Genomic DNA, 56,246 nt, shown 5'->3' on the forward strand with positions numbered 1-56,246 from the left:
AGATCGGGTGTACGCCCGTTCGGTGCAACAGCACGGGCAAATCACCCCGCGCATGGCGGAGGAAGGCATGCGGGTCTTCGATGCCTACCTGAGCCTCTACTTGCCGCCCTACCTGCCCAAGCGTCCAGCGTCTCTCTGAGCGCTCAAGCCTGCCGCAACAGCAACCTGTCGATGCTGTGATCCGCTGATTTGTGAATGATCAGGTTCGCCCGTTCCCGGGTCGGCAGGATGTTTTCGACGAGATTCTTCAGGTTGACCCGATCCCAGGTATCGGATGCCACCGACAGGGCTTCAAGGTCCGAAAGCCCCTTGTACTTGTTGAAGTAGGAATCTGCCGCCTGGAACGCGGTGTTCTTCAAGTAGACAAAGCGCTCCAGGTACCAGGCCTTGATCGCCTCCTCGGACGCATCGACGTAAATGGAGAAGTCGATGAAATCCAGGGGGTTCAAGCCTTGCCCCTGCTCGCCCTGCAGCACATTCAGGCCTTCGAGGATGATGATATCCGGAGCCTCCACCGACTGCGCCTCATCGGCCAGGATGTCGTAGCGGACGTGGGAATAGATGGGAATCCTGACGGCCTCGCCCTTCCTGCACACCGACTGCAGAAAATCCACGAACAACGGCTCATCGTAGGATTCGGGAAACCCCTTGCGGTGCAGAATATTTTTTTCCTGGAGGGTCGCCAGTGGGAAAAGAAAGGAGTCCGTAGTCACCAGATGCACATTGGGCTTGTCCGGCCAATAGGCCAGAAGGGCCGCCAGGACCCTGGCAAAACTGCTTTTGCCCACCGCGACACTGCCGGATACACCTATGACATAAGGTGCCTTGAAACCTGCCTGGGGGGCCTTGAGCGACTGCACCTGGGCCGCATGCAAATGCAGCAGGCGCGACAGCGGGAGCAGGATCTGCCTCACCTCCTTGGACGCCATGGGCTGGGTCGGACTGGTCAGCGTCTCCATCTCGGACGGTGACAGACTCATGGGTTCTGCGGCCCGCAGAGCTGACCAGCGATCGCGATCAAACTCCAGATACCCTACGTTTGGACCCTGCTCTGTTGTCATGTTTGTACTGTTCAGGCCTTGCCGAAAGCAGGGAAAGTATCAAATCTGACCGTTATTTACAGCGTCCATGAAAAAAGCCCCGAAGGACTCGCACCCTTCGGGGCTGTTGCACTGCATTGCTCACAACTTGGCGATCGACACCTCGGTGGATTTCACGAAGGCAATCACCTCGCTGCCGATGGACAGTTCCAGCTCCTTGACCGAACGGGTGGTGATCACCGAAGTGACAATCCCGGACGCGGTCTGCACGTCGATTTCCGACAGCACGTCACCCTCGACGATTTCCTTGATGGTGCCCTTGAACTGATTGCGAACGTTGATGGCTTTAATGGTCATGGTATTTCTCCTGGGATCGAAATGATTCGCTGTTTTAAAGTGCCCAGCGCAACTGCGTGGGCAAGGGTGAAACGGGTTCCGGTTCCGGTGGTGAACCTGGCAGTGCCAGCACGCGATTGAGGACTTCGGTTTCCAGGGCCGCCAGGCGATGGGAACCTCGCACCCGCGGGCGTGGCAGCTCGACGTGCAGGTCAAGCCCCACCTCGCCGTCTTCGATCAGGATCACCCGATCGGCAATCGCCACGGCCTCACTGACATCGTGGGTGACCAGCAATACGGTGAAGCCATGCTGCTGCCACAAACGTTCGATCAACTGCTGCATCTCGATCCGGGTCAGGGCATCCAGTGCCCCCAGCGGCTCGTCCAGCAGTAACAGTCGCGGCTGATGAATCAGGGCACGAGCCAGGGCCACCCGCTGTTTCTGGCCACCTGACAGCGCCGCCGGCCATTCATTGGCGCGATCCGCCAGGCCCACCGCTTCAAGGGCTTCCAGGGCCTGAGGCCGCCAGTTGCCCTTGAGGCCGAGCCCGACGTTGTCGATGACTTTCTTCCAGGGCAGCAAACGTGCCTCCTGGAACATCAACCGGGTGTCTTCGATGGCTGCGCTCAAGGGCGCGGAGCCTGCCAGCAACTCGCCGCCCGTGGGCTGATCGAGACCGGCCAGCAGGCGCAGCAAGGTGCTTTTGCCGCAACCGCTGCGCCCCACTACCGCCACGAACTGACCGGCAGGAATGTGCAGATCGACTTCCCGCAGCACCTGCCGCGAACCGAAGGTCTTTTGCAATTTGCGCACGGCCAGGGGAATGCCCCGCAGCAGCCGTGGAGGTTGTTGAGCCGTCATTGAGCATCTCCCCTGGCCACTTGGTAGGCCGGATGCCAGCGCAGCCAGACCCGCTCCAGGCCCCGCGCTGCGAGGTCGGCGAGCTTGCCGAGCACCGCGTACATGACAATGGCCAGCACCACCACGTCGGTCTGCAGGAACTCACGGGCATTCATGGCCAGATAGCCGATGCCGGAGCTGGCGGAGATGGTTTCAGCAACGATCAGCGTCAGCCACATGAAGCCCAGGGCAAAACGCACCCCCACCAGGATCGAGGGCAAGGCTCCGGGCAGGATCACTTGGCGAAACAGCGCGAACCCCGACAGTCCGTAGCTACGGGCCATCTCCACCAGCGCCGGATCAACGTTGCGAATGCCGTGGTAAGTGTTGAGGTAGATCGGGAACAGAGTGCCCAGGGCTACCAGAAAGATCTTCGCCGACTCGTCGATACCGAACCACAGGATCACCAGGGGAATCAGCGCCAGGTGCGGTACGTTGCGGATCATCTGCACCGAGCTGTCCAGCAAGCGCTCGCCCCATTTCGACAAACCGGTGATGAAGCCCAGCGCCAGACCGATACCGCCGCCGATGACAAAACCCAGCCCCGCACGCCAGCCACTGATGGCCAGGTGAGTCCAGATATCGCCACTGCGTACCAGGCTGACCCCGGCCTCGATCACCGCGCTGGGGGCCGGCAGGATACGGGTCGACAGCCAACCCGCCGATACCGACAGCTGCCACACCGCGAGCAGCAGCAACGGCAGCCCCCAGGGCGCCAGCCGATGCACTATGCGTTGTCCACTCATGACCGCACCTCAGCTCTGGGACGCAGCTTTGGGGATGATGTCGTTGGCGACCATTTCCCCGAACGGACTGACATAACCTGCAGCTTCAGGCAGCTTGGGGCGCTCGATGTCCAGATGCGGAAACAGCAGTTCGGCCACCCGGTAGGACTCTTCCAGGTGTGGATAACCGGAGAAGATAAAGGTGTCGATGCCCAGGTCTGAGTACTCTTGCATCCGCGCTGCCACCGTAGGACCGTCGCCCACCAGGGCCGTGCCGGCGCCACCACGCACCAGGCCTACCCCGGCCCAGAGGTTCGGGCTCACTTCCAGTTTGTCGCGGCGCCCTCCATGCAGGGCCGCCATGCGCTGCTGGCCGACGGAATCGAAACGGGCCAGGGACGCCTGGGCCCGAGCGATGGTGTCGTCGTCCAGATGGGAAATCAGGCGCTCGGCGGCCTGCCAGGCCTCGGCATTGGTTTCTCGCACAATCACATGCAGGCGGATGCCAAAACGCACGGTGCGCCCCAGCTTGGCGGCCTTTTCCCGCACCTGCTGGATCTTCTCGGCCACGGCGGCCGGTGGTTCGCCCCAGGTCAGAACCATCTCCACCTGCTCGGCGGCCAGGTCCTGGGCGGCTTCCGAAGAGCCGCCGAAATACAGCGGTGGACGGGGTTGCTGCAGCGGCGGATAGAGCAGCTTGGCGCCCTTCACGCTGATGTGCTGGCCGTCGTAATCCACGGTTTCGCCTTCCAGCACCCGCCGCCAGATACGGGTGAACTCCACGGAGGCCTGGTAACGCTCTTCATGGTCGAGGAACAGGCCATCGCCGGCCAACTCGTCCGGATCACCACCGGTCACCAGGTTGAACAGCGCCCGGCCACCGGACAAGCGATCCAGGGTCGCAGCCTGACGCGCCGCCACCGTCGGGGAAATGATCCCGGGACGCAGGGCTACCAGAAACTTCAGACGCTGGGTCACCGGAATCAGCGAGGCCGCCACCAACCAGGAATCCTCGCAGGACCGCCCGGTGGGAATCAGCACCCCGCCAAAACCAAGGCGGTCGGCAGCCTGGGCGATCTGTTGCAGGTATGCATGATCGACGGCGCGAGCGCCTTCGGCGGTGCCAAGGTAATGGCCGTCGCCGTGGGTGGGCAGAAACCAGAAGATGTTGAGGCTCATGGAGTTGTCTCCTAAGGGGTCGAATTACGGCGCTTTGGCCACGGCGGCAGTGGGCGTCCAGATCACGTCTTTGATGCTCAGCGGCTTGGGAATCAGCTTGAGCTGATAGAAGCTGTCGGCGATTTTCTGCTGCGCGGCGATCACTTCCGGGGTCAGGAAGGCCGCACCGTAGCCCTGGCGTTTCACCGAGGTCAGGGTGATGTCGGTAGACAGGCCCAACAGAGGTGCCACCTGCTGGGTGACCTCCTGCGGGTTGGCCTTGGACCACTCGCCCACGGCCCGCACTTCCTCCACCAGGGCCTTGATCACCTCGGGGTGCTGCTGTGCGTAGGGTTTGGTCGCCAGGTAGAACTGGTGGTTGTCGACGATGCCACTGCCGTCACGCAGAGTGCGTGCCTGCAGTTGCTGCTCGGCCGCCGCCTGGTAAGGGTCCCAGATCACCCAGGCGTCGACACTGCCACGCTCGAACGCTGCGCGGGCATCGGCCGGGGGCAGGAACACAGTCTGGATATCGCTGTACTTGAGGCCGGCGTCTTCCAGGGCGCGGACCAGCAGGTAATGGACGTTGGAGCCCTTGTTCAGCACCACCTTCTTGCCCTTGAGGTCCTGCACCGATTTGATCGGCGAGTCCTTGGGCACCAGGATCGCTTCGCTATGGGGCGCCGGCGGTTCATAGGCCACGTAGAGCAGATCGGCACCGGCAGCCTGGGCAAATACCGGTGGAGTTTCGCCGGTCACACCGAAGTCGATGGAGCCGACATTCAGCCCCTCCAGCAGCTGCGGGCCGCCCGGGAACTCGGTCCATTGCACGTCTACGCCCTGCTGCGCCAGGCGCTTTTCCAGGGAGCCCTTGGCCTTGAGCAGCACCAGGGTGCCGTATTTCTGATAACCGATACGCAAGGTCTCGGCTTGAGCTTGAACAATGGCGCCGAAGGACACAGCCGCAGCAAACAGAGCGACCAGACCGCGACGCAAAATGACAGGGCGCATGGCGCTCTCCTTTTTGCTGTGGGGGTTGTGGCTGCACCTGCTTGCCCGTTGGCGGGCGAGTAAGGCCAGTACTTCAAATCAGGGGTGTGACTCAAATGCTCCAGCGAGCACTCAACAGACGTTCATTCAACACATGCGGGTCCAGCGGTTTGGGACGACGTGCCATCGCGCTGTGGAACTGCTCCAGGGCTTCGCTCAAGCGTTGCTCCAGAGCCTGCGCCAGCTGCGGCTGGACACTGCCTTCGCCATAAGCGATCTGGCTGTCCTCGGCAAAGATGCCCTGGAGCATTTCCTGGGCCTTGAGTGCCGAGAGCACAGGCTTGAGGGCGTAATCCACCGCCAGCATGTGGGCGATGCTGCCGCCCGTGGCCATGGGCAGCACCACCTTGTGGCTCAGGGCACGTTCCGGCAGCAGGTCGAGCAGGGTTTTCAGGGCCCCGGAAAAAGACGCCTTGTACACCGGCGTGGCAATCAGCAGGCCGTCGGCCTGCTCAATGTGTTGCAGCAGATCGATGACCATGGGGCTGTCGAAGCGGGCGTGAAGCAGATCTTCGGCCGGGAAGTCCCGCACCTGGTAACTGACCACTTCCACGCCTTGCTGCTGCAACCAGCGCTTGGCCAACTCCAGCAGCACCCCGGAACGGGAGCGTTGGCTGGGACTGCCACCGAGAGAGACCACCAGCATGCAGGGGATTCCTTGAACAAGATAAAGCGATTCGCGGGATGCGATCTCGCCGGACTGGACAGACCTTAACAGTCTATTTTTATATCCATAAATCTTATTTATTCATTTGTTTATTCCTTATATGCATATAAGGAAGTATTTCTCGCAGGCAAAAAAATAGGCCGTCGAAACGGCCTTAAAACCCCTGCTTTATGGATCTGTTACCCCTGAACTCTCCGTAGGAGCGGGCTTGCCCGCGAAAAGGTCCGCAACACCTTGCATCGGCCTCACGACCGCCTTCGCCGGCAAGCCGGCTCCTACAGCGGCTCGTGTATCAACGGTTGGGTTGCGGCGTCAGGCGCAGGTAAGGCTTCACTGCGCGATAACCTTTGGGAAAGCGGCGCTTGATCTCTTCCTCGTCCTTGAGCGAGGGCACGATCACCACCTCGTCACCATCCTGCCAGTTAGCCGGAGTAGCCACTTTGTAGTTGTCGGTGAGTTGCAACGAGTCAATCACCCGGAGAATTTCGTGGAAATTGCGCCCGGTACTGGCGGGATAGGTGATGGTCAGGCGAATCTTCTTGTTCGGGTCGATGACGAACAGCGAACGCACGGTCAGCGTGTCGTTGGCATTGGGGTGAATCAGGTCATAGAGGTCCGACACTTTGCGATCGGCGTCCGCCAGGATCGGAAAATTGACGATGGTGTGCTGGGTTTCGTTGATGTCCTCGATCCAGCGGTGATGGGAATCCACCGGGTCCACCGACAGGGCAATGGCTTTGACTCCGCGCTGAGCGAACTCGTCCTTGAGCTTGGCGGTGAAACCCAGCTCGGTGGTGCACACCGGCGTGAAGTCTGCGGGGTGGGAAAACAGCACGCCCCAGCTATCGCCCAGCCACTCGTGGAAACGAATCTTGCCGGCACTGGAATCCTGTTCGAAGTCGGGGGCGATGTCGCCCAGTCTGAGGCTCATGGGGTGCTGCTCCTGTGAGTGCGTGATGGAGCTACTCTGCCTGCACCGGAGCTTATTTAAAAAGAATAAATATCGATTTATTCATAACTGAATTGAATATTAAAAATCTCTTCACTGGACGCGCGCGCAGGCGAAGACCACCCTTCTCAACAAGGTTCGAGAAGGCCTTGAGTAGCTGTACAAAGAGGGGGATTCAGGAAGGGCTCACGGGGGTGGGCCTGACTTGAAGCAATACCTCGCCCGGCATTGCGCCGGGCGAGGCTTTATCGCGCTATTACAACAGCGGGATCGAGTAGCTGACGATCAGACGGTTTTCGTCCTGATCGCGCTGGCTCGGGATGTCGTTGCGCCACATGGCGTTTTTCCAAGTGAAGCCCAGGTTCTTCAGCGGGCCTTCCGGAACAACGTAAGCGACGGTCAGGTCGCGTTCCCACTCGGAACGGCCGCTACCAGCTACAGCACCTTTAGCGGTTACGGTGTCGATGTTGTCACCGCGCAGGTAAACCACACCGGCAGTCAGGCCAGGGGCGCCCAGTTTGGCGAAGTCATAGGAGTAGCGCGCTTGCCAGGTACGCTCGCCGGCACGGGCGAACTTCTGGATCTGCATGTCGGTGATGATGTAGGCCGACGAGCCATCACCCTGGTTCAGCCAAGGGAAATCGCTGCTGCCGTTGCTGACCTGGTAGCCGCCACCAAAGGTATGACCGGCAACCGAGTACAGGAACAGGCCGCTATAAAGGTTGTTGTCAACCTTGCCTTTACCACTTGCTACACCAGAGTAGTTGCCAGTGGTGAAGTAGGTGGAGTCATGACCATTAGCACCATCGTCGCGGCTGTTGAAGTAACGCAGGTCGGACTTCAATACGCCCGGGCCGATTGCCCAGTTATGAGTCAGGCCCAGGAAGTGCTGCTTGTAGAAGTCTTCCAGGTTGCCGTAGTAGTACTGAGCGGTGAGGTCCTTGGTGATCTTGTAGTCGCCACCACCGTAGATGAACTTGTTGCTATCACGAAAGCTTGCACCGCGGCTGTTGGCGCCAGCGATGGAGAGTTGTTCGTTGTTGCTGGAGTTACGGCCCTTGGCGTGCTCGATCTGACCACCGATCAGGGTCAGATCCTTGATGTCGTTGGTAGTGATCTGACCGCCCTGGAAGGTTTGCGGCAGCATACGACCATCGTTGGTCACGATAACCGGCAGTTTTGGCTGCAGGGTGCCCAGCTTCAGCTCGGTTTGCGAGATCTTGGCTTTGGCAGTCAGGCCCAGGCTGGAGTAGTTGTCAACGGCTTCGCCATTGGATTTGCTTGGAAATACGGTACCGCCGTAGGAGCTAGGAGTAGCGCCGTTGGTGCCGCCCCCCGAGTCCAGCTTGATACCCAGCAGGCCGATCGCGTCGAGACCGAAACCTACGGTGCCCTGGGTGTAGCCAGAGGTGAAGTTGAGCTGAAAGCCTTGGCCCCACTCTTCGTTCTTGCTCTGAACATTGCTGGCGGTTGCTGCCGCATGGTCACGGTTATCAGTATTGATATAGAAGTTGCGCAGCCCCAAGGTAGCCTTGCTGTCTTCGATGAAACCGGCGGCGCCTGCCTGCTGCGCCAAAACCCCTACGGCCACAGCCAGGGCCAAGGTGGACTTGTTCATGTTTCGCTCCTCTCGTTTCTAATTCTTGTGGTTCCTGGCCCCAGATCGAACGCCCGGGTGCCACAGATGCGCGATTAGCGCCAGACCGTGACTGATAAGTCAATCGTAACGGACTGTGTCTACGACCATGGTCTAATCGCAGTGATTTGGTCCATGCAGGGTAATGAATTACTCATAAACCCAAAAAGAATTGTTTAATTCTTTTTCATACCTTTCAGGAATAAAGCTCGCCACGGTAAAGCCGAGAATCCCAGCCTAGACACTCGCAAGCTTATTTCTGAAAAATATTTCCCCGATCCAGCCCCCAAGATCCCCCGCGCCAGAGGCGTAAAACGTCATGGAGGATCAAAAAAGCGACGCAATCATGGCTAAGAGCCTATCCTCCCGTCAATTTGTTACAGTTTTTGTATCGAAATGAAATTTTTCTGACATGTGCAGAAAACGGCAACGCCTCGATCCAGGGATCGAGGCGTTGCCTATTGCACGACGAGAAAAAGACTCAGAGGGCCTTTTCGAAGATCTTCGAATTGCGCTGGTAGTTGTACAACGAGGCCCTGGCCGAAGGCAGACGTTCGACGCTGCTGGGCACAAAACCCCGCTCGCGAAACCAATGGGCCGTGCGGGTAGTGAGCACGAACAAGGTCTTCAGCCCCTGAGCCCGGGCCCGGGCTTCAATCCTTTCCAACAGTTCGTCGCCGCGCTTGCCATGACGATACTCAGGGTTCACCGCAAGGCAGGCCAGCTCGCCGGCATCGGAGTCGGCAATCTGGTACAAGGCAGCGCAGGCAATGATCATGCCCTCGCGCTCGACCACGCTGAACTGCTCGATTTCACGCTCCAGTACCTCCCGGGAGCGCCGCACCAGGATGCCCTGTTCTTCCAGCGGGCTGATCAGATCCAACAACCCGCCGACGTCTTCAATCGCCGCCTCGCGCACCCGCTCGAATTGCTCCTGGGCCACCAGGGTACCGCCGCCGTCACGGGTAAAGAGCTCCGTCAGCAGGGCGCCATCTTCGGCATAACTGACGATATGGCTACGTCCCACACCACCACGACAAGCCTCTGCAGCGGCGTCCAGCAGTTCGGCCTGATAGTTGCCACCCAGACGCTGCAAGTGCGCCGGAACCTGCTGCGGGCGCAACTCGCGAACCAGTTTGCCGTTTTCATCCAGCAGACCGGGATCGGCACCAAACAGCAGCAGCTTGTCGGCCCCCAGATCGATGGCCGCGCGAGTGGCCACATCTTCACAAGCCAGATTGAAGGTCTCGCCAGTGGGCGAATACCCCAAGGGCGACAGCAGCACGATGGAGCGCTCGTCCAGCAGGCGATTGATGCCCTTGCGATCGACCCGACGCACTTCGCCGGTGTGGTGGTAGTCGACACCTTCCAGCACCCCGATCGGACGGGCCGTCACCAGGTTGCCGCTGGCGACCCGCAAGCGCGAACCCTGCATGGGCGAAGAAGCCATGTCCATGGACAGGCGCGCTTCAATGGCAATGCGCAATTGGCCCACGGCGTCGATCACGCATTCCAGGGTCGCTGCATCGGTAATCCGCAGACCGTGATGGTAATGGGGCGCCAGACCGCGAGCCGCCAGGCGGGCTTCGATCTGTGGGCGCGAACCGTGCACCAGCACCAGGCGAACCCCCAGGCTGTGGAGCAGCACCAGGTCGTGGACGATATTGCCGAAGTTGGGGTGTTCAACGCCGTCACCGGGGAGCATGACCACGAAGGTGCAGTCACGGTGGGCGTTGATATAGGGAGACGCGTGGCGGAGCCAATTGACGTATTCGGGCATGAACCTGAGCCTGTAAATAAAAAGCAGCCTATAAAAGGACGAAACGGAAAACGCACAACGGGCTGATGGTTATCGTCGGAACAGGCTTGGCAACACGCTTACTCTCCTCATGGGTACGGATCGGGACGCCGGTAATTTACTGAAATTGGGCCGGTGTCAGGCAGTAATGTTCAATCAACTCTCGTAGCAACTGCACAGTAGGCTGCAAGCGTGACATTTCGAGGTACTCCCCGGGCTGGTGGGCACAGGCAATGTCACCCGGGCCAAGCACCAGAGTCTCGCAGCCAAGGCGCTGAAGATAAGGCGCTTCAGTGCCAAACGCTACTGCTTCGGCACGATGCCCGGTAAGCCGTTCCGCCACCCGCACCAGCTCCGCGTCCTCGGACTGCTCGAACGGCGGCACCGCAGGGAACAGCGGCGCATAGTCGATCTGCACTTCATGCCGCTCGGCAATCGGTTGGAGCTTCTGCCGGATCGCCTCGCGCAGCACTTGCGGGTCCATGCCCGGCAAGGGACGCAGGTCGAACTCCAGGGAGCACTGGCCACAGATGCGGTTGGGATTGTCACCACCGTGGATGCAACCGAAGTTCAAGGTTGGTTGCGGCACGCTGAACTGCGGATTGCGGTATTCGCGCTGCCACAGCAGCCGCAGCCCCCGCAATTCGCCGATGGCATCGTGCATGGCCTCCAGAGCGCTGCGGCCCAGGCTCGGGTCTGAGGAATGGCCGCTGCGCCCGAGGATATCAATGCGCTCCATCATCACCCCCTTGTGCAGGCGGATCGGCTTGAGGCCCGTGGGCTCGCCGATCACCGCCGCGCGCCCCAGGGGCCGCCCGGCTTCCGCCAGGGCCCGGGCCCCGGCCATGGAGCTTTCTTCATCACAGGTCGCCAGGATCAGCAGCGGCTGCTTGAATGGCTGCTCCAGCAACGGTCGCACCGCTTCGATGATCAAGGCGAAAAAGCCCTTCATGTCGCAACTGCCCAAACCGACCCAGCGGCCGTCGACCTCGGTCAACTTCAGCGGATCGGTCTGCCACAGAGCGGCGTCAAACGGCACCGTGTCACTGTGTCCGGCCAGTACCAGGCCGCCAGGACCGCTGCCGAAGCTGGCCAGCAGATTGAACTTGCCAGGGCTGACCTGCTGGATATCGCAGGCAAAACCGAGGTCGCCGAGCCAACTGGCCAGCAAGTCGATGACCGGACGGTTGGACTGGTCCAGCGCAGGTTGAGTACAGCTCACCGACGGCGCGGCGATCAGTGCGGCAAACTGATCCTTCATGGACGGCAATGGCATGAGCTGGCTCCGGAAATCCCAAGATGGGGACCATCATAGAGGCATCTCGTGAGAGGAAGGAACCGTCGTGGCGCCTCCGGGCGCCTGGTCCTGTACACTGCACGGCCTTGGCAGCCAACTCTTCCCCCGGCTGCACTCCCGATCCTGGATTTTCCGGCCATGCAGAAAGAAACCGAAATCAAACTCCGCGTCAGCCGCGAAACCCTCGCCGCCCTGCGCGAGCACCCGCTACTGAAAAAACGCAACAAAAGTGGCTGGGAACGCCGTGAGCTGATGAACCAGTACTTCGACACCCCAGAGCGCGATCTGGCCCGGGCCAAAGTTGCCCTACGCCTGCGTCGTGACGGTGACGCAGTGATTCAGACCCTCAAGACCAGCGGCCAGAGCGTTGCCGGCCTGTCCGAGCGCAACGAATACGACTGGTCCTTGGCCAAAGCCAAGCTCGACGTGAAAAAACTCGACGGCGAATGCTGGCCCGAAGCCCTGGCCGAGCTGGACAAAAAGACCCTCAAGCCACTGTTCACCACCGACTTTGTCCGTGAACGCGCGGAAATCGCCTGGGGCCGCGGCAAGGCCAAGGTGGTGATCGAAGCGGCCCTGGACCTGGGCCAGGTGATCGCCGGCAAGCACAAGGAAGAAATCTGCGAGCTGGAGCTGGAGCTGCGCGAAGGCGAGCCCGCCGCCCTGCTGGAACTGGCGGCAGAGCTGGCCCTCACCCTGCCCCTGATGCCCTGCGACATCAGCAAGGCCGAGCGTGGCTATCGCCTGTTCGATGCCGGTAGCTACTCCTTGAGCCTGCCGGCGCCACAACTGAGTGCCGAAACCCCGCTGGACGACGCCTTCGCTGCCCTGGCCTGGCACCTGCTGGGCAGCAGCCAGCGCCTGGCCGAACAGTATCGCTTCAACGGCCACTGGCGCCTGCTGCAGGACTGGGTGGATAACCTCGCCGAACTGCGAGCTCTGGCCAGCAGCCTGGGCCAGGCTGCGCCACGCCAGTCCACCGCTGAACTGCGCAGCGCCCTGGATGCCCTGCTGGAAGACTGGCGTCCGCTGGTACAAGCCGGCCTCGACGATGAAGACGTGCGCAAGGCCGCGCCGGAGCAATACCTCGAAGAGTTGCAGGACGTGCGCTGGGGCCTGTTCTCCCTGAACACCTCTCGCTGGCTGCTGGCCCGCGCCTGGACCGCCGAGCGCAACACCCGTGGCAACCGCCAGGGCGCAGCGCAACTGGGTAGCTGGCTGCCACGTCTGCTGGCCGAGGAAGCCACCGCCCTGCAGTTGCCGCGCTACCAGCAGCAACCCGAAGACCTGGCCGAGCAGCTGCCGCGTATCGAGCGCATCCAAGCCTGGCTGCATCATGCCCGTGCCGTGCTGGAGATCCCTGAACTGGATCGTCTATACGGTGAACTGAACAAGCTGGCACAACTGGCCAACGAACCCATCACCGACGAAGCCCTCGATGCCCGCAAACAGCAGGCCATCGCGGTGTACCAGAACCGCGCCTGGAAAACCCTGCTGCGCATGTAAGCCGCTCCCTCAGCGCAGTACCGGCAGGCTGGTGGTGGACTTGATCTCCGACAGGGCAACGATCGAGTTCACCTCCTGAATGCCCGGCACCATGGACAGTTTCTCGAAGAAAAACCGCTCATAGGCTTCGATGTCCGCCGTCACGATGCGCAACAGGAAATCCACGGCCCCCATCAGCACATAACACTCCAGCACCTCCGGAAAGCCGCGAATCGCCTCGGTGAACTCGGTGAAGTTGGAGCGTCCGTGGGCGTTGAGCTTGATCTCGGCAAAAATCTGCGTGTTGAGGCCGATCTTCTTGCGATCGAGCAGGGTCACCTGGCCACGGATCACCCCCTCCTCCTTCAAGCGTTGAATCCGCCGCCAGCACGGCGACTGGGACAAGCCCACCTGTTCGGCAATCTGCGCGCTGGAAAGTGACGCGTCCTCTTGCAGCAACGCGAGTATCCGGCGGTCGTAGGCGTCCAGTTCGCTATGCATAACAAATTCCTTTATCTATAAAATTTTGAATCAAACGATTCGATTTTTATGAATTCTGCTCAATCTTAGATAAGAAATACCCGGAACCAAATGTAAAAATTTCTCCACTGATCTGGAGACTGCCATGCCCCATCTCGAACCTGCCCCTGGCCAATCATCCCGCGCCGATGTCTGGAACCAGGACAATGCCCACTGTCGCGTGCACTACCAGATGACCGCCGAGGCCGAAGCTGATGTCCTGTGCCGGGTGCTCAACCACTTCGCCCTGCAATTTCTGGTACCCCAGCGGGTCACGGTGATCCAGCAAGACACCACGCTGCACATCGACGTGCAACTCGACGGCCTGAGCTGGCATCGGGCCCGGGTGATCGGCGACAAGTTGCGCAACCTGATCAGCGTCTGCTCGGTAGAACTGGAACTGGCAGAGCCGGCGCAGCTGCAGGCCGCCGGCTGAGGTCGGAAAAGTCCTGCAACCCTTGGTAGCCGGTGGCCCGGCCTGGCGGGGCTATTCTTGGCCATTTGTGGTCAGAGACCCGCCTCTGGACAACAGCCCCAAGGAGCCCCCATGGCTGCCACGCAAACGCCCCAGGATCACTGGCTGGAGCTCAGTGAGCTGCTGCGTGAACTGCTGACCCAGGGCCGCATCAGCCAGGATGCCGCCGAACAGGCCATCAGCGCCCGCCCTCACGGCACCAGCAACCCCGTGCACCCCCTGGAACTGATCGCCAGTCAGCATCTGCCAGACTTGCAGCGTCCCGGCCAGCATCTGGATCTGGACAGTCTCACCGCCTGGCTGGCCCGGCGAGCCGGCCAGCCCTACCTGCGCATCGACCCGCTGCAGATCGACGTCGCGAGCATCACCCCGCTGATGTCCTGCGCCTTCGCCCAGCGGCACAAGATCCTCGCCGTAGCAGTGGATGCCCAAAGCGTCACCGTGGCCAGCGCCCAACCCTACGTCAGCGCCTGGGAAGCCGATCTGGCCCATGTCCTCAAGCGCTCGATCCAACGGGTGGTGGCCAGCCCGGTGGATATCCAGCGCCTGACCCTGGAGTTCTATCGCCTGGCCAAGTCGGTCAGCGGGGCCAGCAGCGAACAGAGGGCCAGCGGCCCGGGCAACCTCGAACAACTGCTCAAGCTCGGGGCCAGAGACCAGGAGCCGGATGCCGACGACGCCCACATCATCAACATCGTCGACTGGCTGTTTCAGTACGCCTTCCAGCAACGGGCCAGCGATATCCATATCGAACCCCGCCGCGAGCACGGCACCCTGCGCTTTCGCATCGACGGGGTGCTGCACAGCGTTTACCAGTTCCCGCCCCAGGTGACTCTGGCCATCGTCAGCCGCCTCAAGAGCCTGGGACGGATGAACGTCGCAGAAAAACGCAAACCCCAGGATGGCCGGGTCAAGACCCGTACTCCGGAAGGCAGCGAGATCGAGTTGCGGCTCTCGACCCTGCCCACGGCCTTCGGCGAGAAGTTGGTGATGCGTATCTTCGACCCACAGGTGCTGCTCAAGGATTTCGACCAACTGGGCTTCGGCGCCGACGACCTGAACCGTTGGCAAGCCATGGCCGCACAGGCTCACGGCATCATCCTGGTGACCGGCCCCACAGGTTCGGGCAAGACCAGCACCCTCTACACCACCTTGAAAAAGCTCGCGAGCCCCGAGATCAACCTGTGCACCATCGAAGACCCGATCGAGATGATCGAGCCGGCGTTCAACCAGATGCAGGTGCAGCACAATATCGACTTGAGCTTTTCCAGCGGCGTGCGTGCGCTGATGCGCCAGGACCCGGACATCATCATGATCGGCGAGATCCGCGACCTGGAGACCGCCGAAATGGCTATCCAGGCTGCACTCACCGGGCACCTGGTGCTCTCCACCCTGCATACCAACGATGCCCCCGGAGCCATCAGCCGCCTACTGGAACTGGGAGTGCCTCACTACCTGATCAAGGCCACCCTGATCGGCGTCATGGCCCAGCGCTTGCTGCGTACCCTGTGCCCCCATTGCAAGGCTCCCGCGGCCCTCGCCCTGGATGACTGGCAGAGCCTGACCCACCCCCGACAACTGCCGCTTCCGCCCCTGAGCAAAAGGGCCGTGGGCTGCGCAGAGTGCCGTGGCACCGGCTATCACGGGCGTACCGGGATCTACGAAATCATGCCCTTGAGTACCCCGCTCAAGGCTCTTGTGCATGGCGACCTCGACCTCGCCGGCCTGCGTCGCCAGGCTTGCGAGGACGGCATGCGCAGCCTGCGCCTGGCCGCCGCACAAAAGCTTGCCGATGGCCTGACCAGCCTGGAGGAAGTGCTGCGGGTGACACCTCAAAGCGAAAACCAGTAACCAGGCCCTGCTTGCCCGAAGGCGAACCCCAAGTGCTGGACTACGCTCTAACCACCGCCAAGAAAAGCAGGAAGCCAGGCATGAATATTCGTCACAACATGATCGCCTCCGGGGTTCTCAGCCTGCTGGCCATTGCCCTGGTGGCCGGCCTCGGTCTCTGGGGACAGTCACGCCTGGCCAGTGCCCTGCATGACAATGAACTCAATGCCAGCGCACTGCGCAATCACCTGGAAGCCGACATGATGCACGACGCCCTGCGGGCCGATGTGCTGGAGGCCCTGAGCAGTGAGCCCGGCGACAGCGCGGCCGGCGAGGAGGTGCGCAACAGTCTGCGCGAACACGGCGATTGGTTCCGCAAGGCCCTGGCGGAAAACGCCCGGCTGCCCCTGGCGCCGGATATCCGCGATGCCATCAGCGAGTTGCAGCCGGTCCTGGAAAACTACATTCATGCGGCCGAAAGCATCGCCGAACAGGCCCTCAAGGATCCTCAGGCCGCGCGCTTGCAGATGCCGGAGTTTTCCCAGCGTTTCAGTGAAGTGGAAGCCCGCAATACGGCCCTGAGCAGCAAGATCGAAGCCAGTACCGCCCAGACCCGCGAAGGCAGTGAAACCGCCGTACGCCAAGCCGCCTGGTGGCTGATCGGCGGCAGCCTGATTGCCGCCCTGGCCCTGTGCCTGCTGACCCGCCAGTTGCTCATCCGGGTCCTCAAGCCCCTGGAAAAATCCGTCGCCACGGCCCGGGCCATCGCCCAGGGCAACCTGACCACGGTCATCAGTATCGACAGCCGGGACGAAGCCGGTCAGTTGCAACAGGCCCTTGGCGAGATGCAGGACAACCTGCGGCAGATGATCACCACCATCCGCCATGAAAGCGAAGAGTTGCGGGGGCGCTCCCACAGCCTCAGCGACACCTCGCTGGGCATCGCCGACGGCGCCACCGAGCAGGCCGACGGCGCCACCAACATGGCGGCGGCCATGGAACAGATGATCAGCAACATTGCCCAGGTCGCCGAGCACGCCCGCAATGCCCAGAGCATTGCTGCCCAATCCGAGTCCCTGGCCGGCAGCGGCGGCCAGGTGATACTCGGGGTGGTGGACGGCATGAGCCACATCGCCGAGGCGGTGAACCAGTCGTCCCAGAGCATCACCGCCCTGGGCCAGTCCTCGGAGGAGATCCATTCGATCATCCAGGTGATCAATGGCATCGCCGAGCAGACCAACCTGCTGGCCCTGAATGCCGCCATCGAAGCGGCCCGGGCCGGCGAGGCCGGACGCGGATTCGCCGTGGTCGCCGACGAGGTGCGCAACCTGGCGGCGCGCACCGCGCAATCCACCCGGGAAATCACTGGCATGATCGAGCGCATCCGCGAAACCACCGGGCAGGCGGTGAGCAGCATGCAAACCGGGGTCAGCCGGGTCAACGACGGGGTGAACATGGCCCAGCAGGCGGGGACTTCGATCAACGAGATTCGCCAGGGTGCCCAGCGGTCGGCGCTGATGGTGGAAGAGATTTCCCACACCATCGGCGAGCAGTCCAAGGCCAGCAGCGAAGTGGCGCAACGGGTGGAGATGATCAGCCAGGTGGCCCGGCGCAACAGTCAGGCCATGCGTGAACTGACGCAAACGGTGGAGCAGATGGAAAACTCTGTGGCGACCCTGCAAACCTCGGTCACCCGCTTCCAGCTTTGAACCTCGCGGCGTGCCTGAGTCGCGCCGGTGATGTGTGTCCTGATGATGCAAGGACGAAGGTATCCCGGCGGGGGGCCTGGCACCGCCGTACACTCGTGCCCCTTGAGCAATGACTGAACAGGTGAATGTTATGCAGATCGGAAGCGTACTGTTACTTTTTGTCGGCCTCGCGGTGGCCCTGGTATTCATGGGGTTCAAGGTCGTGCCCCAAGGCTACCAGTGGACAGTGGAGCGCTTTGGCCGCTACACCAACACCCTCAAGCCAGGGCTGAACATCATCATTCCGGTGATGGACCGCATCGGCCGCAAGATCAACGTCATGGAAAGCGTGCTGGACATTCCCCCCCAGGAAGTCATCACCGCCGACAACGCCACGGTGCAGATCGACGCCGTGTGCTTCTTCCAGGTGGTCAACACCGCCCAGGCGGCCTACGAGGTCAACAACCTTGAGCACGCCATCCGCAACCTGCTGCAGACCAATATCCGTACCGTGCTCGGTTCCATGGAACTGGACGCGATGCTCAGCCAACGTGACGGCATCAACGAAAAACTACTGCGAACCGTTGACGAAGCCACCGCCCCCTGGGGGATCAAGATCACCCGTATCGAGATCAAGGACATCAGCCCGCCTGCCGACCTGATGGCGGCCATGTCCGGGCAGATGAAGGCCGAACGGGTCAAGCGCGCCCAGATCCTCGAAGCCGAAGGCCTGCGGGCAGCGGCCATTCTGACCGCCGAAGGCAAGAAGCAGGCGCAGATTCTGGAAGCCGAGGGTGAACGTCAGGCGGCCTTCCTTGAATCCGAAGCCCGGGAGCGCCAGGCCGAAGCCGAGGCCCGGGCGACCCAGGTGGTATCCGAGGCGATCGCCAGCGGCAACGTCCAGGCGATCAACTACTTCGTCGCGCAAAAATACATCGATGCCCTGGGCAAGCTCGCGTCGGCCAACAACAGCAAGGTGATCCTGATGCCACTGGAGGCCAGCCAGGTAATAGGCGCCGTGGGCGGCATTGGCGAAATCGTCAAGGCCACGTTCGACGGCAAGAAGGTCTGAGGCTCGATCCATGTTGGCATTCCTGCACGCGCTATCGTTCTGGGACTGGTTGGCCCTGGGCACTGTACTGCTGATTTTCGAAGTGTTCGGCGCCGGCGGCTATCTACTGTGGATCGGCCTGGCGGCTGCCGCCGTAGGGGTCCTGACCTTTGTGATTCCCGGCCTGACCTGGGAGGTGCAGTTCCTCCTGTTCGGCCTGCTATCGGTGCTGACAGCCCTGTACTGGTGGCGTCGCCAGCGCAATGTGGTGCGCCCCAGCGACCAGCCGAACCTGAACCTGCGGGGCCAGGAACTGATGGGCAAGACCTTTGTGGTGCATCAGGCGATAGTTGACGGCCGGGGCCGGATCAAGGTCGCCGATGGGGTATGGATCGCCAAGGGCGCCGACGCGCCTGTGGGCGCCCGGGTGCGCGTGATCGGCCAGGAAGGCGCCATTCTGCTGGTCGAAAACCTTGACTGATGGGTCACGGAACTCCGCTGGGGTATCTAGAATCAAACTGTGCAGATAACCCCCAGTTGGAGTCACCCATCATGCGTCTGAAAATAGCTGTCGCCACCCTTGCCCTGCTTTCTCTCCCTGTTGGTTCGGCAATGGCCGACACCTTCTGGCGTAACGTCATTTCCTCCGGTGCCACCACCGGTTCCACCTACCTGACCTTCAAGGACCACAAGCTGATCGTCGCCGCGCAGGACGACGCGGGCAGCTTCGTCGCCAGCGAAGGCAGCATTCGCGGCCCGTACCTGGAAGCCGCCATGCAAAAAGTCCGCGCCGACAATCCCGGCCTCAAGGCTACCGACATGGAGCTGGCCAACGCGATCCTGGCGAAGAACGCCGTCGCGCAGGAGTAAGGATCGTCCCAGGGATGGCTGACAGAAAACGCCGACCTCAGGGTCGGCGTTTTTTTGTGCCCGAAAATAACGCGCTAGGCCCTGCCGGAAGTCCGAGCCACCGCCGCCAGGCCGGCCAGGGCATAATCCATCATGTGCTCGATCAGGGCCGGCGGGTCCAACTCAAGGCCAGGCAGTACGTTGCGCGCCAGTGGCTGATGGGCGATCAGCAGGAACAGGCAGGGCGCAAACACACTGACAGCACTGCGTAACGTGGCTGGGTCTTCCGGCGACAGGTGCATGATCTGGCCGAGAATGACGCGCACGATCTTCGCCTTGGGGAACGCCTGCTCCTCCAGGACCACCGGCAGCACAGACGAGGGCGACAGCAGCTCGCGGGTCAGCACTTTCAGTGCCCAGCCCTCGCGCTGATTGTTCAGCCCCTCGATCAGTACAGTGATGATCGCCCGCAGCTTATCTTCGGCGCTGTCCTGGCTCTCGCTCAGGCTGATCATGGTCTCGATCCGCACCAGGCGGTCATGGGCCTCGCGCAGCACCGCCCGGTACAGGCCGTCCTTGTTCTCGAAGTGATAGTTGACCGAGGCGTTGTTGGCCTTGGAGTTTTCGCAAATCTGCTTGCTGGTGGTGTTGGCGTACCCCAGCTCGGCAAAGAGCTGGCCAGCCGTTTCCAGGATCTGCTGGCGAGTTGCCTGGCCATCCTGACGCGGCGCACGGGCCGCAGCAGGCGGCGGGGAAGCGGAAACGGCCATAGACGCTCTCACTAAGTTAAATTCAAATTTGACTTTTGTTTATGGACTGCTTAGCTACAAAGCGCCAGTTTCTCGTTCAACTCCGCGAGCGGATCGCACGAACGTGGCGGCTACTCGTCAATTCACGCCAAAGGATATCAGCATGGAAGCGCGCATCATGACTCCCTTCACCTACTTCTCACTGCCCATGCAGAAGCTCTTCCTGCGCAACCAGGCGGCAATCCGGAACAAGCCCTACGCCAAGTATTTCCGTTCGGAGATGCGCGTGCCGCTGTCCGCCGTACGCAAGATCCAGCAAGGCCCGATGGACCTGAAAGACACCCTGACCCCAAGCGTCGAAGACATCAATCGCCTGCTCGACCCGGACTTCGTCAGTGAGGAGTCCGGCTACGCCCTGCTACCGGGGCCGATGGCTTATGTGCAAAGCCGCAAGTTCTTCCCCGGCTGCACCGCACAGATGTTCAAGTGGTGGTTCATGTGGCACCCGGCAGAATCGGAGCGCTATACCCTGTGGTTCCCCTACGCCCATGTCAGCAACCCCTGCATGAACCATCAGCGCCTGAGCGACGAATCCTTGAGCTTCGAGGAGCGGCTGTATGGCAACACTTTCTGCGCATCGGAGTATGTCGGCGATCGCCTGATGCACTTGCACATCGATTTTCAGGAACCGGCCAGCCTGGGCCTTGACCCTGATCTGTATCGCGAAGCGAAAATCGACGGCAGCGTCAGTGCCTTGATGAGCCTGGCCGATCACCCACAGGTGCCGGTGTCATTGATGGTGCATCTGTTCAAGGAGGTGTCGGGCGGCATGTACCTTACCAGCCGTTACTGGGTCGGATCGCACCCATCGATGGCCCGCTTTCCCGGAGCTGAAAAAGCATCGGCGCTGCTTAAGGAAAGTGGCTTTGGCGAAGCCGAGCTGGAAACCCTGGCCTATGAATTTGCCGTGCACGATATGTGCGAGTTCAATCATCTGGCCAGCTTCCTGCCGGACCTGTATCGGGAGTTCGGCGCGACTTCAGCCTGAAACAACAGCCATTAAGCCCGCGCAACTCAAGGGCTTAATGGCTGACAATGGATCAACGTTGCGTATCAGGACAAACACCGTTGATCAGCAGAGAAGTGAACTCCTCAATGTCCTGTTCCGCCGTCAACTGCTCGGTCAGTAACCGATACCAGCAAAAACCAAAAATCATATCCAGCAGCAATTCACGGTTGGTGTCCTTGGGTAGCTCGCCATTGCTGATGGCATTTTCCACCAGCTTTTTCGGCAACTCCCTTCTGCGCTCCATGAATTGATCCTTGAGCTGGGTCAATGTTGCTGGATCCAACTGCGCTTCAGCGATGACACAGCGGAAAGCCTCTCCGCAAATGGTTTCTCGCCAGACTTTCCAGAGATTGTGGAGCAAAAAGTCGAGATCCGCCTTGAACGAGCCGAGATCAGGAAATTTTCTGACCTGCTCACTCTCGTTTTCATAAACTTCCGCGATCAATGCCGCCTTGTTCGACCACCACCGATAAATCGTTGGCTTGCTGGCACCCGCCCGGCGGGCGACGGACTCGATACTGAGCCCGGAATAACCGCATTCCTTAAGGATTTCGATGGTGGAACTGAGGATGGCTTTATGGGTATGGGGACTTCGCAACGAGCCGATGGAGCTGCGAGATGGGGTACGAGCCACAATAAAAAATCTCCAGGCAGGGCGCTTGACAAACGCAACGCAGGGTATAGGATTCCTCCGAATTGAAATGAAACGGTCCGTTTCGTTTCATTCTTGAAAGAATCATGAACTTCTTGTACCGATCTATCTAGTTTTTAAAGTATCTCTTTAGGGTTGAGTAAATCAGGCCCTGCAACTGCGAGTTCCTCGGATTCGAGGCTGCGGCCCGCTTCCCAAAAAGAGACTAGATCGTCTTAAATTATTACTAAACGAAACGTTCCGTATCATAGCATAGAGAGGTTAAGAAAAACAGCTTTCGAGTGGGTTTTCCCCTATTCGGAGTCTGCTGTCCCCCTCCTCTGGGCCGCCGGTTTATGCGGTGTCGCCACGAGACAGGCAGCAAAATTGTTTTCCGTATGTTCAAGGGTGCTTCTGAGCAGGCACGACCCAGTTTTCTCAAAAAGAATGGAATCAAGAGGAAAATGAACGTGAAAAAAGTAGGCATTGTCAGCTATGGCGCGGGTATTCCGGTATGCCGCCTCAAAGTTCAGGACGTGATCAACGTCTGGAAAAACACCGAGCTCAAGTTGGTCGAGGAAAACCTCGGCGTCACTGAAAGAGCCGTACTGCAGCCGGACGAAGATGTCATCACCCTCGGTGTGCTGGCGGCGCAACGGGCCCTGGATAAAGTCCCCGGCCACGAGCTCGAAGCCCTGTACCTGGGCACCTGCACCAACCCCTACGACTCACGGGCCTCGGCTTCGATCATCCTGGAAATGCTCGGCAGCGGTTACGACGCCTATTGCGCCGACGTGCAGTTTGCTGGCAAGTCCGGCACCTCCGCCCTGCAGATCTGCCAGGCCCTGGTGGCCTCCGGCATGACCGGCAGTGCCCTGGCCATCGGCGCCGACACCATCAACCGCAATACCGCGCCGGGTGATTTGACCGAGTCCTATGCTGGAGCCGGCGCCGCCGCCCTGCTGATCGGCAATCAGAACGTCATCGCCGAGTTCGACGGCAGTTTTTCCTGCGCTGCGGATATCGCCGACAACATCCGCCCCCAGGGCGATCGCTACATTCGTTCCGGGATGGGCCTGGGCTCGGACAAGAACAGCATCGGCCTGGAAGATCAGACCCGCCGCGCTGCCGAGGGCCTGATGGCCAAGCTGCGTACCAGCGCCGCCGACTATGACTACGTGGTGTTCCAGCAGAACCTGGTGTCCACGCCCTACTCTCTGGGCAAGCACCTGGGCTTCAACACCAAGCAGATCGAACCGGGAATCTACGCCGGCGATGTGGGTGACACTGGCGCCGCCAGCCCGCTGCTCGGCCTGATCAACGTGCTGGACCAGGCCCGTCCGGGGCAGAAGATCCTCATGGTGTCCTATGGTTTCGGGGCCGGCAGTGACGCCATCGCCCTGACCGTCACCGACGCCATCGAGCAGTACCAGAAGCACAACAAGCCCCTGCGCGAACTGCTCGAAACCAAGACCTATGTCGATTACGGCACCTCCATCAAGTACGAGTTCAAGTACCTGCGGGCTGATTACGCCCTGACCGCCTATCTCTGATTACGCCTGTCTACGCAAGGAGCATGCACATGTGCGCACGTCGTGTTGCAATAGTTTCGGCCGCCTATACGCCGAAGCCCGGAAGTTCACGAGTTCGGCAGACGTTCAAGGAAATGATCGTCGAGTCCGCCTACAAGGCGCTCAAGGACGCCAAGATGCATCCTCGGGAAATCCAGGGTGTCGCCTACGGCTATCACGGTGAAGGCATCTCTGAATATGGCGGCCTGGGCCCGACCATTTCCGACGCCCTGGGCATCAGCCCGGCACCAACCTTCATGAGCACCGCCAACTGCACCAGTAGCTCGGTGTCGTTCCAGATGGGTCACCAGATGGTGGCGTCCGGGGAATACGACATCGTCCTGTGCGGCGGTTTCGAGAAGATGACCGATCACTTCAACTACGCCGAATACATCGGCTCCAGCACTGAATGTGAATACGACTACTTCCTCGGCATCTCCCACACCGACGCCTTCGCCCTGGCCACTGCCGAGTACTTCCAGAAGTTCGGTTATGCCGGTCGCGAGGCCGATGTACTTGCCACCTTCGGTCGGCAGATGCGCATCTACGCCCAGAACACGCCGACCGCCACCCGCTATGGCCAGCCAATCCCATCCATCGAAGCGCTGAAAAACAGCGAAGCCTGCGGTTCGATGCTGGCCTGGGGCGAAGCCAGTGGCTGCGCAATCCTGGTGGCCGAGCACCTGGCCCACAAGTACACCGACAAACCCGTGTTCGTGCGCGGCTGTGCCTACACCGGGGTCTCGCACTACTTCGGCACGCGCTTCCACAATCCGACCCTGCACCATCCGGGCCTGCCCAAGGACGTGGGCATGGCCGTCTCGGCCAACTCCATCGCCTGTGCGGAAATTGCCTATAAAAAGGCCGGGATCACCGCCAAGGACATCGACGTGGCACAGGTCTACGACCTGCTCGGCGCCGGGCTGATCCAGATGGAATCCATGGGCATCTGCGGCAAGGGCCAGGCCGGCGACTTCGTACTCGAGGGCGGCATCGCCCTGGACGGCCAACTGCCACTGAACACCGACGGCGGCAATATCGGCCGCGGCCACGCCTCGGGATGCGACGGCATTCTGCATATCACCGAGCTGTTCCGGCAGCTGAGAGGGGAATCCGACAACCAGGTCAAGGGCGCACGCATCGGCGTGTCGCAGAACCTTGGCGGTTATGCGGCCCACAACTCAGTGATTGTCCTCTCGAACGACTAAGGAGCCCGGACCATGTCCATGTACCCAGAGCAGATCCATAGAATGACCACCGCCAGCATGCTTCGCGAATGGCGCGAGCATGGCGGCAAGTACCGCCTCGAAGGCAGCCAGTGCGAAGAATGCAACGAGATCTTCTTCCCCCGGCGTACCGTCTGCGGCGCCTGCAACTCCCTGAGCGTGAAACCTTACCGCTGCAAGCGCACGGGCAAGATCGAAGTCATGGCCCACGCCGAGAACCCAGTCCTGGCCGCCATGGGTTATGGCGAAACCGTGCCGCGCGTCATGGCCATGGTGCGCCTGGATGACGGCCTGGTGATTGCCTCGGAGATCGTCGACGTCTGCGATCCACAGCAGCTGAAAGTCGGCGCGCCAGTGCGCATGGTGATTCGCAAGCATGTGCGCGAAAGCAACCTGGCCTGGCAATACGCTTATAAGTTCGTACTGGATATATAAGTTGTTATTCAAGGTGCCTTTATATAAGGCACCTTGAAGTTAGCCATTAAAATAAAATCCAACTTAAAAGTTACATCAACGGCCGCTTCACGCCTCGAAGTTGCCTTAAGGCCCTGATTTCCTTTAGGGCCTACAGATTCCTGTGCCTATGAACGGGGACTATCCCCAACCCTTAACTTATTGGCTTACTTAGCGCCAAGGACCCATCATGTCTACTCTTTGCCTTCCACACGTCATGTTTCCGCAACACAAGATCACCCAACAGCAGATGGTTGATCACCTGGAAAACCTCCACGCCGACCATCCGCGCATGGCCCTGGCCAAACGCATGATCGCCAACACTGAAGTCAATGAGCGCCATCTGGTACTGCCGATCGACGAACTGGCGGTACACACCGGCTTTACCCACCGCAGCATCGTCTATGAGCGTGAAGCCCGGCAGATGTCGTCGGCGGCGGCGCGCCAGGCCATCGAGAATGCCGGGTTGCAGATCAGCGACATCCGCATGGTGATCGTCACCTCCTGCACCGGCTTCATGATGCCGTCGCTGACCGCGCACCTGATCAACGATCTCGGCCTGCCCAATTCCACCGTGCAACTGCCGATCGCCCAACTGGGCTGCGTGGCCGGTGCCGCGGCCATCAACCGGGCCAACGATTTCGCCCGGCTCGATGCGCGCAACCACGTGCTGATCGTGTCCCTGGAGTTCTCTTCGCTGTGCTATCAGCCGGACGATACCAAGCTGCACGCCTTCATCTCCGCGGCGCTGTTCGGCGATGCGGTGTCGGCCTGCGTGCTGCGCGCCGATGACCAGGCCGGCGGCTTCAAGATCAAGAAGACTGAGTCGTTCTTCCTGCCCAAGAGTGAGCACTACATCAAGTATGACGTGAAGGATACCGGCTTCCACTTCACCCTCGACAAGGCGGTAATGAACTCCATCAAGGACGTGGCACCGGTCATGGAGAAGCTCAACTACGACAGCTTCGAACAGAACTGCGCGCACAACGACTTCTTCATCTTTCACACCGGGGGACGCAAGATCCTCGACGAGTTGGTGATGCACCTGGACCTGGCCTCGAACCGGGTCTCGCAATCACGCAGCAGCCTCTCGGAAGCCGGCAACATCGCCAGCGTAGTGGTGTTCGACGTACTCAAGCGGCAGTTCGATTCCAACCTGAATCGAGGCGATATCGGCCTGCTGGCAGCCTTCGGCCCGGGCTTCACCGCGGAAATGGCCGTCGGAGAGTGGACCGCCTGAAGGGAAACCCTGCGCCAGTCCGACCTGACGTTGCCAGGCTGAAAGGCAACGTCAGGCCGCACCCTCACGGCGCACCGCGCCGGGTTCATGGTTTTCACAAGGAAGCTGAGCGATGAACGCTGGAATACCAACCACGGCTGCCGACAGCCGTTACGAAAGATCCATGGTGGTGTTGCTGTCACTGAGTTTCGGGCTGGTGGGGCTGGATCGCTTCATCATCCTGCCGCTGTTTCCGGTGATCATGCACGACCTGCAACTGGACTATCAGGACCTGGGCTACCTGTCGGCCGCGCTGGCCTTCACCTGGGGACTATCCGCTCTGGGCATGGGCAGCGTGATTGACCGCCTGGGAACCCGTCGCGTACTGGTGGTTTCCATCGCGGTCCTGTCGTTGCTGTCCGGTTTCTCCGCACTGGCCACCGGCGTACTGGGGCTGGTGACTCTACGGGGACTGATGGGCATCTGCGAAGGTGCCTTCACGCCGACGAGCATCATTGTCACTAACGAAGTCTCGCGCCCCGACCGACGCGGACAGAACCTGGGCATCCAGCAGGCGCTGTTTCCGATTCTCGGCCTATGCCTGGGACCGCTGATCGCCGCCAGCCTGCTGCAACTTACCGGCTCCTGGCGTGCGGTCTTCGCGATCATCGCCCTGCCCGGCCTGCTGTTGGCCGGCTACCTGTGGAAGGTCTACCGACCGCTGCCCGCGGCGCCCTGCGTGCAACTCGCCGGTACTGCCAGAAGCCACTGGCTAGCGGCCTTCAAGAGCGGCAATGTTCGCCTGAACATCCTCATGATGTTCTGCATCCTGACTTGCCAGTTCGTGCTATGCGCCATGCTGCCCAGTTACCTGACCGACCACCTGCACCTGGAAACCCTGTCAATGGCCTTTGTCATTTCGGCCATTGGCCTGGGCGGTTTCATCGGCCAATTGATCATTCCCGGAATGTCCGACCGCCTCGGACGCAAACCGGTGGTATCGGCCTGTTTCATGACCAGCAGCACCCTGGTGGGCCTGCTGATCGTCAGCCCGGCGATTCCCTGGCTGCTGTTTCTGCTGTTGTTCCTGCTGTCGTTTTTCAATTTCAGTCTGATCTGCATGACAGTCGGCCCGCTGACCAGTGAATCCGTGGCCCCGGCCCTGCTGCCGACGGCGACCGGGATTGTCGTGGGTTTCGGCGAAATTCTCGGGGGCGGGCTGTCCCCGGCCGTGGCCGGGTTTGCCGCCAGCCATTTCGGCCTGCCGTCGATCCTGTACGTGGCCCTGAGCGGCAGCCTGATCGGCTTGCTGATGTCATTTCTGCTCAAGGAAAGTGCGCTCGAACCTCGCCGGACGCGAGCCCCCGAGCCGCTGCCCATCCTCCCCGCCCCCTTGCCCCTGAAGGACTAGAGAATCATGGACGATTACCTGCTGTTGCTGGATGTCTGCCACAAGGAACAGCGCACCATCGGGCTGTTCGACTTTCACAATGGTCGCAGCATGCACGCCCTGTCCGAACACGGTGGGTTATACGAAACCCTGCATTTCTGCGCCCGCCGGCACCTGGATTGGGGCGAGTACCTGCGCAGCCTGCCAACCCATCCGCAACAGCCTCCCGAGGGACACCCGCAAGGGCCGCTGCGTCCGCCACTCAAGCCCAGCGACAGCCTGCTGGCCCAGGTCAGCGAGGTCACCCTGAACACCCCGAACACCCGCCAGGGCTGGTTCTACAAGGGCAACGGCAGCCTGCTCAAGACCGACGGCGAGGCGCTGATGATCCCGTATCACGCCCTGAGTATTTGCAGTCAGCCAGGCGTGATGTGCGTGTATCTGGTGGACCACTTCAAGCAACTGCGCTTTGTCGGCTTCAGCCTGGGTCATGACATCCATGACCCGCTGCTCAGCCGCCAGGACGCCAGTTCCTGCGCACAATCACGCCTGCGCCAGTGCGCCATCACTCCGGCGCTGATCCTCGGCGAGCTGCAGAGCAGCCTGTCACTCAATGTACGGGTTGAACGCCAGGGCGTGCAGTTGTCCTACCTCAGCTATCGCCTCGATCTGCAGAACTGGTGGGCGATCCGCAAATACTCCCAGGCGTTCCTCGAACAGCATGAGCAGTTCCTGCAACCGGGCATGGTCCACTACGTGTTTCACAGTGCCTGCCGGCGCGAGAGCGAACTGCAGTTGCAACACGGCGACTGGCTGGACCTGGACTGCCCGGAACTGGAACTGGGCCTGAGCAACCAGGTCATCGAAGAAGAACTGCTGCACCTCTATCCCCTGGAAACTCAACCATTACGGCGCAACACCCAAGGCAGTCGTCCGACGCGGCTACACCCCCCCTACTGAGGCGAATTCAGCGATAGGCCTCCACCGGAACACAGGCGCAGAACAGATTGCGATCGCCGTAGACGTTGTCCACCCGGTTCACCGCCGGCCAGTACTTGTGGGCCCGGGCGTGGGCGCTGGGCAGCACCGCCTGCTCGATGCTGTAGGGCCGCTCCCAGATCCCGGTGATGTCCGCCAGGGTATGGGGCGCGCCCTTGAGCGGATTGTCTTCGGCCGGCCAATTGCCCTCCTGGACCTGGGCGATCTCGGCACGAATGCTCAGCATGGCCTCGACAAAGCGGTCCAGCTCGGCCTTGGACTCGCTTTCTGTGGGTTCCACCATCAGCGTGCCCGGCACCGGGAACGACATGGTCGGGGCATGGAAACCGTAGTCCATCAGACGCTTGGCCACATCCTCCTCGGTAATCCCGGTCAGGGCCTTGAGCGGCCGCAGGTCGAGAATGCATTCGTGGGCCACTCGGCCATTGCGCCCGCTATAGAGCACCGGGAAGGCACCACTGAGCTGGGCGGCCAGGTAATTGGCGGCGAGGATCGCCACCTCGCTGGCATCCGCCAGTTGCGGCCCCATCAGGGCGATGTACATCCAGCTGATTGGCAGGATACTGGCGCTGCCCCAGGGCGCCGCGCTGACCGCGCCATTCTCTGCAAGCGGCCCGTCGATCGGCACCACCGGATGATTGGCGACAAAGGGCGCCAGATGGGCGCGCACGCCGATGGGTCCCATCCCCGGCCCGCCGCCGCCATGGGGAATGCAGAACGTCTTGTGCAGGTTCATGTGCGAGACATCGGCGCCGATGTCCGCAGGTCGGGCCAGGCCCACCTGGGCATTGAGATTGGCGCCGTCCATGTACACCTGGCCGCCGTGGCTGTGGATAACTTCACAGATATGGCTGATGCCCTCTTCATAGACGCCATGGGTCGAGGGGTAAGTGGCCATCAGGCAGGACAGCCGATCGCCGGCGGCCTGGGCCTTGACCGTCAGATCCTCCAGGTCGACGTTGCCGGCCTCATCGCACTCGACGATCACCACCTGCATCCCGGCCATCTGCGCCGAAGCCGGATTGGTGCCATGGGCCGAGGCCGGTATCAGGCAAATGTGCCGCCCCCCTTGCTGGCGGCTCTCGTGGTAACGACGAATGGCCAGTAACCCCGCGTACTCGCCCTGGGCACCGGAATTGGGCTGCATGCAGATGGCATCGAAGCCGGTGATCGCGCACAACCAACGCTCCAGTTCCTCGATCATCAAGGTGTAACCAGCGGCCTGTTCCCGGGGGGCGAAGGGGTGCAGATTGGCGAACTCCGGCCAGGTGATGGGGATCATCTCGCTGCTGGCATTGAGCTTCATGGTGCAGGAGCCCAGGGGGATCATCGACTGGTTGAGCGCCAGGTCCTTGTTCTCCAGTTGCTTGAGGTAGCGCAGCATCTCGGTTTCGCTGTGATGGGCGCTGAACACTGGATGGGTCAGGTAGGGGCTGCGGCGCAACAAGCTGTCAGGAAGACCCGAGGCCAGCGACTCGGCATCCAGTTCGGCGACGTCCAACCCATGGTCCGCGCCGAGAAACACGTCCAGCAGCCGGGCCACGGTGGTTTCGTCACAGGTCTCATCGAGGCTCAGGCCCAACTGGCCACGACCGAGAATCCGCAGGTTGATCTGCAGCGCCTTGGCGCTCTCGATGATCGCGGTCTGGCTACCGCCCACCTCCAGGGTCAAGGTGTCGAAAAAGTGCCGGTTGACCCGCGCTATGCCGTGGCGTTCGAGGCCCGCAGCGAGGATGCAAGTCAAGCGATGCACCCGCTGGGCAATGCGCTTGAGGCCGGCCGGACCGTGATAGACCGCATAGAAGCTGGCGATGTTGGCCAACAACACCTGGGCGGTGCAGATATTGGAGTTGGCCTTCTCGCGGCGGATATGTTGCTCGCGGGTTTGCAGGGCCATGCGCAAGGCCACCTGTCCCCGGGCATCCTTGGACACGCCGATGATGCGCCCGGGCATCGCCCGCTTGTACTCGTCGCGACAAGCGAAAAACGCTGCGTGAGGACCGCCGTAGCCCATGGGCACGCCAAAGCGCTGGGAGGAACCCAGGACCACATCGGCCCCCAGCTCGCCGGGCGGGGTCAGTACCAGCAGACTGAGCAGATCGGCGGCCACACAGGCCAGGGCCTGCTGGGCATGCAATTGATCGATCAACGGCCGCAGGTCGCGGATCTCGCCGTGGGTATCCGGGTACTGCAACAGCGCGCCAAACACCTGATGCGTAGACAAGTTATCCACAGCGTCGACGATCACCTCGAAACCGAAACCCTCGGCCCGGGTGCGCACCACGGAGATAGTCTGGGGATGGCAGTGTTCATCGACAAAAAACAGATTGCTCCTGGACTTGGCCACGCGCTTGGCCAGCGCCATGGCCTCGGCCGCTGCGGTGGCCTCGTCCAGCAAAGAGGCATTGGCCAGATCGAGGCCGGTGAGGTCGATGGTCATCTGCTGGAAGTTCAGCAGGGCTTCGAGCCGGCCCTGGGCGATTTCCGGTTGGTAGGGCGTGTAGGCGGTGTACCAACCGGGGTTTTCCAACACGTTGCGCAGGATGACCGTCGGCGTCAGGGTGCCGTGGTAACCCATGCCGATCAGGCTGGTCCAGACCTGGTTCTGCGAGGCATAATCCTTGAGCTTGGCCAGGGCCGCCTGCTCGTCCAGTGCCGGCGGCAGGTCCAGGGCGCGGTTGAGGCGGATTCCCGGCGGCACCGTCTGCTCGATCAGCTCGATCCGACTGCCCAGCCCGAGACTGGCGAGCATCGCCTGCTGCTCCTCGGCATCGGGCCCCAGGTGCCGGTGGAGAAATGCGTTGGGCTCGCGTAACTGGCTCAGGGATGGCGACGGGGACATGGCAGGCTCTCTCCGATAAGCGGCGCTCAGCGTCGATGCAACAGGGTGCCAAGCAGCATAGCAGCCGATTCCCCGCGTCGACGCGCTGGCATCCCGAGGCAATCGGTACCATCATGCACAGCGTTCGCGCGCCGGCCCCGGTGCGCCTCAACCCCTGCTCTCATCGTCCGCTTATCGGGTGCCCCATCGTCATGAACCAACAGCCTTTCCTGCCGTTCTCCAAACCCACCATCGATGAATCCACCATCGCCGCCGTCGGCGAAGTGCTGCGTTCGGGCTGGATCACCAGCGGCCCCAAGGTCCAGGCTTTCGAGGCCCAGCTCTCGGAGTTCTTCGGCGGACGCACGGTACGCACCTTCAACTCCGGCACCTGCACCATGGAGATCGCCTTGCGCATTGCCGGCATCGGCCCTGGAGATGAAGTCATCACCACGCCGATTTCCTGGGTGGCCACCGCCAACGTGATCCTCGAAGTCGGCGCCACGCCGGTGTTCGCCGATATCGATCCAATCACCCGCAATATCGACCTGGATCAAGTCGAAGCCGCCATCACCCCGCGTACCAAGGCCATCATCCCGGTGTACCTCGCCGGCCTGCCGGTGGACATGAGCCGCCTCTATGCCCTGGCCAAGAAGCACGGCCTGCGGGTGGTCGAAGATGCCGCCCAGGCCCTGGGCTCCAGCTGGGATGGCCAACGCATCGGCGCCGGTGGCGACTTCGTGTCCTTCAGCTTCCAGGCCAACAAGAACGTCACCTCTTCAGAGGGCGGCTGCCTGGTACTCAACACACCGGAGGAAGTGCGCCTGGCCGAGAAGTACCGCCTGCAAGGCGTGACCCGCAACGGCTTCGACGGCTTGGATGTGGATGTGCTGGGGGGCAAGTTCAACATGACCGACGTCGCCGCTGCCATCGGCCTGGGCCAGTTCGCCCATATCGAGGCGATCACCGCCCACCGCCGTGAGCTGGCCCGGCACTACTTCGAATGCTTCGGCAGCGACTTCGAGGCCCGCTATGGCGCCCAGCTACCGCCGGCGGATTTCAGCAACAGCAACTGGCACCTGTTCCAACTGGTGCTGCCGGAGCGCAAGGACGGCAAGCCGGCTCGCGCCACCTTCATGGAGCAGATGCAGGAACGGGGCATCGGCATCGGCTATCACTACCCGCCGATCCACTTGCTGAGCCTGTACCGCGAGCGCGGTTTCAAGGAGGGAATGTTCCCGGTGGCGGAACGGGTCGGTCGTCTGATCGTCTCGTTGCCAATGTTCACTGCCATGAGCAAGGCCGACGTGGAACGTGCGGTGGCGGCAGTGAAAGAGGTGTTGCAGGCTTAAGCATCTTCGCGAGCAAGCTCGCTCCTGCAGAACGGGAGCGGGCCTGCTTGCAGGAACGGCTTACTCGCCGATGGCAGCCTTGTAGCCGGCAGCGTCCAGCAGCTTGTCCAGATCGGCCGGGTTGCTTGGCTTGAGCTTGAAGATCCAGGCACCGTAGGGGTCGCTGTTGAGCAGCTCGGGGCTGGCGCTCAACTCTTCGTTGACGGCGATCACTTCACCAGCCACCGGGGCATAGATGTCGGAAGCGGCCTTGACCGACTCCACCACACCCGCCTGGTCCCCTGCGCCAAACACGTTGCCAACTTCCGTCAGCTCGACGAATACCACATCGCCCAGGGCTTCCTGGGCGTGGTCGCTAATACCCACAGTCACACTGCCGTCGGCTTCCAGACGGGCCCATTCGTGACTATCGGCAAAACGCAGGTGGGCAGGGATATCGCTCATGTTCAGTGTCCTCAAGAAGAAATGTCAGCGGCGCAATGCCGGTGCAAAAAGTTAGATCAAGGTTTTGCCATGGCGCACGAAAGTCGGTTTGACCACCCGAACCGGGTACCACTTGCCACGGATTTCCACTTCAGCACGGTCGGCGGTGGCCATCGGCACCCGCGCCAGTGCGATCGATTTACTCAGCGTAGGGGAGAAACTACCACTGGTGATCTCACCTTCGCCAACATCGGCGATGCGAACCACCTGATGTGCGCGCAAAACCCCGCGCTCTTCCAGGACCAGGCCCACCAATTTCTGCTTTATCCCAGATGCTCGCTCGGCCTCCAGGGCGGTGCGGCCGATGAATTTGCGCGAGGCCGGTTCCCAGGCAATGCTCCAGGCCATGTTCGCCGCCAGGGGCGAGACGTCCTGGTGAATGTCCTGGCCATAGAGGTTCATGCCGGCTTCCAGACGCAGGGTATCCCGGGCGCCCAGACCGATGGGCGAGATCCCCGCCCCCACCAGATCGTTGAAAAAGGCCGGTGCCTGGTCGGCGGGCAGGACGATCTCCAGACCGTCCTCACCGGTGTAGCCGGTGCGGGCAATGAACCAGTCACCGTCGAAACCGGCTTCGAATGGCTTGAGCTGCTGGATCAGCGTACCGCGCGACTGGGTCACCAGTTCGGCAATCTTGTTGCGCGCCTGTGGGCCCTGGATCGCCAGCATCGCCAGCTCCGGGCGCTCACGTAACTGCACCTGGAAATCCCCCAGCTGCGCCTGCATCCAGGCCAGGTCCTGGTCACGGGTCGCGGCGTTGAGCGCCAGGCGATAAGCGTCTTCGAGGCGATAGACGATCATGTCGTCGACGATGCCGCCATGTTCGTTGAGCATGGTGCTGTACAGAGCCTGGCCGGGTCTTTGCAGACGCTCGACATCATTGGCCAGCAACTGCTGGAGCCAGGCCTTGGCCTGGGCACCGCTGACATCGATCACGGTCATGTGGGATACATCGAACACACCGCAATCACGTCGCACCTGATGGTGCTCCTCGACCTGCGAGCCGTAATGCAAAGGCATATCCCAACCGCCAAAATCGACCATTTTCGCGCCGAGGGCGAGATGCAGGTCATACAGAGGCGTACGCTGTCCCATGGGTTTCTCCTTCCGGGCGTGGCGAGGGTGCGGACTGGCGCTGCTAGGGTGAAAGCCTTGAAATAGATGGCTTACAGCCGATTTCAGCGTCCCGGCCAAACAACAGGCCGCACCGAATGCCGCGCATTGTAGCCGCAAGGTGGAAGGCTGGCACCTAACCGATTCGATGGGCCGAGCGACGAATCAGGCCAATCACCGGCAGCAGCCCCACCAGCACCAAGGTCAGTGCCGGCAACGAAGCTCGCGCCCACTCCCCTTCACTGGTCATTTCGAAGATCCGCACCGCCAGCGTGTCCCAGCCGAACGGGCGCATCAGCAAGGTGGCGGGCATTTCCTTGAGCACATCGACGAACACCAGCAAGGCGGCGCTCAAGGTCCCGGGCAGCAACAGCGGCAGATACACTTTGAAAAACAGTCGCGGGCCGCTGACTCCGAGGCTGCGCGCCGCTTCAGGCAACGAGGGGCGAATCCGCTCCAGGCTGTTTTCCAGGGGCCCGTAGGCCACCGCGATAAAACGCACCAGATAGGCCAGCAACAAGGCGGACAGGCTGCCCAGCAACAGCGGCTTGCCGGCCCCGCCCAACCAGCCGGAAAGCGGGATCACCAGTTCCCGGTCCAGGTAGCTGAAAGCCAGCATGATCGATACCGCCAGCACCGAGCCGGGCAAGGCGTAACCGAGATTGGCCAGGCTGACCCCGGCCCGGATGCCTCGGGTCGGCGCCAGGCGTCGGGCGAATGCCAACAGCAACGCCACGCTGACGGTGATCAGCGCCGCCATCCCTCCCAGGTACAGGGTGTGGACAATCAGCCCGGCATAGCGCTCATCCAGGTCGAAGCGCCCGCGCTGCCAGAACCACACCAGCAATTGCAGCAGCGGGATCACGAAGGCACAGGCGAATACCAGCAGACACCAGCCCGTGGCCGCAACGGCCTTGAGTCCAGACAGGTGGTACAACGCCTTGCCCCGTGGCCGCTCGTGGCCGGTGCGACTGGCGCCACGGGCGCGTCGTTCGCCGTACAGCACCAGCATCACCGCCAGCAGCAACAGGCTGGCCAGCTGTGCGGCGCTGGAGAGACTGAAAAAGCCGTACCAGGTCTTGTAGATGGCGGTAGTGAAGGTATCGAAGTTGAACACCGACACCGCGCCGAAATCCGCCAGGGTCTCCATCAGTGCCAGGGCGACCCCAGCGCCGATGGCCGGCCGCGCCATGGGCAGCGCCACACGCCAAAAGGCCTGCCAGGGCGACTGTCCAAGCACTCGGGCGGCCTCCATCAACCCTTTGCCCTGGGCCAGGAAGGCGTTGCGTGCCAACAGGTAGACGTAGGGATAGAACACCAGCACCAGCACCAGGATCACACCGCCGGTGGAGCGCACTCTCGGTAGCCGCAACCCGGTGCCGAACCAATCCCGCAGCAGGCTTTGCACCGGTCCGGAAAAATCCAGCAGGCCGACGAAGACAAAGGCCAGTACATAGGCCGGGATCGCGAAAGGCAGCATCAGCGCCCAATCCAGCCAGCGCCGCCCGGGAAACTCGCAGAGGCTGGTGAGCCAGGCCAGGCTCACTCCCAGCAGGGTCACACCCACACCCACCCCAAGCACCAGGGTCAGGGTGTTGCTCAGCAGACGCGGCATCTGGGTATCCCACAGGTGGGACCAGATCTGCTGATCGACGGCCTGCCAGGACAACAGCAACACGCTGAGCGGCAGCAGGACCAGGGCCGCTACGGCGAAGACCAGGGGATACCAGCGACGTTGGGCGGGATGGGCCACAAAAAGCTCTCGGGCAGATGGGACAGACAAACGTGCTTGCGGACAGCGTTGGTGGCGAGGGCCGTTAAAGAAAACGCCCCGCAAAAGCGGGGCGCAGTATAACGGCAGGCTCAGTTCCAGCCAGCGCGGTCCATCAAGCGGATGGCTTCGGCCTGGCGCTTGCCGGCGATCTCAACCGGCAAGGTATCGGCGACGAACTTGCCCCAGCTGGCCACTTCCGCAGAAGGCGCCACCGCCGGGTTGGCCGGGAACTCCTGGTTGACGTCGGCGAAGATCTTCTGCGCTTCAGGCGTGGTCATCCACTCCACCAGCGCCTTGGCCGCCTCCGGATGCGGCGCGTGCTTGGTCAGGCCGATACCCGACAGGTTGACGTGCACCCCGCGATCGCCCTGGTTCGGCCAGAACAGCTTCACCGCCAGATCTGGCTTCTGCTTGTGCAGGCGGCCGTAGTAGTAGGTGTTGACGATGCCAACGTCACACTGACCGGCGTTGATCGCATCCAGCACCGCGATGTCATCGGAGAACACATCGGTGGACAGGTTGTTGACCCAGCCCTTGACGATCTCTTCGGTTTTCTCGGCACCATGGGTTTCGATCAGGGTGGCGGTCAGCGACTGGTTGTAGACCTTCTTCGCGGTACGCAGGCACAGACGGCCTTCCCACTGCTTGTCGGCCAGGGCTTCATAGGTGGTCAGTTCGGAAGGTTTGACCCGGTCCGTAGAGTAGGCCAGGGTCCGCGCCCGCAGGCTCAGGCCGGTCCAGGCGTGGTTGGAAGAGCGATATTGCAGGGGAATGTTGCTGTCGATGACCTTGGAGGTGAACGGTTGCAGGATGCCCATCTGCTCGGCTTGCCAGAGGTTGCCGGCGTCCACGGTGAGCAGCAGGTCGGCGGTGGCGTTTTCGCCTTCGGCCTTGATCCGCTGCATCAACGGCGCTTCCTTGTCGGTGATGAACTTGATCTTCACCCCGGTCTTCTGGGTGTAGGCATCGAACACCGGCTTGATCAGCTCATCGATACGCGAGGAGTAGACCACGACTTCATCGGCAGCATGGGCGGTGCCGCCGATGAGTGTGAGTGCCAGGGCGGTCAGTAGACGCTTCGGTGCCAACATGGGAGCAGTCTCTCGATTTCAAAATGAGGCGAAATGATAAGGACTCCCATTTGCCATCTCAACCGAACCCGGCGCCGAGGAGTTACCAGATGTTGCGTAGGGTCGTCCTCTCAGACGCTTCGCCGGCCAGCCGGCTCCTACGCTCTGGCCAGTTCCGGGAGATCGCCGCTCAGGCCCAGTGCCTGACGCACGAACAGCGCTTTGGCCTCGGGCATCTGGTCGATCACCTTGAGGCCGGTGTTGCGCAGCCAGCGCATGGGCAGCGGGTCGGCCTGGAACAACCGCTCGAAGCCCTCCATGGCAGCCATCAGCGCCAGGTTGTGAGGCATGCGCCGGCGCTCGAAACGGCTCAGCACCTTGACCTCGGCCAAGCGCTCGCCACGGCTGGCCGCTTGCAGCAGCACTTCGGCCAGCACCGCAGCATCGAGGAAGCCCAGATTGACCCCCTGCCCCGCCAGCGGATGAATGGTGTGGGCAGCATCGCCGATCAGCGCCAGGCCTTCGGCCACGTAACGCTTGGCGTGGCGCTGGCGCAGCGGTACACAGAGCCGCGGGTCGGCACCGAGCACCTTGCCTAAACGGCCTTCGAAGGCGCGCTCCAGCTCAGCGCAAAACGCCGTGTCATCCAGAGCCATCAGGCGTTCGGCCTCGGTGGGCGTGGTGGACCAGACAATGGAGCACCAATCGTGCTGCCCATCCCGTACCAGCGGCAAAAACGCCAGCGGGCCGGTATCGGTGAAACGTTGCCAGGCCGTCAGTTGATGCGGCTGACTGCTACGCACGCTGGTAACAATGGCGTGGTGCAGGTAATCCCACTCGCGGGTGGCGCAGCCGGTCAGGCGACGTACGGCCGAATTGGCACCATCCGCGGCGATCACCAACGGCGCGCGCAGCACTCGGCCGTCCGCCAGGGTCAGCAACCAGTCATCACCTGAGCGGCGCATCTGCTCCAGGCGGGCGTTGGCCAACAAACCGATGTCGCATTCGTGCAAACGCTCGAGCAAGGCGTCCTGCACCACGCGGTTCTCGACGATATGCCCCAGCACCTCGGCATGCACGCTGGAGGCCGAGAAATGGATCTGCCCGGTGCCGCTGCCGTCCCAGACCTGCATGTCGCAGTAGGGGCTGCTGCGCCGTCCGGCAATACCGTCCCAGGCGCCAAGGCGCTGCAGAATCCGCTGGCTGGCGGCCGACAAGGCACTGACCCGCGGTTCGAACGGCGACTCGGCGTCGAAGGGTTTGACACTCAGGGAGCCGCCATCGAGCAGCAGCACTTCCAGGCCACTGCCCTGCAACGCCAACGCCAAGGCACTGCCGACCATTCCGGCTCCGACAATCAGCACATCTGCGCGCATTTCCATGCTTTAGGCCTGTCTCGCTTGCGGCTTGAGCCGCACATAAAGGGTTTTATCGACCCGCGCCACCAGGGTGCCGGAGCCGTCATGAATCTCGACCTGCAACTGCGGCAGGTACTTCTCGCCACTGGCAGTCTGCCGACAAACCTCGTCGAGCAACGCCTGGTCGATGCTGAACCGAGCAAACACCGGGCCCTTGCCCGGAGCGATGAAATCGATGGCTGCGGCCTTGTCCCAGACGATGTAGTCGCGCCCCAGGTTCTCCATGAGCATCAGCATGAAGAACGGGTCCACCATCGAATACAGGCTGCCACCGAACTGGGTGCCGACATAGTTGCGGTTGTACCAGCCCAGGCCCATGGAGACCTGGACTTCGCGGAAATCCGCACTGATCTGGCGAATCCGTACACCGGCCCCAAGGTAGGGTGGATACAGGTTCAACACCCAGCGTAAAAGACGCGCCTTACCGACGCGTCGGGTCAACCACTCACGCATCCGGACGAGTGCCCAGGCCCATGGCCTGGCGCGCGAACCAGCGCTTGGCCGGGGGCAACAGGTCCAGCCCGAGCAAACCAAGATTGCGCCCCACCGACAGCAGCGGCAGCTTGCTACCGAACAGCCGCGTAACCTGATCGGAGAAACCCACGGTCAGGTTCTGGTCCAGGCGCTGGCGCTCGCGATAAGCCTGCAGCACGGCAAAGTCGCCCGGCTGCTGCTCGCTGGCCAGCAAGGCATCCGCCAGGGCCTGGGCATCGCGCAACGACAGGTTGAAACCCTGCCCGGCAATCGGATGCAGGCTGTGGGCGGCATTGCCCAGCACCACCAGATGGGGGCGTACCTGCTCTTCGGCTTCTACCAGAGACAGCGGATACAGATGCCGCGCCCCCACTTGCTTCAAGGTGCCCAGACGATAACCGAATACGCCCTGCAATTCGCTGAGGAAACTACGGTCATCCAGGTCGGCCAGACGCTGAGCGTCCATGCCCTGGCGGGTCCAGATCAACGCGCAGCGATTTTCCGGCAATGGCAGCAACGCCATCGGCCCGTCATCGGTGAAGCGCTCGAAGGCCATGCCATTGTGGGCTTCGCTGGGGGTGATGTTGGCAATCAGCGCGCTCTGGTTATAGGGGCGATTCTTGACCCCGATACCCAACTGTTCACGCAGGCCGGAGCGGCCACCGTCGGCGAGCACCGCGAGGTCGCATTCCAACGTGGTTTCGTCATTCAGGGTCAGGCGATAGCCGCCTTCCAGAGGTTCCAGGCGGGTGACTTCCGCCGGGCAGCGCCAACTGATCACGTCCTTGTCCAGGCCTTGCCACAGGCACTGGCCGAGCCAGGCGTTTTCCACCACATAACCCAGGGCCGGAACCCCTTCTTCCATGGCCGACAGGCGCGCGGTGGAAAACCGCCCGCGGTCGGACACGTGAATCTGCTTGATCGGCTCGGCGCGCCGGGAAATCGCCTGCCACAGGCCCAGGCGCTGATAGATCTGCCGGGCGCCAAAGGACAGGGCCGAGGAGCGGGCATCGTAGCTGGGCTGGAAACTGTCGCCGGGGGCAAAGGGTTCGATCAGCACGATCTTCCAGCCCCGGGCTTTGGCTCCGGCCTGCAGGGCCAGGGCCAGGCTGGCGCCGACCAGGCCGCCGCCGATGATTGCCAGATTGACCCGGTTCATGAGGCCTGGACCTGGGCAGCAGCCATCAGCGCCTCGATCTCGGCGACGCTTTTCGGCACGCCACCTGTCAGAATTTCACAGCCCTGCTTGGTCACTACCACGTCGTCCTCGATGCGCACGCCAATGCCGCGCCACTTCTTCGCCACTTGCTGGTTGTCCGGGGAGATGTAGATGCCCGGCTCCACGGTCAGCGCCATGCCGACCTCCAACACCCGCCACTCGCCGCCGACCTTGTATTCGCCGACATCGTGTACATCCATGCCCAGCCAGTGCCCGGCGCGGTGCATGTAAAACGCCTTGTAGGCCTCGCTGGCGATCAGTTCGTCGACCTCGCCTTCCAGCAGGCCCAGTCTCACCAGGCCGGCTGTGATCACCCGAACCGTCGCCTCATGGGCCTGGTTCCAGTGCTTATTCGGGGCGATCTCGGCAAATGCCGCTTCCTGGGACGCCAGCACCAACTCGTAGATCGCCTTCTGCTCGGGAGAGAACTTGCCATTGACCGGCCAGGTACGGGTGATATCGCTGGCGTAGCAGTCGATTTCACAACCGGCGTCGATCAACACCAGATCACCGTCCTTGAGCAGGGCGTCATTCTGTTGGTAGTGCAGGATGCAGCTGTTGCGCCCCGCCGCGACGATGGAGCCATAGGCCGGCATCTTCGCTCCCCCCTTGCGGAACTCGTAGTCCAGTTCGGCTTCCAGGCTGAATTCGTACAGCCCGGCGCGACTGGCCTGCATGGCCCGGATATGGGCCTGGGCGGAAATCCGCGCAGCCTCGCGCATCACCTTCACTTCTGCCGCCGATTTATACAGACGCATGTCGTGCAGCAGATGATCCAGGGCAACGAACTCGTTCGGCGGCTGGGCGCCAAGGTGCGCTTTAGAGCGGATCACGTTGATCCAGTCCATCAGGTGGCGATCGAATTCCGGGTTGCTGCCCATGGCCGAATAGACCCGGTCACGACCTTCGATCAGGCCCGGGAGAATGTCGTCGATATCGGTGATGGGAAATGCATCGTCCGCGCCGTAGTCACGGATCGCGCCTTCCTGGCCGGCCCGCAGGCCATCCCACAGTTCCCGTTCGGCATTGCGCTCACGACAGAACAGCACGTACTCGCCATGCTCGCGACCGGGCATCAGCACGATCACGGCCTGGGGCTCGGGAAAACCGCTGAGGTATTGGAAATCACTGTCCTGACGGTAGACGTGCTCCACATCGCGGTTGCGAATGGCCACGGCCGCCGCCGGCAGGATCGCAATGCTGTTGGGCTCCATCTGCGCCATGAGCGCCTTGCGGCGACGGCTGTATTCCGCTCTAGGGATATGAATCATGGGCAGATGCAGTTCCCTGTCAGTCAGTGCAGAGAAGGCTTGGCAGCCGGTGCAACGGTCTTGTTGGTTTCGGTGAACAGCAGCAATGGCGCGACCCGCAGGTACTCCATCACTTCCATGTAGTCGCTTTCACCATCGTCGGACTCTTCCAGCGCATCCTGTACCTGAGCGATGGCTGCAAGGTCCTGCAACACTTCCGTGGCCTCGACGCTCAGGGCGCTGCTGTCACGGGAGTTGAGGCCGAAACCGGCGAGGAAACCCTGGCACCACTGGCCAAGGGCCGCGGCACGTTCGGTCAATGGCGCGTCGTCGCTGGGCAGCAGCAGGACCACGGTCATGTCGTCGCTGGTGAGCTCGCCCTTGACCATTTCCTGCAGGCCGATCAAGGCATTGCGCACGTTGTCTTGTGGCTCGCCTTCGAGCAGCTCGGAAGCGTCCACCAGCCAGCCGTCGACCTCGAAGCCGGCGCCGGCGCAGCTACGGCCCAGCAACAGGCCGTGCAATTCGGCAGGAGAAACAGGATGACCGCTGCTGCTGAGCAGGGTGGCGAAGGCGTTGTACGGGGAATTCTGAATGGGCATGGGCAGCTAGGCGCCAAGCGGCGCAATGTCTAGAATGAAGGCCTTGTATCGTAGGGCGTGTCATCATTCATTGCCAGCGCCGCGTTGCGCCTTGCGCCCCGTTACAGCGGTCCGCGGGGCCTTGGGCGACGGACAGATTGCCGACCGGACAGCACCCGATGCGCCAGGACTGTTCAGGCCGTCCAGGCGCTGCCCAGCCAGTTGCCACTCATCAGACCAACTTCAGTGGGACACAATGGAAGACACCGACCTGCACGCACTGATGGCCAGACTCGAACTGCTTATTACCCGGGTCGAGCAACTAAAGAGTCAAAACGCACTCTTATTAGCTCAGGAAAAGACCTGGCGCGAGGAACGCGCGCACCTCATTGAAAAAAACGAAATCGCCCGGCGTAAGGTCGAATCGATGATTTCGCGCCTCAAGGCCCTGGAGCAAGACTCATGAGTTCAAGCAATAGCGTTACCGTGCAGATCCTCGACAAAGAATATTCGATCATCTGCCCCCAGGAAGAACGCAGCAATCTGGTGAGCGCCGCCCGTTACCTGGACGGCAAGATGCGCGAGATCCGCAGCAGCGGCAAAGTCATAGGCGCCGATCGCATCGCCGTCATGGCCGCCTTGAACATCACCCACGACCTGCTGCATCGCCAGGAACGTCCGGATGTGCAGGCCAGTGCCACCACCCGCGAACAGGTACGAGATCTGCTGGAACGTGTTGATCTGGTCCTGGCCACCGATTCGGACGCAAGCAAGGCTGATTCCTGACAACGCTTGCGGTATACTTGCGCCACTCCCTGGGGTGCTTGCCAGTTGGCGATGTCCCTGAGCCGATTCGCACTACCCTGGAAGTTGCACGTTGGGCTGGTGTGCATGTCCGCTAGACGGAAAGCCTTAAAGCCTGCTGCATCTTCCGCCTTGAACTTTCGGGTTCAAGGGCTAAGTTGACAGCGGTTCACCCGGGGAGCCTGAATTGTCACCCAATGCCAGTTATCCATGCTGGCATTGGTTTTTCCGGGTAGGCTGTTCTGCCATGTCCGACCTTCCATAGCCTCCTCCATGACCGAACCTGCGCCGCTTTCCCGCCCGCAACTTCGACGCATGCTGCGTAAAGCCCGTCGTGCTCTGACACCTGCCCAGCAACGCCAGGCCGCCTGCGGGCTGTACCGCCAACTGGCGCAGAATCCGGTATTTCGCCGAGCCCGACACCTGTCCCTGTACCTGCCCACTGACGGAGAAATCGATCCGCGCCTGCTGCTGCGTGCCGCGCAACGTCGGGGCAAGGCCACCTATTTGCCTGTGCTCAGTGCCTGGCCGCGGACCAAAATGGTCTTCCAGCGCGTGCGCCCCGGAGAAAAACTACGCCCCAACCGCTTTCGTATCCTCGAACCCAGGATCAACGTCGCACGCCAACGCAAAGTCTGGGCGCTGGATCTGGTGCTCCTGCCCTTGGTGGGATTCGACGAAGACGGTGGGCGCCTGGGAATGGGCGGCGGCTTCTACGACCGCAGCCTGGCCTACCTGGCGCGGCGCAAGAGCTGGCGCAAGCCGAAGCTGCTGGGGCTGGCCCATGAATGTCAGAAAGTCGCGAGACTGGATCAGGCCAGTTGGGATGTGCCGCTACAGGGCACCGTGACTGATCAGGGATGGTACTGCGCCCGATAGACGTCGCGTTCGCTCAGCGACGCCGGGACAGATTCAGCGCTTGAAGGGTTGCGGCTGTTGGGCAATCTCGATCGGGGCATCGGTCTTGTTGGCCCACAAGCTCTGCGCATAACCGGTGGTCACGACGCCCAAACCGAACAAAATAACCAAAATCCATAGTAAATCCGGTTGGCGTTTCATCGATTGCCCCCCCTCGGGCAAGTCACACACGATGACAGCAACGGTTTCCATAACAGGCCGTGCAGCAGCGTCAAGCTTAAAATCCCGGCATTCTGCGATAACGTGAACCGACACGCAAATGCTGGCGTCAACCGACTGTCGGTTTGTCATAAAATCCTCCGACAACCTGCCCAACCACCCTTTGGAGGGTAAGAAAGATGGCCTATTGGCTGATGAAATCCGAGCCAGACGAACTCTCGATCCAGGACCTGAACAAGCTTGGCCAGGCTCGTTGGGACGGGGTGCGCAACTACCAGGCACGCAACTTTCTGCGCGCCATGGCCGTCGGCGATGAGTTCTTCTTCTACCACTCCAGTTGTCCGGAGCCGGGCATCGCCGGCATCGGCCGAATCATCAAGACGGCCTACCCGGACCCCACGGCCCTGGAGTCGGACAGCGTCTACTTCGACCCCAAGTCCAGCGCCGAGAAAAATGCCTGGAGCGCAATCGACGTAGCCCACGTGGAAACCTTCAACAAGGTCCTGCGCCTGGACTATCTCAAGCAGCAGACAGCCCTCGCTGAAATGCCCCTGGTGCAAAAAGGCAGTCGCCTGTCCGTCATGCCAGTGACCACAGAACAATGGGCAACCGTGCTCTCTCTACGCTGACCCACCCACCCCGGCGTGCCGTGGCCTGGCAAGCGCCACGGCACTCGCTCCAGTTTTTTGCCCCGATCGCCATGCAGCCTGCGAACAATAGGTTTAGGCTTGGCCCTTTCATTTGACGAGCATCAAGCGGGTAAAAGCCTTGATCCGTCAGACTAGGACGCTATAGCCGCAGGACGCAGAACACATGTCGACGAACCACCGTTCTTCCCGCCTTTTCGCTGTTTCCCTCTTGATTCTGTTGCTCGCCGCTGGTGGCTTCGGTTACTGGAAATCCCTCCAGGACCGTCTGCCGGAAGGGTTGAGCATGGGCAATGGCCGCCTCGAAGCCACCGAGGTGCAGATCGCCAGCAAGATTCCCGGGCGGCTGGCGGAAGTGCGGGTCAATGAAGGCGACAAAGTGCTCCAGGGCCAACTGCTGGCCCGCATGGACACCCGCACCCTGGAGGCCCAGCGCAGCCAGGCCGAAGCCGAAGTGCTGCGCGCCCGGGAAAACCTCTCCGCCGCAGAAGCCAACGTGCAACTGCGCCAGAGCGAGTTGCTCCTGGCCAATCAGGAACTCAAGCGCTCCCAGGAACTGTTCAGGCGCGGCTTCGCCAGCCAACAGATCATCGATCAGCAACAGGCTCGGCTGAACACCGGAAATGCAGCCGTGCTGGCGGCCCAGGCTCAGGTTGCAGCGGTCAAGGCCGCTATCGGCGCCGCCCTGGCCCAGGTTGCCCAGCTCACCAGCGAGATCGACGACAGCAGCCTGCGAGCCCCCATCGACGGCATCATCCAACTGCGTCTGGCCGAACCTGGCGAAGTACTGGGGGCCGGCGGCCGAGTACTGCTGTTGATCGATCCCAACGACCAATACATGAACCTTTACCTGCCAGCCTCGGTCACCGGACGCCTGACGGTGGGCGATGAGTCGCGGATTGTTCTCGACGCCCTGCCCAACCAGCCACTGCAGGCGAAGATCAGCTTCGTCGCGGCCAAGTCGCAATTCACCCCCAAAGAAGTGGAAACCCGGGACGAACGCCAGAAACTGGTATTCCGGGTCAAGGTGCGCCTGACTCAACCCACCGCCGTGCCCCAGGCCAAACCGGGCATGCCCGGTGCCGGTTATGTGCGCACCGCCCCCGTGGACTGGCCGGCTAACCTGCAATGAGTGCCCTGGCGCTGCACGCCACCGGCATCAGCCATCGCTACGGCGCCCAACAGGCCCTGATCGACATCAGCTTCAGCCTCCCGGCAGGCACGCGCTGCGGCCTGATCGGTCCTGACGGTGCCGGCAAGTCGAGCCTTCTCGGGCTGATTGCCGGGGTCAAGAAGCTTCAGCAAGGCGAGCTCGAGGTACTCGGCGGAGCCATCTCCCAGCGCCGCCACCGCAGCAGCCTCTACCCGCGTATCGCCTTCATGCCCCAGGGGCTGGGGGGCAACCTGTATCCCGAGCTGTCCATCAGCGAAAACATCCGCTTCTTCGCCACCCTGTTCGGTCTGCCCCGTGACGAATGCGACCAGCGCATGCACAGCCTGCTGCTGGCCACCGACCTGCTGCGTTTTGCCGAACGCCCGGCGGGCAAGCTGTCCGGTGGGATGAAGCAGAAACTCGGTCTGTGCTGCGCGCTGATCCACGAACCGGATCTGTTGATCCTCGACGAACCCACCACCGGGGTCGATCCGCTTTCCCGCCGACGCTTCTGGGAACTGGTGGAGGATGTGCGCCAGCAACGGCCACAACTGACCCTGTTGGTGGCCACCGCCTACATGGAAGAAGCCGAACAGTTCGAGCATTGCCTGATGCTCGACCAGGGCAAATTGATCGCCCAGGGCCTGAGCCGAGAGCTGGCGCAGGTGACGGGCAGCGGCAAGCTGGACGATGCCTTCACCCATTTCCAGGGTGACAGCGGCCACGACAACCAGCCCCTGGTGATCCCGCCCCGCTCCGGCGACGCTCAGGGCATCGCCATCGAAGCCCACGAACTGACCTTGCGCTTCGGTGACTTCACCGCAGTCAACAAGGTGAGTTTCGCCATTGGTCGCGGAGAGATCTTCGGCTTCCTCGGCTCCAACGGCTGCGGCAAGACCACCACCATGAAAGTCCTCACTGGGCTGATGCCCGCCACTGAAGGCAGCGCCAAACTGCTGGGCAATCCGGTGGACGCCAAGGACCTGGCCACCCGCAAGCGGGTCGGCTTCATGTCCCAGAGTTTTTCTCTTTATGGCGAACTCAGCGTGCGCCAGAACCTGGAGCTGCATGCCCGCCTGTTCGACCTGCCGAAAACCGAGAGCGGCCCACGCATCGAGGAACTGATCCAGCGCTTCGACCTGGGCGCAATCGCCGAGCAGCAATCCGGCGCCCTGCCCCTGGGCCTGCGCCAGCGCCTGTCCCTGGCGGTGGCGGTGCTGCATCGCCCGGAAGTGCTGATCCTTGACGAACCCACCTCCGGGGTCGACCCGGCGGCCCGTGACGATTTCTGGCGCCTGCTGATCGAGTTGTCCCGAGATCAGGGGGTGACGATCTTCCTCTCCACCCACTTCATGAACGAGGCCCAGCGCTGCGACCGCATCTCGCTGATGCACGCCGGCAAAGTACTGGCCTGCGACACTCCGGCGGCGCTGCAACAGCAATTTGCCGGTGAAACGCTGGAGGCGGCTTTCGTCCGCTGCCTGGAAGAGGCCCAAGGGCCTGCGGACACTCCGCCGCCTCCGCAACCCGCAGCCGCCAGCAGCACCATCGCGCCTCCGCGCTCGGGCCTGAGCCTGGCCCGACTGCTGGCGGTGGCGACCCGGGAAGGCAAGGAACTACTGCGGGACAAAGTGCGCCTGGGCTTTGCCCTGCTAGGGGCGATCTTCATGATGGTGATCTTTGGCTACGGCATTTCCCTGGATGTGGAAAAACTCGCCTTCGCCGTCTACGACCAGGACCAGACGCCGCAAAGCCGCGCCTACCTGGAGGCCTTCCGCAGCTCACGCTACTTCGAGGAAAAACCCACCATCCGCAGCTCCGCCGAACTGCATCGGCGCCTGCAGCGTTCGGAGATCAAGCTGGCCCTGGAAATCCCTCCCGGCTTTGGCCGTGACCTGTATGCCGGCCGCCAACCGGCGGTGGCGGCCTGGCTGGATGGCGGCATGCCGTTTCGCGCGGAAACCAGCCGCAACTACGTCGAGGCAGTGCACCAGGCCAACCTCGAGCGCCTGGCTGAACAAAGCAGTCCGGCACTTAACTCAAGGCCCGCAGCCAAGCTGGAAACACGCTTTCGCTACAACCAGGACGTAGTCAGCGTCAACGCCATCGGCCCCGGGGTCATGGCGCTGATCCTGGCGTTCATTCCGGCCATGCTTACCGCCCTGGGCATCGTTCGCGAAAAGGAACTGGGCTCGATCACCAACTTCTATGCCACCCCGCTGACCCGCCTGGAGTTCCTCCTTGGCAAGCAGGCGCCGTACCTGGCCGTGAGCCTGGTCAACCTGGGATTGCTGGTGGCCATGAACCGCTGGCTGTTCGGCGTGCCCTTCAAGGGCAGCGGCCTGACCCTGGCCCTGGGCGGCGTACTCTACGTGCTGGCCACCACCAGCATGGGTCTGCTGATCTCGGCCTTCACCCGCACGCAGATCGCGGCGATTCTCGGCACCATGATCATCACCAGCCTGCCCACGATCCAGTTCTCCGGGCTGATCGTACCGCGCTCATCCCTGGAAGGATCGGCGGCGATCATGGGGCAGTTGTTCCCCGCCGGGTACTTCCTCGACATCGCCGTCGGCACCTTCACCAAGGCCCTGGACCTACGGGAGCTGTGGCCTCAATGCCTGGCACTGATCGGGTTCTTCCTCGGTTTCACCGGGCTCAGCCTGATCATGTTGAAAAAGCAGGAGGTCTGATGAATCGACTCGCCCACATCCTGCGCCTGGGTCTCAAGGAGCTCACCAGCCTGCGTCACGACAGCGTCTTGCTGCTGTTCCTGCTGTATGCCTTCACCGTGGCCATCTACCTGCCGGCAGCCGGCTCGGTCATTGGCGTACACAACGCTAGCGTGGCCCTGGTGGATGAAGACCACAGCGCACTGTCACGACAATTGGCAGAAGCCCTGCAACCACCGGAGTTCCAGAACCCGGTCGCCCTGCCCTACGACCAACTGGACAAGGTGATGGACAGCGGTCAGTACACTTTCGTGATCAACATCCCCGCCAACTTCCAGAGCGACCTGCTGGCCGGCCGCCAGCCGGCGGTGCAGGTCAACGTCGACGCCACCGCCATGAGCCAGGCGTTCATGGGCGCCGGCTACATTGGCCGGATCTTCCAGCGCGAGTTGCTCAACTATGCCAACCAGGCGGATGCCGCGAGCGAGGCCCCGGCCCTGCTCACCACCCGCGCGCTGTTCAACACTAACCTGGAGGGAGGCTGGTTTCTTGCGGTGATCCAGATCGTCAACAACATCACCATCCTGGCGATCGTGCTCACCGGTACCGCGCTGCTGCGCGAGCGCGAGCACGGCACCCTCGACCACTTGCTGGTACTGCCGCTGACGGCCCTGGAGATCATGCTGGCGAAAATCTGGAGCAATATGCTGGTGGTGGTGCTGTGCACCTGGATATCGCTGGAGGTGATAGTCAAAGGCGTGCTGGGGGTACCACTGGCGGGCTCAATGGGGCTGTTCCTGATGGTCACCGCGTTGTATCTGTTCGCCAGCACCGCCTTGGGGATCTTCCTTGCCACCCTGGCCCGCTCCACCCCGCAGTTCGGCCTGCTGGCGATCCCGGTGATCATTCCCATGCTGCTGTTGTCCGGTGGCAGCACGCCGCTGGACAGCATGCCGCAATGGCTGCAATGGGTCATGCAGGGCTCACCCTCGACCCATTTCGTCAGCCTCAGCGCGGCAATCCTGTTTCGCGATGCCGGGGTCAACGTCGTCTGGCCGGACCTGCTGGCGCTGACAGCAATCGGCCTGCTGTTCTTCGCCATCGCCCTGGCGCGCTTTCGCAAAAGCCTCGCCTCATGACTCGCACCCGGTAGGAGCCGGCTTGCCGGCGAAGGACCCTTCAGCCCTGCATCGCCCGCTAGGACGTCTTCGCTGGCAAGCCAGCTCCTACTGCTGGCAGGGTTACTGGATGATCAGGTTGTTGAACAGCAGATCTTCCACCACCGGCTTGCCGGTTTCATCGTTCATCACCTGTTGCACCTGCTTGAGGGCTTCCTGGCGCAGCTTTTCCTTGGCCTCGACGTTGTTCATGGTGTCGGTGGTCTGCTGGGCGAACAGCGCCACCAACTGATTGCGAATCAGTGGCTCGTTGGCCTTGACCGCCTGGGCCGAGGCATCGCCGGTCACCCGCAGAGCCACGTCAGCCTTGTAGACCTTAAGCTTGGGGCCGCCATCCAGGCCGTAGTTGCCTACGAATGGTGGGCTCAGGCTGATGTAGCTGACTTTCGGTGCTTCGCCTTCTTTGGCCTCTTCAGCCCCGGCTGCCATCGGCAGAGAGAGGGCCAGCAGCAACATGATCCACGCTTTCACAATTCGCTCCTTAATCCGGTTTGCGGCCTAGCATAAAGGCCCGCCCGCCTGAGCCCAAGCACAAGCTTATGGCTGACCATCAGGGCTGGGCATGCTCGTTGACCGCCTGATTCACACTCCTACACTTATCGGCCACCACTCCCAAAGGAATAGCCCTGATGAAAGCCGTGCTGTGCAAAGCCTTCGGCCCCGCCGAAACGCTGGTGCTGGAAGAGGTCGCAAGTCCCGTGCCGAAGAAGAACGAGGTCCTGCTGGACGTGCATGCCGCAGGGGTCAACTTCCCGGACACCCTGATCATCGAGGGCAAATACCAGTTCAAGCCGCCGTTCCCTTTCTCCCCGGGCGGCGAAGCGGCCGGTGTGGTCAGTGCAGTGGGCGAGAAGATCAGCCATCTCAAGGTTGGCGACCGAGTCATGGCCCTGACCGGCTGGGGCAGCTTCGCCGAGCAGGTGGCGGTGCCGGGCTACAACGTGCTGCCGATTCCTGCCGCCATGGACTTCAACACCGCTGCCGCCTTCAGCATGACCTACGGCACCTCGATGCACGCCCTCAAGCAGCGGGGCAACCTGCAACCCGGTGAAACCCTGCTGGTGCTCGGTGCCTCGGGCGGAGTCGGACTGGCGGCGGTGGAAATCGGCAAGGCCATGGGCGCCCGGGTAATCGCCGCCGCCAGCAGTGCGCAAAAGCTCGCCGTGGCCAAGGCCGCCGGCGCCGATGAGCTGATCAACTACAGCGAAAGCAACCTGAAGGACGAGATCAAGCGCCTGACCGATGGCAACGGTGCCGACGTGATCTACGATCCGGTGGGCGGCGACCTGTTCGACCAGGCCATCCGCTCCATTGCCTGGAATGGCCGCCTGCTGGTGGTGGGCTTTGCCAGCGGGCGCATTCCTGAACTACCCGTTAACCTGGCTTTGCTCAAGGGCGCGGCTGTGGTGGGAGTGTTCTGGGGCTCCTTCGCCCAACGCCAACCCCAGGACAACGCCGCGAACTTCCAGCAACTGTTCGGCTGGTTCGCCGAAGGCAAGCTGAAACCGCTGGTATCCCAGGTCTACCCACTGATCGAAGCCGCCCGGGCCATTGATGACCTCGGTCAGCGCAAAGCAGTGGGTAAAGTCGTGGTACAGGTTCGCTAAGAGCCTCTGCCGAGGCTCAATGGGCGACAGCGCCCTTGCAGCGCTTGAGCCGCGCTTCCAGGTTGCGATCCGGCATGGCGTGGCTGCGCAGGGCCTGGACCGTCTGCTCGACATAATCGCGGGTGGTGCCATAACGCCCGCAAGCGCTTTCGAACACCTGACTCAGTACATGATCCGGCAGATTGCCGGCATAGCTGGGCAGGTGCCGTTCCAGCACAAAGCCCAGGGCCTGGACCTGGCTGCCGTCCTCAAGGCGGCAGTTGAGCCAGTGCGGACGGTAAGAGGGATAAGGCATTTCACGTTGCCACAGGGCATACAGCGACGCATCCAATTGCTCCTCCGGCAGCCGATAGGCAAAGCCGCTGCAGGAGCCCCCGCGATCCAGACCGAACACCAGCCCCGGCAGCTCCGGAGTACCGCGATGCTCGTGGGACCACAAGTAGAGACCGCGATGATAGCCATGCACCCGGCCACGCATGCGCTCGACCGCCGAACACTCCGGGCGCCAGATCAATGAACCGTAGGCGAACAACCAGACCGGGCCGCCCTTGTGCCGGGCCATGGTGGACTGCATGGAGCTGAGAAGTTGTTCGTGTGTCAGCTGCGGTCCCAGATCGAGCCGCGGAGGGTAAGCCAGATTCAGATAACTGGATTCAAGGGCTGTCATGGCGAATAGCGTTCGGCTCCCCGCGTAAAAGAAGTTACTTAATAGAACGCTTGGCAGTAACTACAAGACACATAAGTTTCAAGGCAAGTTAAGTGCCACTAGAGCAGCACTCAAGTTGAAGGCTTATATATAACCTACCGGCATTTATTTAATTATCTAAATACCGATGGGCTATATACAGAGTTATAACGAAAGGACGGGGCCGATGCAGTCAGGGCCGCGGGGCGTAGGCAAACACGTCCGCCCGCATTTGATGGGCATCCATACCGGCGCTCACCAGAGCGTCCAAGGTGGCGTAGATCATGGCTGGCGAACCGCTGGCGTAGACATGCACCGACGACAGGTCGGCGATGTCCTCGCAAACCGCCTCATGCAGCATGCCGCAGCGCCCCTCCCAACCGCACAGGTCGCTGACCACCTTGTGCAGATAGAGATTGGGCAGTTGCTGCCACTCATCCCAGTGTTCCAGCTGATAGAAATCTTCCGGCCGGCGTACACCCCAATACAGGTGCACCGGATACTTGAAGCCTTTGGCCCGGCAGTGCTCGATCAGGCTGTGCATCTGTGCCATACCGGTACCGGCAGCGATCAGCACCAGCGGTCCCTCCGGTAACTCGGCCAGGTGAGTGTCGCCAAAAGGCAATTCGACCCGAGCCATGCGGTTGCGCTGCAACTGCTCCATCAAGCTCTGCGCACTGTTTTCGCGCACCAGCACATGCAGTTCCAGATCACGCCCGCAATGGGGCGCCGAAGCCAGGGAGAAGGCCGACTTCTCACCGTTATCCCGCTCCAGCATCAGGTACTGGCCCGCGTGATAGCGAGGTGGCTTGCCGGCCGGCGCCCGCAGCCTGACCCGCCAGACATCGCCGCCGACCTCAAGGCACTCAGTGAGCTGACACGACAAGCTGCGCACCGGCAACTCTCCCAGCGCAAGGACGCCATCCCACAGCACAATGCAGTCTTCCAGCGGCTCTGCAATGCAAGTGTAGAACTCACCGTGGTCACGCACATCGCCGGCTTGCTGCACGCTGCCCTCCACCAGCAGGGCCGCGCACACGTGACAGTTGCCATTGCGGCAGCTCTGCGGGCATTCATAGCCCAGGCGCCGCGCCGCATCGAGAATCCGCTCGCCGGGCAGCGTCTCAAGCACCGCTCCGGAGGGCTGCAAGGTTACACGCATCAATCTATTCCTAACTGATTCCAGATGGCATCGATCCGGCGGGTGACCGCCTCATCCTTGACGATGACCCGGCCCCACTCTCGGGTAGTTTCTCCGGGCCACTTGTGAGTGGCATCGAGCCCCATCTTCGAGCCAAGGCCAGACACCGGCGAGGCGAAGTCGAGGTAGTCGATCGGGGTGTTGTCGATCATCACCGTGTCGCGCTTGGGGTCCATGCGCGTGGTGATGGCCCAGATCACGTCGTTCCAGTCCCGGGCATTGATATCGTCGTCGGTGACGATAACGAACTTGGTGTACATGAACTGTCGTAAAAACGACCAGACACCCAGCATTACCCGCTTGGCGTGGCCCGGGTACTGCTTCTTCATGGTCACCACCGCCATGCGGTACGAGCAACCTTCTGGCGGCAGGTAGAAGTCGGTGATTTCCGGGAACTGCTTCTGCAGGATCGGCACGAACACTTCGTTCAGCGCCACGCCGAGAATCGCTGGCTCATCCGGCGGCCGGCCGGTGTAGGTGCTGTGATAGATCGGCTTGATGCGGTGGGTGATGCGCTCCACGGTGAACACCGGGAAGCTGTCGACTTCGTTGTAGTAGCCAGTATGGTCGCCGTACGGGCCTTCATCGGCCATCTCGCCGGGATGAATCACCCCTTCAAGGATGATTTCGGCGGTGGCCGGCACTTGCAGGTCATTGCCACGGCACTTCACCAGTTCGGTGCGGTTGCCCCGCAGCAGGCCGGCGAAGGCGTATTCGGAGAGGCTGTCCGGCACCGGGGTCACGGCACCCAGGATAGTTGCCGGGTCGGCGCCCAGGGCAACGGACACCGGGAACGGCGTGCCCGGATGCTTCTCGCACCACTCGCGGTAATCCAGGGCGCCGCCACGATGGCTCAACCAGCGCATGATCACCTTGTTGCGGCCGATCACCTGCTGACGATAGATACCGAGGTTCTGCCGGTCCTTGTTCGGACCCTTGGTCACGGTCAGGCCCCAAGTGATCAGCGGCCCGACGTCGCCTGGCCAGCAGGTCTGTACCGGCAGCATGCCAAGGTCGACGTCGTCGCCTTCGATCACCACTTCCTGGCAGACCGCATCCTTGACCACCTTGGGTGCCATGGAAATGATCTTGCGGAAGATCGGCAGCTTGGACCAGGCATCCTTCAAGCCCTTGGGCGGCTCCGGCTCCTTGAGGAAAGCCAGCAGCTTGCCGATCTCGCGCAGTTCGCTGACGGCTTCGGCGCCCATGCCCAGGGCCACGCGCTCGGGGGTACCGAACAGGTTGCCGAGCACGGGGATGTCATAACCGGTGGGGTTCTCAAACAACAGGGCCGGGCCTTTGGCACGCAAGGTGCGATCGCAGACCTCGGTCATTTCCAGCACTGGGGACACCGGAACCTGGATGCGCTTGAGTTCCGAGCGCTGTTCCAGGCCGCTGATAAAGTCGCGCAAGTCGCGATACTGCATGCGTGAGCCTCGTTTTCGCCGTGGCATTCGGGGCAGGCAGTTTAGCGCCGAACCCACAGGTTCAGAATAGAGAATGTCAGATAGCAAAAAGCCGGGTTTCCCCGGCTCTTGCTGGCCTGATCGATTTACTTGCGTTTCATCGACAGGAAGAACTCATCGTTGGTCTTGGTCTGTTTCAGCTTGTCGACCAGGAACTCGATGGCTGCAACTTCATCCATGGGATGCAGAAGCTTGCGCAGGATCCACATGCGCTGCAGCTCGTCGTCGGCGGTCAGCAACTCTTCGCGGCGGGTGCCGGAACGGTTGATGTTGATTGCCGGGAAGACGCGCTTTTCAGCGATCTTGCGGTCCAGGGGCAGTTCCATGTTGCCGGTACCCTTGAACTCTTCGTAGATCACTTCGTCCATCTTCGAACCGGTTTCAACCAGTGCGGTGGCGATGATGGTCAGCGAGCCGCCTTCTTCGATATTCCGCGCGGCGCCGAAGAAACGCTTCGGTTTTTCCAGGGCGTGGGCGTCGACACCACCGGTCAGAACCTTGCCGGAGCTCGGGATCACGGTGTTGTAGGCACGGGCCAGACGGGTGATGGAGTCCAGCAGGATCACCACATCCTTCTTGTGTTCAACCAGGCGCTTGGCCTTCTCGATCACCATCTCGGCCACTTGTACGTGGCGGGTTGGCGGCTCGTCGAAGGTGGAGGCGACCACTTCGCCGCGCACGGTGCGCTGCATTTCGGTCACTTCTTCCGGACGCTCGTCGATCAACAGCACGATCAGATGAACTTCAGGGTTGTTACGGGTGATGTTCGCAGCAATGTTCTGCAGCATGATGGTCTTGCCCGCCTTTGGCGGAGCAACGATCAGACCACGCTGGCCTTTACCGATCGGAGCGCACAGGTCGATGACACGACCGGTCAGGTCTTCGGTGGAACCGTTGCCGGCTTCCATCTTCATGCGCACGGTCGGGAACAGCGGCGTCAGGTTTTCGAACAGAATCTTGTTCTTGGCGTTCTCGGGACGGTCGTAATTGATGGTATCGACCTTGAGCAGCGCGAAGTACCGCTCGCCTTCCTTCGGAGGGCGGATCTTGCCAACGATGGTGTCACCGGTGCGCAAGTTGAAGCGACGGATCTGGCTTGGCGAGACGTAGATATCGTCCGGGCCGGCCAGGTAGGAGGCGTCGGAGGAGCGGAGGAAGCCGAAGCCGTCCTGGAGGATCTCCAGCACGCCATCACCGGAAATTTCCTCACCGCTTTTCGCGTGCTTTTTCAGCAGGGAGAAAATCACGTCCTGCTTGCGCGAACGGGCCATATTTTCTATGCCCATCTGTTCGGCCAATTCGAGCAGTTCGGTAATCGGCTTTTGCTTGAGTTCAGTCAGATTCATATAGGAATGACGTAATCATTTATAGAGGGGGGAAATTAAGCTTTTGGCTTAATGAGGCCGCGCCGCAGAGAAGGCGACAGGATCGCGTACTTAT

The 56,246-nt window shown here is 61.7% G+C and carries 54 protein-coding genes, 1 other RNA gene and 1 pseudogene (1 of these 56 cut by a window edge); 26 read left to right on the top strand and 30 right to left on the bottom strand.

What is annotated here, in order from left to right:
• Positions 1–139 carry the end of a TetR/AcrR family transcriptional regulator gene (locus P7C00_RS30770; protein WP_346633304.1) on the top strand. 500 nt of this gene lie to the left of the window's left edge, so only the last 139 of its 639 coding nucleotides appear in the window; its start codon lies off the left edge, out of view; it ends in the stop codon at positions 137–139.
• 4 nt (positions 140–143) lie between these two features.
• Here the strand turns inward: P7C00_RS30770 and coaA are convergent, their stop codons facing one another.
• The 11 genes from coaA to argE all read right to left on the bottom strand — a co-directional run bounded on the left by coaA (position 144) and on the right by argE (position 11,536).
• Complete coding sequence (gene coaA, locus P7C00_RS30775; RefSeq protein WP_404937870.1) at positions 144–980, bottom strand: type I pantothenate kinase; 837 nt, start codon at positions 978–980, stop codon at positions 144–146.
• Positions 981–1,181: 201 nt separating this feature from the next.
• Entirely contained in the window at positions 1,182–1,397 is a 216-nt protein-coding gene (locus P7C00_RS30780) for a molybdopterin-binding protein (protein ID WP_011064106.1), read from the bottom strand.
• A 34-nt stretch (positions 1,398–1,431) separates the two neighbouring features.
• Positions 1,432–2,238, bottom strand: coding sequence for an aliphatic sulfonates ABC transporter ATP-binding protein (ssuB, locus tag P7C00_RS30785; protein WP_346633306.1), 807 nt, complete (start codon positions 2,236–2,238; stop codon positions 1,432–1,434).
• A complete protein-coding gene (gene ssuC / locus P7C00_RS30790) occupies positions 2,235–3,023 on the bottom strand; it encodes an aliphatic sulfonate ABC transporter permease SsuC (protein ID WP_346633307.1) in 789 nt (262 codons plus the stop codon). Before ssuC ends, ssuB begins: the two co-directional genes overlap by 4 nt.
• A 9-nt stretch (positions 3,024–3,032) precedes the next feature.
• Positions 3,033–4,181, bottom strand: a complete 1,149-nt coding sequence (gene ssuD, locus P7C00_RS30795) for an FMNH2-dependent alkanesulfonate monooxygenase (RefSeq protein ID WP_404937871.1) — start codon at positions 4,179–4,181, stop codon at positions 3,033–3,035.
• 24 nt (positions 4,182–4,205) lie between these two features.
• On the bottom strand, positions 4,206–5,171 hold the full coding sequence (locus P7C00_RS30800) for a sulfonate ABC transporter substrate-binding protein (protein ID WP_346633309.1): 966 nt from the start codon (positions 5,169–5,171) through the stop codon (positions 4,206–4,208).
• Between the two features lie 91 nt (positions 5,172–5,262).
• Positions 5,263–5,856: an NADPH-dependent FMN reductase gene (gene ssuE, locus P7C00_RS30805; protein WP_123726740.1), complete on the bottom strand. Its 594-nt coding sequence runs from the start codon at positions 5,854–5,856 to the stop codon at positions 5,263–5,265.
• A gap of 313 nt (positions 5,857–6,169) precedes the next feature.
• Positions 6,170–6,808 (bottom strand): peroxiredoxin, encoded by a 639-nt coding sequence (locus tag P7C00_RS30810; RefSeq protein WP_161753053.1) that lies wholly within the window; start codon positions 6,806–6,808, stop codon positions 6,170–6,172.
• A gap of 274 nt (positions 6,809–7,082) precedes the next feature.
• Complete coding sequence (locus tag P7C00_RS30815; RefSeq protein ID WP_346633310.1) at positions 7,083–8,444, bottom strand: OprD family porin; 1,362 nt, start codon at positions 8,442–8,444, stop codon at positions 7,083–7,085.
• A 499-nt stretch (positions 8,445–8,943) separates the two neighbouring features.
• On the bottom strand, positions 8,944–10,242 hold the full coding sequence (gene argA / locus P7C00_RS30820) for an amino-acid N-acetyltransferase (RefSeq protein ID WP_123726743.1): 1,299 nt from the start codon (positions 10,240–10,242) through the stop codon (positions 8,944–8,946).
• 136 nt (positions 10,243–10,378) lie between these two features.
• On the bottom strand, positions 10,379–11,536 hold the full coding sequence (gene argE, locus P7C00_RS30825) for an acetylornithine deacetylase (RefSeq protein ID WP_404937872.1): 1,158 nt from the start codon (positions 11,534–11,536) through the stop codon (positions 10,379–10,381).
• Positions 11,537–11,695: 159 nt separating this feature from the next.
• Here argE and P7C00_RS30830 point away from each other — a divergent pair, with 159 nt between their 5' ends.
• Complete coding sequence (locus tag P7C00_RS30830) at positions 11,696–13,063, top strand: CYTH domain-containing protein (RefSeq protein WP_346633312.1); 1,368 nt, start codon at positions 11,696–11,698, stop codon at positions 13,061–13,063.
• 9 nt (positions 13,064–13,072) lie between these two features.
• Here the strand turns inward: P7C00_RS30830 and P7C00_RS30835 are convergent, their stop codons facing one another.
• On the bottom strand, positions 13,073–13,543 hold the full coding sequence (locus P7C00_RS30835; RefSeq protein WP_065902318.1) for an Lrp/AsnC family transcriptional regulator: 471 nt from the start codon (positions 13,541–13,543) through the stop codon (positions 13,073–13,075).
• A 124-nt stretch (positions 13,544–13,667) separates the two neighbouring features.
• Between P7C00_RS30835 and P7C00_RS30840 the strand changes: the two genes are divergently transcribed.
• From P7C00_RS30840 to P7C00_RS30870, 7 genes and pseudogenes are all read left to right on the top strand, one after another.
• A complete protein-coding gene (locus P7C00_RS30840) occupies positions 13,668–13,997 on the top strand; it encodes a hypothetical protein (RefSeq protein ID WP_346633313.1) in 330 nt (109 codons plus the stop codon).
• 111 nt (positions 13,998–14,108) lie between these two features.
• A complete protein-coding gene (locus tag P7C00_RS30845) occupies positions 14,109–15,887 on the top strand; it encodes a GspE/PulE family protein (protein ID WP_404937873.1) in 1,779 nt (592 codons plus the stop codon).
• Positions 15,888–16,393: 506 nt separating this feature from the next.
• Positions 16,394–16,672: pseudogene (locus P7C00_RS30850) on the top strand (methyl-accepting chemotaxis protein); the annotation flags it as partial.
• 198 nt (positions 16,673–16,870) lie between these two features.
• Complete coding sequence (locus P7C00_RS30855) at positions 16,871–17,575, top strand: methyl-accepting chemotaxis protein (protein WP_404940116.1); 705 nt, start codon at positions 16,871–16,873, stop codon at positions 17,573–17,575.
• Between the two features lie 130 nt (positions 17,576–17,705).
• Positions 17,706–18,626 (top strand): SPFH domain-containing protein, encoded by a 921-nt coding sequence (locus tag P7C00_RS30860; RefSeq protein WP_102862164.1) that lies wholly within the window; start codon positions 17,706–17,708, stop codon positions 18,624–18,626.
• 10 nt (positions 18,627–18,636) lie between these two features.
• Positions 18,637–19,086: an NfeD family protein gene (locus tag P7C00_RS30865; protein WP_346633316.1), complete on the top strand. Its 450-nt coding sequence runs from the start codon at positions 18,637–18,639 to the stop codon at positions 19,084–19,086.
• Positions 19,087–19,157: 71 nt separating this feature from the next.
• Positions 19,158–19,475, top strand: coding sequence for a DUF2388 domain-containing protein (locus P7C00_RS30870; RefSeq protein ID WP_016966055.1), 318 nt, complete (start codon positions 19,158–19,160; stop codon positions 19,473–19,475).
• 74 nt (positions 19,476–19,549) lie between these two features.
• On the opposite strand, the gene P7C00_RS30875 is transcribed toward P7C00_RS30870, so the two are convergent.
• Positions 19,550–20,224, bottom strand: a complete 675-nt coding sequence (locus P7C00_RS30875; RefSeq protein ID WP_346633317.1) for a TetR/AcrR family transcriptional regulator — start codon at positions 20,222–20,224, stop codon at positions 19,550–19,552.
• A gap of 142 nt (positions 20,225–20,366) precedes the next feature.
• Between P7C00_RS30875 and P7C00_RS30880 the strand changes: the two genes are divergently transcribed.
• Positions 20,367–21,251, top strand: coding sequence for a DAPG hydrolase family protein (locus tag P7C00_RS30880; RefSeq protein WP_404937874.1), 885 nt, complete (start codon positions 20,367–20,369; stop codon positions 21,249–21,251).
• Between the two features lie 52 nt (positions 21,252–21,303).
• On the opposite strand, the gene P7C00_RS30885 is transcribed toward P7C00_RS30880, so the two are convergent.
• A complete protein-coding gene (locus tag P7C00_RS30885; RefSeq protein ID WP_346633319.1) occupies positions 21,304–21,906 on the bottom strand; it encodes a TetR/AcrR family transcriptional regulator in 603 nt (200 codons plus the stop codon).
• Positions 21,907–22,367: 461 nt separating this feature from the next.
• Between P7C00_RS30885 and P7C00_RS30890 the strand changes: the two genes are divergently transcribed.
• From P7C00_RS30890 to P7C00_RS30915, 6 genes are all read left to right on the top strand, one after another.
• A complete protein-coding gene (locus P7C00_RS30890) occupies positions 22,368–23,456 on the top strand; it encodes a hydroxymethylglutaryl-CoA synthase (protein ID WP_404937875.1) in 1,089 nt (362 codons plus the stop codon).
• Between the two features lie 29 nt (positions 23,457–23,485).
• Positions 23,486–24,682, top strand: coding sequence for a thiolase family protein (locus tag P7C00_RS30895; protein WP_346633321.1), 1,197 nt, complete (start codon positions 23,486–23,488; stop codon positions 24,680–24,682).
• 12 nt (positions 24,683–24,694) lie between these two features.
• On the top strand, positions 24,695–25,135 hold the full coding sequence (locus P7C00_RS30900) for a Zn-ribbon domain-containing OB-fold protein (protein ID WP_102862172.1): 441 nt from the start codon (positions 24,695–24,697) through the stop codon (positions 25,133–25,135).
• A 208-nt stretch (positions 25,136–25,343) separates the two neighbouring features.
• Positions 25,344–26,393 carry a type III polyketide synthase gene (locus P7C00_RS30905; RefSeq protein ID WP_346633322.1) on the top strand — a complete coding sequence of 350 codons (1,050 nt, stop codon included), beginning with the start codon at positions 25,344–25,346 and terminating at the stop codon, positions 26,391–26,393.
• Positions 26,394–26,505: 112 nt separating this feature from the next.
• Positions 26,506–27,783, top strand: a complete 1,278-nt coding sequence (locus tag P7C00_RS30910) for an MFS transporter (protein ID WP_346633323.1) — start codon at positions 26,506–26,508, stop codon at positions 27,781–27,783.
• A gap of 6 nt (positions 27,784–27,789) precedes the next feature.
• Complete coding sequence (locus tag P7C00_RS30915; RefSeq protein WP_346633324.1) at positions 27,790–28,722, top strand: fumarylacetoacetate hydrolase; 933 nt, start codon at positions 27,790–27,792, stop codon at positions 28,720–28,722.
• 7 nt (positions 28,723–28,729) lie between these two features.
• Here P7C00_RS30915 and gcvP read toward each other — a convergent pair whose 3' ends face one another.
• Positions 28,730–31,603 carry an aminomethyl-transferring glycine dehydrogenase gene (gene gcvP / locus P7C00_RS30920; protein ID WP_404937876.1) on the bottom strand — a complete coding sequence of 958 codons (2,874 nt, stop codon included), beginning with the start codon at positions 31,601–31,603 and terminating at the stop codon, positions 28,730–28,732.
• 191 nt (positions 31,604–31,794) lie between these two features.
• Between gcvP and P7C00_RS30925 the strand changes: the two genes are divergently transcribed.
• Positions 31,795–32,934, top strand: coding sequence for a DegT/DnrJ/EryC1/StrS aminotransferase family protein (locus P7C00_RS30925; protein WP_346633326.1), 1,140 nt, complete (start codon positions 31,795–31,797; stop codon positions 32,932–32,934).
• Between the two features lie 60 nt (positions 32,935–32,994).
• Here P7C00_RS30925 and gcvH read toward each other — a convergent pair whose 3' ends face one another.
• From gcvH to P7C00_RS30970, 9 genes are all read right to left on the bottom strand, one after another.
• A complete protein-coding gene (gcvH, locus tag P7C00_RS30930; protein ID WP_346633327.1) occupies positions 32,995–33,378 on the bottom strand; it encodes a glycine cleavage system protein GcvH in 384 nt (127 codons plus the stop codon).
• 51 nt (positions 33,379–33,429) lie between these two features.
• The gene (gene gcvT, locus P7C00_RS30935; RefSeq protein ID WP_346633328.1) at positions 33,430–34,512 is read right to left on the bottom strand and encodes a glycine cleavage system aminomethyltransferase GcvT; all 1,083 of its coding nucleotides are present in this window, start codon (positions 34,510–34,512) and stop codon (positions 33,430–33,432) included.
• A 154-nt stretch (positions 34,513–34,666) separates the two neighbouring features.
• Positions 34,667–36,283, bottom strand: coding sequence for an iron ABC transporter permease (locus P7C00_RS30940; RefSeq protein ID WP_346633329.1), 1,617 nt, complete (start codon positions 36,281–36,283; stop codon positions 34,667–34,669).
• 110 nt (positions 36,284–36,393) lie between these two features.
• A complete protein-coding gene (locus P7C00_RS30945; RefSeq protein WP_346633330.1) occupies positions 36,394–37,395 on the bottom strand; it encodes an extracellular solute-binding protein in 1,002 nt (333 codons plus the stop codon).
• 137 nt (positions 37,396–37,532) lie between these two features.
• Positions 37,533–38,750 carry a 2-octaprenyl-3-methyl-6-methoxy-1,4-benzoquinol hydroxylase gene (locus tag P7C00_RS30950; protein WP_346633433.1) on the bottom strand — a complete coding sequence of 406 codons (1,218 nt, stop codon included), beginning with the start codon at positions 38,748–38,750 and terminating at the stop codon, positions 37,533–37,535.
• Positions 38,751–38,759: 9 nt separating this feature from the next.
• Complete coding sequence (locus P7C00_RS30955) at positions 38,760–39,245, bottom strand: DUF4442 domain-containing protein (protein ID WP_346633331.1); 486 nt, start codon at positions 39,243–39,245, stop codon at positions 38,760–38,762.
• Positions 39,238–40,425, bottom strand: coding sequence for a 2-octaprenyl-6-methoxyphenyl hydroxylase (gene ubiH / locus P7C00_RS30960; protein ID WP_404937877.1), 1,188 nt, complete (start codon positions 40,423–40,425; stop codon positions 39,238–39,240). The genes P7C00_RS30955 and ubiH overlap by 8 nt, the downstream gene beginning before the upstream one ends.
• On the bottom strand, positions 40,422–41,756 hold the full coding sequence (gene pepP, locus P7C00_RS30965) for a Xaa-Pro aminopeptidase (RefSeq protein ID WP_346633333.1): 1,335 nt from the start codon (positions 41,754–41,756) through the stop codon (positions 40,422–40,424). Before pepP ends, ubiH begins: the two co-directional genes overlap by 4 nt.
• Before the next feature lie 23 nt (positions 41,757–41,779).
• The gene (locus P7C00_RS30970) at positions 41,780–42,337 is read right to left on the bottom strand and encodes a YecA family protein (protein ID WP_123726759.1); all 558 of its coding nucleotides are present in this window, start codon (positions 42,335–42,337) and stop codon (positions 41,780–41,782) included.
• 235 nt (positions 42,338–42,572) lie between these two features.
• Here P7C00_RS30970 and P7C00_RS30975 point away from each other — a divergent pair, with 235 nt between their 5' ends.
• The 4 genes from P7C00_RS30975 to P7C00_RS30990 all read left to right on the top strand — a co-directional run bounded on the left by P7C00_RS30975 (position 42,573) and on the right by P7C00_RS30990 (position 43,999).
• Complete coding sequence (locus P7C00_RS30975) at positions 42,573–42,782, top strand: TIGR02449 family protein (RefSeq protein ID WP_011064144.1); 210 nt, start codon at positions 42,573–42,575, stop codon at positions 42,780–42,782.
• The gene (locus P7C00_RS30980; protein WP_016962902.1) at positions 42,779–43,102 is read left to right on the top strand and encodes a cell division protein ZapA; all 324 of its coding nucleotides are present in this window, start codon (positions 42,779–42,781) and stop codon (positions 43,100–43,102) included. The genes P7C00_RS30975 and P7C00_RS30980 overlap by 4 nt, the downstream gene beginning before the upstream one ends.
• Positions 43,103–43,125: 23 nt before the next feature.
• Positions 43,126–43,304, top strand: a non-coding RNA gene (gene ssrS / locus P7C00_RS30985) — 6S RNA.
• Between the two features lie 89 nt (positions 43,305–43,393).
• A complete protein-coding gene (locus tag P7C00_RS30990) occupies positions 43,394–43,999 on the top strand; it encodes a 5-formyltetrahydrofolate cyclo-ligase (protein WP_346633334.1) in 606 nt (201 codons plus the stop codon).
• Positions 44,000–44,032: 33 nt separating this feature from the next.
• Here the strand turns inward: P7C00_RS30990 and P7C00_RS30995 are convergent, their stop codons facing one another.
• Positions 44,033–44,329, bottom strand: coding sequence for a hypothetical protein (locus P7C00_RS30995; RefSeq protein ID WP_102862188.1), 297 nt, complete (start codon positions 44,327–44,329; stop codon positions 44,033–44,035).
• Positions 44,330–44,376: 47 nt separating this feature from the next.
• Between P7C00_RS30995 and P7C00_RS31000 the strand changes: the two genes are divergently transcribed.
• The 4 genes from P7C00_RS31000 (at position 44,377) to P7C00_RS31015 (ending at position 49,808) form a co-directional block, all read left to right on the top strand.
• Positions 44,377–44,826, top strand: a complete 450-nt coding sequence (locus P7C00_RS31000) for an EVE domain-containing protein (RefSeq protein WP_346633335.1) — start codon at positions 44,377–44,379, stop codon at positions 44,824–44,826.
• A 184-nt stretch (positions 44,827–45,010) separates the two neighbouring features.
• On the top strand, positions 45,011–45,976 hold the full coding sequence (locus P7C00_RS31005; RefSeq protein ID WP_346633336.1) for an HlyD family efflux transporter periplasmic adaptor subunit: 966 nt from the start codon (positions 45,011–45,013) through the stop codon (positions 45,974–45,976).
• Positions 45,973–48,690 (top strand): ribosome-associated ATPase/putative transporter RbbA, encoded by a 2,718-nt coding sequence (gene rbbA / locus P7C00_RS31010; RefSeq protein ID WP_346633337.1) that lies wholly within the window; start codon positions 45,973–45,975, stop codon positions 48,688–48,690. The genes P7C00_RS31005 and rbbA overlap by 4 nt, the downstream gene beginning before the upstream one ends.
• Positions 48,690–49,808, top strand: coding sequence for an ABC transporter permease (locus P7C00_RS31015; RefSeq protein ID WP_404937878.1), 1,119 nt, complete (start codon positions 48,690–48,692; stop codon positions 49,806–49,808). The genes rbbA and P7C00_RS31015 overlap by 1 nt, the downstream gene beginning before the upstream one ends.
• A gap of 102 nt (positions 49,809–49,910) precedes the next feature.
• Here the strand turns inward: P7C00_RS31015 and P7C00_RS31020 are convergent, their stop codons facing one another.
• Positions 49,911–50,318 carry a flagellar basal body-associated protein FliL gene (locus P7C00_RS31020; protein ID WP_123726765.1) on the bottom strand — a complete coding sequence of 136 codons (408 nt, stop codon included), beginning with the start codon at positions 50,316–50,318 and terminating at the stop codon, positions 49,911–49,913.
• 158 nt (positions 50,319–50,476) lie between these two features.
• On the opposite strand from P7C00_RS31020, the gene P7C00_RS31025 reads away from it, so the two are divergent.
• Positions 50,477–51,454, top strand: coding sequence for an NADPH:quinone oxidoreductase family protein (locus P7C00_RS31025; protein WP_346633338.1), 978 nt, complete (start codon positions 50,477–50,479; stop codon positions 51,452–51,454).
• A gap of 16 nt (positions 51,455–51,470) precedes the next feature.
• Here P7C00_RS31025 and P7C00_RS31030 read toward each other — a convergent pair whose 3' ends face one another.
• From P7C00_RS31030 to rho, 4 genes are all read right to left on the bottom strand, one after another.
• Positions 51,471–52,121: a gamma-glutamylcyclotransferase gene (locus P7C00_RS31030; protein WP_346633339.1), complete on the bottom strand. Its 651-nt coding sequence runs from the start codon at positions 52,119–52,121 to the stop codon at positions 51,471–51,473.
• A gap of 211 nt (positions 52,122–52,332) precedes the next feature.
• On the bottom strand, positions 52,333–53,301 hold the full coding sequence (locus P7C00_RS31035) for a CDP-6-deoxy-delta-3,4-glucoseen reductase (protein ID WP_404937879.1): 969 nt from the start codon (positions 53,299–53,301) through the stop codon (positions 52,333–52,335).
• A complete protein-coding gene (ubiD, locus tag P7C00_RS31040) occupies positions 53,301–54,767 on the bottom strand; it encodes a 4-hydroxy-3-polyprenylbenzoate decarboxylase (protein WP_123726769.1) in 1,467 nt (488 codons plus the stop codon). The genes P7C00_RS31035 and ubiD overlap by 1 nt, the downstream gene beginning before the upstream one ends.
• 125 nt (positions 54,768–54,892) lie before the next feature.
• The gene (rho, locus tag P7C00_RS31045) at positions 54,893–56,152 is read right to left on the bottom strand and encodes a transcription termination factor Rho (RefSeq protein ID WP_017125454.1); all 1,260 of its coding nucleotides are present in this window, start codon (positions 56,150–56,152) and stop codon (positions 54,893–54,895) included.
• Between the last annotated feature and the right edge of the window lie 94 nt (positions 56,153–56,246).

This window comes from Pseudomonas sp. JDS08PS003 (assembly GCF_045013505.1).
Lineage (GTDB): Bacteria > Pseudomonadota > Gammaproteobacteria > Pseudomonadales > Pseudomonadaceae > Aquipseudomonas > Aquipseudomonas protegens_B.

Coding starts and splice junctions, on each gene's coding strand:
- P7C00_RS30810 (WP_161753053.1), bottom strand. CDS start 6,808: ATGAGCCTCAGACTGGGCGACATCGCCCCCGACTTCGAACAGGATTCC.
- ubiD (WP_123726769.1), bottom strand. CDS start 54,767: ATGCAGTATCGCGACTTGCGCGACTTTATCAGCGGCCTGGAACAGCGC.
- P7C00_RS30910 (WP_346633323.1), top strand. CDS start 26,506: ATGAACGCTGGAATACCAACCACGGCTGCCGACAGCCGTTACGAAAGA.
- P7C00_RS30890 (WP_404937875.1), top strand. CDS start 22,368: ATGAACGTGAAAAAAGTAGGCATTGTCAGCTATGGCGCGGGTATTCCG.
- P7C00_RS30830 (WP_346633312.1), top strand. CDS start 11,696: ATGCAGAAAGAAACCGAAATCAAACTCCGCGTCAGCCGCGAAACCCTC.
- P7C00_RS30995 (WP_102862188.1), bottom strand. CDS start 44,329: ATGACAAACCGACAGTCGGTTGACGCCAGCATTTGCGTGTCGGTTCAC.
- gcvT (WP_346633328.1), bottom strand. CDS start 34,512: ATGGGACAGCGTACGCCTCTGTATGACCTGCATCTCGCCCTCGGCGCG.
- ssuE (WP_123726740.1), bottom strand. CDS start 5,856: ATGCTGGTGGTCTCTCTCGGTGGCAGTCCCAGCCAACGCTCCCGTTCC.
- P7C00_RS30840 (WP_346633313.1), top strand. CDS start 13,668: ATGCCCCATCTCGAACCTGCCCCTGGCCAATCATCCCGCGCCGATGTC.
- P7C00_RS30835 (WP_065902318.1), bottom strand. CDS start 13,543: ATGCATAGCGAACTGGACGCCTACGACCGCCGGATACTCGCGTTGCTG.
- P7C00_RS31025 (WP_346633338.1), top strand. CDS start 50,477: ATGAAAGCCGTGCTGTGCAAAGCCTTCGGCCCCGCCGAAACGCTGGTG.
- P7C00_RS30980 (WP_016962902.1), top strand. CDS start 42,779: ATGAGTTCAAGCAATAGCGTTACCGTGCAGATCCTCGACAAAGAATAT.
- argE (WP_404937872.1), bottom strand. CDS start 11,536: ATGCCATTGCCGTCCATGAAGGATCAGTTTGCCGCACTGATCGCCGCG.
- P7C00_RS30955 (WP_346633331.1), bottom strand. CDS start 39,245: ATGCGTGAGTGGTTGACCCGACGCGTCGGTAAGGCGCGTCTTTTACGC.
- P7C00_RS30990 (WP_346633334.1), top strand. CDS start 43,394: ATGACCGAACCTGCGCCGCTTTCCCGCCCGCAACTTCGACGCATGCTG.
- P7C00_RS30800 (WP_346633309.1), bottom strand. CDS start 5,171: ATGCGCCCTGTCATTTTGCGTCGCGGTCTGGTCGCTCTGTTTGCTGCG.
- ssuC (WP_346633307.1), bottom strand. CDS start 3,023: ATGAGTGGACAACGCATAGTGCATCGGCTGGCGCCCTGGGGGCTGCCG.
- gcvH (WP_346633327.1), bottom strand. CDS start 33,378: ATGAGCGATATCCCTGCCCACCTGCGTTTTGCCGATAGTCACGAATGG.
- P7C00_RS31005 (WP_346633336.1), top strand. CDS start 45,011: ATGTCGACGAACCACCGTTCTTCCCGCCTTTTCGCTGTTTCCCTCTTG.
- P7C00_RS30865 (WP_346633316.1), top strand. CDS start 18,637: ATGTTGGCATTCCTGCACGCGCTATCGTTCTGGGACTGGTTGGCCCTG.
- P7C00_RS30925 (WP_346633326.1), top strand. CDS start 31,795: ATGAACCAACAGCCTTTCCTGCCGTTCTCCAAACCCACCATCGATGAA.
- P7C00_RS30900 (WP_102862172.1), top strand. CDS start 24,695: ATGTCCATGTACCCAGAGCAGATCCATAGAATGACCACCGCCAGCATG.
- rbbA (WP_346633337.1), top strand. CDS start 45,973: ATGAGTGCCCTGGCGCTGCACGCCACCGGCATCAGCCATCGCTACGGC.
- P7C00_RS30780 (WP_011064106.1), bottom strand. CDS start 1,397: ATGACCATTAAAGCCATCAACGTTCGCAATCAGTTCAAGGGCACCATC.
- P7C00_RS30945 (WP_346633330.1), bottom strand. CDS start 37,395: ATGTTGGCACCGAAGCGTCTACTGACCGCCCTGGCACTCACACTCATC.
- gcvP (WP_404937876.1), bottom strand. CDS start 31,603: ATGTCCCCGTCGCCATCCCTGAGCCAGTTACGCGAGCCCAACGCATTT.
- P7C00_RS30870 (WP_016966055.1), top strand. CDS start 19,158: ATGCGTCTGAAAATAGCTGTCGCCACCCTTGCCCTGCTTTCTCTCCCT.
- P7C00_RS30860 (WP_102862164.1), top strand. CDS start 17,706: ATGCAGATCGGAAGCGTACTGTTACTTTTTGTCGGCCTCGCGGTGGCC.
- argA (WP_123726743.1), bottom strand. CDS start 10,242: ATGCCCGAATACGTCAATTGGCTCCGCCACGCGTCTCCCTATATCAAC.
- P7C00_RS31035 (WP_404937879.1), bottom strand. CDS start 53,301: ATGCGTGTAACCTTGCAGCCCTCCGGAGCGGTGCTTGAGACGCTGCCC.
- P7C00_RS31030 (WP_346633339.1), bottom strand. CDS start 52,121: ATGACAGCCCTTGAATCCAGTTATCTGAATCTGGCTTACCCTCCGCGG.
- pepP (WP_346633333.1), bottom strand. CDS start 41,756: ATGATTCATATCCCTAGAGCGGAATACAGCCGTCGCCGCAAGGCGCTC.
- P7C00_RS30895 (WP_346633321.1), top strand. CDS start 23,486: ATGTGCGCACGTCGTGTTGCAATAGTTTCGGCCGCCTATACGCCGAAG.
- P7C00_RS31015 (WP_404937878.1), top strand. CDS start 48,690: ATGAATCGACTCGCCCACATCCTGCGCCTGGGTCTCAAGGAGCTCACC.
- P7C00_RS30915 (WP_346633324.1), top strand. CDS start 27,790: ATGGACGATTACCTGCTGTTGCTGGATGTCTGCCACAAGGAACAGCGC.
- ssuB (WP_346633306.1), bottom strand. CDS start 2,238: ATGACGGCTCAACAACCTCCACGGCTGCTGCGGGGCATTCCCCTGGCC.
- P7C00_RS30875 (WP_346633317.1), bottom strand. CDS start 20,224: ATGGCCGTTTCCGCTTCCCCGCCGCCTGCTGCGGCCCGTGCGCCGCGT.
- P7C00_RS30905 (WP_346633322.1), top strand. CDS start 25,344: ATGTCTACTCTTTGCCTTCCACACGTCATGTTTCCGCAACACAAGATC.
- P7C00_RS30880 (WP_404937874.1), top strand. CDS start 20,367: ATGGAAGCGCGCATCATGACTCCCTTCACCTACTTCTCACTGCCCATG.
- P7C00_RS31000 (WP_346633335.1), top strand. CDS start 44,377: ATGGCCTATTGGCTGATGAAATCCGAGCCAGACGAACTCTCGATCCAG.
- P7C00_RS30970 (WP_123726759.1), bottom strand. CDS start 42,337: ATGCCCATTCAGAATTCCCCGTACAACGCCTTCGCCACCCTGCTCAGC.
- P7C00_RS30975 (WP_011064144.1), top strand. CDS start 42,573: ATGGAAGACACCGACCTGCACGCACTGATGGCCAGACTCGAACTGCTT.
- P7C00_RS30855 (WP_404940116.1), top strand. CDS start 16,871: ATGATCAGCAACATTGCCCAGGTCGCCGAGCACGCCCGCAATGCCCAG.
- ssuD (WP_404937871.1), bottom strand. CDS start 4,181: ATGAGCCTCAACATCTTCTGGTTTCTGCCCACCCACGGCGACGGCCAT.
- P7C00_RS30845 (WP_404937873.1), top strand. CDS start 14,109: ATGGCTGCCACGCAAACGCCCCAGGATCACTGGCTGGAGCTCAGTGAG.
- coaA (WP_404937870.1), bottom strand. CDS start 980: ATGAGTCTGTCACCGTCCGAGATGGAGACGCTGACCAGTCCGACCCAG.
- rho (WP_017125454.1), bottom strand. CDS start 56,152: ATGAATCTGACTGAACTCAAGCAAAAGCCGATTACCGAACTGCTCGAA.
- P7C00_RS30815 (WP_346633310.1), bottom strand. CDS start 8,444: ATGAACAAGTCCACCTTGGCCCTGGCTGTGGCCGTAGGGGTTTTGGCG.
- ubiH (WP_404937877.1), bottom strand. CDS start 40,425: ATGAACCGGGTCAATCTGGCAATCATCGGCGGCGGCCTGGTCGGCGCC.
- P7C00_RS30950 (WP_346633433.1), bottom strand. CDS start 38,750: ATGCGCGCAGATGTGCTGATTGTCGGAGCCGGAATGGTCGGCAGTGCC.